Consider the following 43,297-nt stretch of genomic DNA (forward strand, 5'->3'; position numbering starts at 1 on the left):
AGTCTGTTCGCCAGAATCGCTGCGGCTCGAGAATTTCGTCCAGTTGCCTGAATGTCAGGGCTGACGGGTTATGAAACCCGACTCTTACGCGGTATGTTGTCATGCTCCGATTATTGGCTTCCGGGCACCCTGCCGCCAGCTGGTTATTGTTTTCAGTATGATAGCTGCCGCTTATCAACCGGCGTCGCCCGGTGCCGCCGGTGAGTCCGGCAACAGCGCCAGCAGATGCAGAACGGCCTTCGATGGATGATGGCGACGCCAGGCAAAGGCAACATCCGTAAACAGCGTGTTGTTCTCAATGTCGCTGAAGCGGACCTCGGGATTGTCGACGCAGCGCATCGACTCCGGAACCAGCGCGATGCCGCAGCCCGCCGCGACCATCCCCAGCGAAGTGGTGATCTGCGGCGCCTGCTGAAAGGTATGGCGGGAAAAGCCGGCCCGCAGACAGGCCGTAACGATCAGCTCATAGAGGCTGGGTGAGACGTCGCGCGGAAAGATAATCAGGGTCTCGTCCGCCAGTGCAGAGAGCGCCAGCACAGGCGTGCCGCTGAGGGGATGGCTGCGCGGCAGGGCAATCAGCATTTTTTCGGTGGAGATGAGGCGCAGATTAAACGCCTTGCTGCTTTCACACGGCAGCCGGATAAAGGCGGCATCCAGCAGCCCCTCCTGCAGATCCTGCATCAGCAGGGCCATATTCTCTTCCCGCGTCAGCAGCGTCATCGCCGGATAGCGCGCCGTAAACTGACGGATCAGGGTAAAGATGCGCGGATTAAACGCCACCGAACTGGCAAACCCCAGCGAGAGCTGACCGCTGATCCCACGCGCGATACCGCGCGCATTCTCCAGTGCCTGGTCGGCGAGCTGCACGATCTGCAACGCATCCGCCAGAAAGGCTTCCCCCGCTTCCGTCAATTCCACCCCGCGCGTCAGCCGCTTTAACAGCGGTGTGCCAATCTCCTGCTCCAGCCGCAGTATCTGCTGACTCAGGGGCGGCTGCGAAATCCCCAGCATTTCGGCGGCCCGGGTAAAGTGAAGCGTCTCAGCAACGGCAACAAAATAACGCAGATGGCGCAATTCCATATCAAAAACGTCTCAAAGTTAACAGGTTTCGCTATTGGACCCGACAGCGGAATCGGTTCACCATTAGGTTAACACGGCTTAACGGTTATTCGATGAGGCATCAAATGAGCAATTATGTAACTGATTGTTCCTGTGAGGATCAACTCAAACACACCGTCCTGAAACTTTCTCAGGATGCACCAGAAAGCGTTATATATCAGACCTCTCTGATGAGTGCGCTGCTGAGCGGCGTATATGACGGTAATGTCAAAATCGCCGACCTGTTGCGTAAAGGTGACTTCGGTCTGGGCACGTTTAACCGGCTGGATGGCGAAATGATTGCCTTCGACAGCAAGGTCTATCAGCTGCATGCCGATGGCAGCGCTCATCCGGCCGACCCGGCACAGAAAACCCCGTTTGCGGTGATGACCTTTTTCCGACCGCAGCACCGCTATGAGTTTGACCGGCCGCTGTCGCGAGAGGCCATTCATCAGGTGATCGACCGCGAGATCACCTCCGATAACCAGTTCTGCGCGTTGCGCATCAGCGGTCATTTCAGCCGCGTCGACACCCGCACCGTGCCGTGCCAGTGCCGTCCCTATCGCTCAATGCCGGAGGTCCTGGGCGACCAGCCCACCTTTGCTTTTCGCCAGCGCGCGGGCGAGCTGATTGGATTCCGCACGCCCCAGTATATGCAGGGGATCAACGTCGCAGGCTATCACGAACATTTTATTACCGACGATCGCCAGGGAGGGGGGCACATTCTCGACTATGCGCTGGAACGGGGCACCCTCACCTTCGGAGCCATCAGCAAGCTGGTCGTGGATTTACCGCAGGACAGCGATTTTCTGAATGCCGACCTGAACCCCGCCAATCTTGACGCCGCGATTCGTGCGGTCGAAAGCTAATCAGAGGAATGACGATGAAAACTCCAACCGATACCACACTCTGGACCTGCGGCGCTGACCTGGTGGTCGCGCAGCTGGAAGCGCAGGGCGTTCAGCATGTCTTTGGCATTCCCGGCGCAAAAATCGACAAGGTTTTTGACTCGCTGCTGGACTCCTCTATCCGGACCATTCCGGTTCGCCATGAAGCTAACGCCGCGTTTATGGCCGCTGCGGTAGGCCGTCTCACCGGTAATGCGGGCGTGGCGCTGGTCACCTCCGGGCCGGGCTGCTCCAACCTGATCACCGGGATGGCCACAGCCACCAGCGAAGGGGATCCGGTGGTCGCCCTCGGCGGCCAGGTCAAACGCTCCGACAACGCCAAGCAGGTGCATCAGAGCATGGACACGGTGGCGATGTTTCGCCCGGTCACCAAATATGCCGTGGAGGTCACCGATCCCTCGGCGCTCTCTGAGTGTCTGTCGAATGCGTTTCGTCACGCCGAGCATGGCCGGGGCGGGGGCGCCTTTATCAGCCTGCCGCAGGATATTGTGGACCAGCCGGTGACCGGCAAAGCGCTGAGCAGCAAAGGCCGTCCGGTGCTGGGTGCCGCGCCTGATGCGATGATCGACGCGGTCAGCCGGGCGATTGCCGGCGCGAAAAATCCGGTCATCCTGCTGGGCCTGATGGCGAGTCAGCCTGAGAACAGCGAGGCGATCCACGACCTGCTGACCCGCAGTCATATTCCGGTGACCAGCACCTATCAGGCGGCCGGAGCGATCAGACAGGAGCACTTCTCACGTTTCGCCGGGCGCGTCGGCCTGTTTAACAACCAGGCGGGCGATCGGCTGCTGCAACAGGCTGACCTGATCATCACCATCGGCTACAGCCCGGTGGAATATGAACCGGCGATGTGGAACAGCGGCAGCGCCACCCTGATCCATATCGATGTTATCCCGGCAGAGACCGATAACCGTTACCTGCCGGATGCCGAACTGGTGGGCGACATCGCCGCCACGGTGCGCAAGCTGGCAGCACGGATCACCACCCCGCTGCAGCTGACCTCAGAAGCGGCCAGCATCCTGGAGGATCGGCAGCAGCAGCGTAAATTACTGGCGATGCAGGGGGCCAGCCTCAACCAGTTTGCCCTGCATCCCCTGCGCATCGTGCGCGCCATGCAGGACATCATTAACAGCGACGTCAGCCTGACGGTCGATATGGGCAGCTTCCACATCTGGATCGCCCGCTACCTCTACAGCTTCCGCGCCCGTCAGATCATGATCTCCAACGGTCAGCAGACGATGGGCGTGGCGCTGCCGTGGGCGATTGGGGCCTGGCTGGTCGATCCGCAGCGCAAGGTGGTGTCGGTGTCCGGTGACGGTGGCTTCCTGCAGTCCAGCATGGAGCTGGAAACGGCCGTGCGGCTGAAAGCCAATATTCTGCATATCGTCTGGGTGGATAACGCCTACAACATGGTGGCGATGCAGGAAGAGAAAAAGTATCAGCGCGTGTCAGGCGTCAACTTTGGCCCGGTCGATTTCAAAGCCTATGCAGAAGCGTTTGGCGCGGCAGGCTTTGCGGTAACCCGGGCAGCCGAGCTGGAGCCGATGCTGCGTCAGGCGATGGATGTTCAGGGCCCTGCGGTCGTGGCGGTGCCGGTCGATTACGCCGACAACCCGCTCCTGATGGGTCAGCTGCATCTGAGCCAGCTTCTTTAATCTCATGTGAATAAGGAAAGGATGATGAAAAACAGAGTGGCACTGGTAACTGGCGCAGGCCAGGGAATCGGCGAAGCGATCGCCCTGCGTCTGGCGAAAGATGGCCTGGCCGTGGCGGTGGCCGATTTCAACGAGGCGACCGCCCGCCAGGTGGCGGAGAAGATTAACCAGCAGGGCGGCAAAGCGATCGCCCTGAAGGTGGATGTCGCGCAGCGCGATCAGGTCATGGCCGCCGTCGAGGAGGCGCGTCGCACGCTGGGCGGGTTTGATGTCATCGTCAACAATGCCGGTATCGCCCCCTCCACGCCCATCGCGGAGATCACCGAAGCGGTGATCGACAGGGTCTACAACGTCAATGTCAAAGGGGTGATCTGGGGTATGCAGGCTGCGATTCAGGCCTTCGCCGCAGAGGGCCACGGCGGCAAGATCATCAACGCCTGTTCCCAGGCGGGTCACGTCGGTAACCCGGATCTGGCGGTTTACAGCTCCAGTAAGTTTGCGGTGCGCGGCCTGACACAGACCGCTGCCCGCGACCTGGCCCCGGCCGGTATCACGGTCAATGCGTTCTGTCCGGGCATTGTCAGAACGCCCATGTGGGAAGAGATAGACCGGCAGATCTCTGAAGCAGCCGGAAAACCGGCCGGTTATGGCACCGAAGCGTTTGCGAAACGCATTACGCTGGGCCGCCTCTCTGAGCCGGAGGATGTGGCCGCCTGCGTGGCCTATCTCGCCAGTCCCGACTCCGATTACATGACGGGTCAGTCGCTGCTGATCGATGGCGGCATGGTATTTAACTGATGCCTCTTCGCCTGTTGCGCGCTGGCGCAGCAGGCACCCTTTCCGTGCGGGAAAAACGTTAATTTTTTTTATCTTAAAAGCGGTTAATCATCAATGCGTTGCCCTTTTCAGGCGCATTCTGCCGCCACAGCCATTAAAGCTACTTATCACCCTGCCGATAAAACTGAGACTCCTCACCCTGTCCGAAGCGACCATGTTAACTATCAATCATAACGATGCCGCCGCTAAAGTGAGCAATGCGCGGTACAGCACAGAGTCGATTCTGGGACGAACGATTGAACGCTTATCATCAGGGATGCGGATTAACAGTGCGAAAGATGACGCGGCAGGTCAGGCGATTGCCAACCGCATGACAGCCAACGTCAACGCCGATGCGGTGGTGGCCCGGGGCCTTAATGACGCAATCAGCTATTCTCAGACCGCCGATGGCGGCCTGAACAGCATCGTGAATATGCTGGTCCAGGCGCGCGCACTCTCCGTTCAGGCCGCGAACGGCACGCTCTCCGACGCCGATCGGCAGAGCGTGAACGACCAGTATCAGCAGATCCTGGCAGGCATCAACGACATTGCCGATCAGACCGAAATTTTTGGCCGCTATCCGCTGGCGACCAATAATCCCGATCTGCCTCCCGCGAAGCTGGGCAACGTCGATCCGATAAACACAAAATTTCCGGTCGCGGGCAAAAGCTACTCGTTTACCTCCGGCGTGATCCCGCTGGCCTATATTCCGGCAGGATCGACGGGGATTGCCATCACCATCGACTCCCTGGGACAGGATGATGACCTTCAGCTGTTTACCCGTGACGGGAAGCACCTGGCCGGAACGCCGCTGGACGGCGCAGCTCCCGACTACACCTGGAGCAGCAAAGGCATCAGCGATGCGACAACGGCGGATGCCCGGCTGCTGACCAGCAAAAACGGTTTCACCCCCGGCGCGACCTATGACAGCTCACAGCTGGTGGAGGGAGGAGCAAGCTGGGCGCTGGCGGGCAGTAACAGCGGCAGTTACAACGGCATGAACATCACCTACAGCGGTGACGGCGATCGCTATGAAGATGTCGCCAGCGGTGAATTCAATAACGGCACCATCACCGGCACCCGGCTGGAGCGCATTTCGCTGGATACCGTCACTGAAGATCTGATTGTGGTGGTCGTTGGCAACGGCTCCTTCACCGCTAGCCTGACCTGGGGAAATCTGCCGGAGCCCAAAGGCGTGCCCGCGACTCCGCCCCATCAGAGCCGCCCGCTGGAGGTGATCACCAGCGCCGATTACGGTCAGCCGGTGCAGTCGGATAGCATTCCCGCGACGCCGTCAGACACTAAAGCGCTGGGGCTGAACAACACCACGCTGCTGACCAGTGGTGATATCAGTGTCACGATGAAGGCGCTGGATGGCGCGCTGGCGAAGGTCAGCGGATATCAGTCCCTTTATGGCGCTAAGATCAACCGCTACGAGTCGAACCGTAACGTGTTAGCGCAGCAGGGCGTGGATACCGCCGCCGCGCGCAGCCGTATTCAGGATGCCGATTATGCTGAAGAAGCGAGCCAGCTGGCGCGCAGCCAGATCATTCAGCAGGGTCAGACGGCCGTCAGCAAAATGACCAATAAAACGCCGGAGATGATCATTCAATTGTTAGGCAGCTAACCTTCTGAAAGGGCTGAGCATTCTCCTCAGCCCTCTCTTCCCGCACCGGCGCTACCTCTTTCAATCCCACGCTATTCTGGTCCTGACTGCCGGCTCACGCTGTCGTTGCGTTTGATCCCGATCACACAATCTCGTTTAAGAACCGTTTAAGAATGACGGCGATCACCTTTCTTTGTTAAATAAATGCTAAATCCGGATAACTCTTTACTATCAGCTCTCTGAGCAGGGTTAATTAAAACAACAGCTTAATCGTTACCAGGCTAAGCAATTACCTGAATTCTCCTGCCTGAACAACACTTTTCTATAACTTTTACACCATTGCGAGGGCTGTTATTTTGCTGACGATACTGGGTTTTTCCATGGTGGTCTGCTTCATGTATCTGATCATGACCAAGCGCATGTCTGCCCTGATTGCGCTGATCCTGATCCCCACCCTGTTTGCGCTGATCGGCGGGTTCCACGCGGGCCTGGGTGCCATGATGCTGGATGGCGTCAAAAAACTGGCCCCCACCGGTGTGATGCTGACCTTCTCCATTCTCTATTTTGGTCTGATGATCGATGCCGGACTGTTCGATCCACTGGTGCGTTTTATTCTCCGGCTGGTGCGCGGAGACCCGCTCAAAGTGCTGGTCGGCACCGCAGTTTTAACCCTGCTGGTTTCGCTGGATGGTGACAGCTCAACCACCTATATGATCGCCATCGCCGCTTTCCTGCCACTCTATCACCGGCTGGGTATGAACGTGCTGATGATGACCTGCCTGGTCAACCTCGCCAGCGGCATCATGAACCTGTCTCCATGGGGCGGACCGACGGCCCGCGCCGCTGCGGCGCTGCGCATCGATGCCCTCGACATCTTTATTCCGATGCTGCCTGCCATGCTGCTGGCGTGCGTCAGCCTGGTGGCGATGGCGGTGCTGTTTGGCCTGCGTGAGCGTAAGCGTTTAGGCGTGATGAGCATGAAAGAGCATCACCTGGACAGCATCGAGCTGGGCCTGGGCGATGCCGAAGAGTGCGCCGCCAACCGGCGTCCGAAGATGTTCTGGCCAAACTTCATTCTGACCACCGTGCTGCTGGTGCTGCTGGTCATCGGCTTAATGCCGATTCAGATCCTGTTTATGCTGGCGTTTGCGATTGCGGTCATGCTCAACTATCCGACGCTGGAAGAGCAGAAAGCCCGCATCAGCGCGCATGCCGGGAACGTACTGGCGGTGACCTCGCTGATTTTTGCCGCCGGTATCTTCACGGGGATCCTCTCCGGAACCGGTATGGTCGATGCGATGGCGAAGAGCCTGCTGGCGGTGATCCCGCACAGCTTCGGGCCTTATCTGGCGCTCTTTACCGCGCTGGTCAGCCTGCCGTTTACCTTCTTTATGTCGAACGACGCCTTTTACTTCGGCATTCTGCCGGTTATCGCGCAGACGGCGGCCAGCTACGGCATTACCGCAGAAGAGATCGCCCGCGCATCCATCGTTGGACAGCCGTTCCACCTGCTGAGCCCGCTGGTGCCGTCCGTTTACCTGCTGGTGGGCCTGGCGAAGGTCGATATCGGTGACCACCAGCGCTTCGCCATCAAATGGGGCATTCTGGTCAGTCTCGTCCTGATGGCGGGCGGCCTGATCACCGGCGCTTTCCCGCTGTTCCACCGTTAATCGTCGGTTTTATGGCGGATAACCGACACTTTTGCCCGGTTATCCGCCTCACCGCTCCGCCTACTGTTTCAACCCTTTCTACACTCTACAGCCAGACGGAGATCTGCGCGCCGGACGGCGCCAGGCTCTGGTCATATTCCGTTAACGCTGTGGAGCTTCGATGAAAATTCACCATCTCAACTGTGGCTGTATGTGCCCGCTGGGCGGCGCGTTCTACGATGGATTCAGCAGAGGCCTTAAGGCGCATCTTGTCTGCCACTGTCTGCTGATCGAGACCGATCGCGACGGGCTGGTGCTGGTGGATACCGGATTCGGGCGGCAGGATATTCATGCGCCCGGCAGCCGTCTGTCCGGCTTTTTCCGTGCACTGAACAACATTCAGCGACGTGACGAACTCACCGCGCTGTCACAGATCACGGCGCGGGGATTCCGGGCGGAAGACGTGCGCCATATTATTCTGACCCATCTCGATTTCGACCATGCTGGCGGACTGACCGATTTTCCGCAGGCGCGTCTCCATCTGTTACAGCAGGAGGTCGATACCGCTCATCAGCGGCATAGCTGGCTGTCGCGTGAACGTTACCGTCCCGGACAATGGGGCGGGATCAGCCAGTGGGAGACCTATCAGCCGCAGGGGGAAACCTGGTTTGGCTTTGAGGCCGTTAACCGCCTGCGTGATCTGCCGCCAGAGATTCTGCTGGTGCCGCTGGCAGGCCATACGCCGGGACACGCGGGTATCGCCATCCGGCAGCCCGATGGCTGGCTGCTGCACGGCGGCGATGCCTGGTTTTATCGCGGGGAGATGCGTCAGCAGACACGGCACTGTACACCGGGGCTGCGCTTTTATCAGTGGATGATGGGAATGGATAACCGGGCCAGGCGGCATAACCAGCAGCGACTGCGGGCGCTCTCCTGCCAGCACGGCGGCGACATTACCTTTTTCTGCAGTCACGACGCGCGCGAACTGGATGGATTGCAGGGTAATGCCCCGCTGCGCTGATAACCTATCGCTCTTCCCTGAGCCGGGCGGCAGCGTGATCGGGTGACCTATGCCGTCCAGCGGCCTCGTGTTCATCGCCTGAGTGACGGGCTCAGATGCGGACGCCCGAGCCCTGAGGGTCCAGCCGTCTCAGCCGCAGCGGCATCCCGTGCAATCAGCTTACGCCGGATCGCCCGCCCGCTTTTTCAGCTGCGCAGCAAGCCAGGGGGCGGTAAGACTCTGTTCCGCGCGGCTGACCGCTTCCGGTGAACCGGCAGCGACAACCCGTCCGCCCTTCAGCCCGGCACCGGGCCCCAGATCGATCACCCAGTCCGCCTCGGCCACAATCCGCATCGTATGTTCCGCCATCACCACGGTATGGCCGCGTGTGACCAGCTCATCCAGTACGATCAGGAGCTTATCCATGTCCGAGGGATGCAGGCCGGTTGAGGGCTCATCCAGCAAATAAAGCGTAGCGGTTCGCTGCACGCGCTGCAGTTCCCAGGCGAGCTTGATGCGCTGACACTCGCCACCGGAGAGTTCGGTGGCGGGCTGACCCAGCGTCAGATAACCCAGACCCAGCGACGTCAGCGCCTTCAGGGAGCGCTGGATGCCGTCGTACTCCCGGAACCGCTCGGTGGCTTCATCGACGGTGAGCGCCAGCACATCAGCAATCGTGAGGTCATTCCATGTCACCTCAAGCGTTTCGGGATTATAACGGCTTCCCCCACAGACCGAGCAGGTTGCCGTCGCGCTCGGCATAAAGAGCAGCTCGATAGAGATCTGTCCCTGCCCTTCACACGCCGGACAGCGCCCGGCAGGCAGGTTAAATGAGAAGCGGCTGGCGCTGAACCCTCTGGCTTTGGCGGCGGGCGTGTCGGCAAAGAGTCGGCGGATAATGTCGAAAAATCCGGTATAGGTGGCAAGATTTGAGCGTGGCGTCCGACCAATCGGGCGCTGATCGATCCTGACCAGCCGGCCGATGGCGTCACCGCCACTGATAACCTGCCCCGTCACGTCCGGTACTGGCTCCTCCTCCTCGCCCTCTTCGCTGTCAGGCGGGGTATCAAAACGTCCGAGCATTTCGGGCAGCACGCGATTCAGCAGGGTGGATTTCCCCGAGCCGGAAATCCCGGTAACTGCCGTCATTCTCGCCAGCGGGATAGCGATATCAATCCCGTTGATGTTGTTACAGGCGATCTGTTCCAGCCTGAGCCAGTGTTCAGCAGGGTGACGCTGACGCAGCCCGCTGTAGCTGCGGGCAAAGAGGTATTCCGCGGTCGGGGAAGCGCCGACCTCTTCCAGTCCGGCTGGCTCGCCGTTATAGACGACTGCGCCGCCATGACTGCCCGGACCCGGCCCGACCTCCACCAGCCAGTCCGCCTCGGCAATCAGGTCCGTATTATGCTCGACGACAACCAGCGAGTTGCCAGCCCGGACCAGATTTTTCAGGGAGGCCAGCAGCGATCGGACATCGTCGGGATGCAGGCCTGCAGACGGCTCATCCAGCACGTAGAGCACGCCAAACAGACGGGAAATCAGCTGGGTGGCCAGCCGCACGCGCTGCAGTTCGCCAGAGGACAGCAGCGTGGTACGGCGCCCCGGCGCGAGATGCCCCAGCCCCAGCATCTCGAGCTGCCCCAGCCGCGTGCTGATATCGGAGGCCATCCGGATCACTGCCTCGCGCAGCGCCGCCTCAGCGGGCATGTCCGGTGATGTGCCCTGTGCGTAGGGTTTCAGCCGTTCGTTCAGTTCAGAGACCGGGCGTTCACTCAGGCTGGCGATATCCTCACCGGCAAAGGTGACAGAGAGCGCATCCCGGTTAAGCCTTTTGCCGTGGCATTCCGGACAGGGCGCGACCGTCACAAAGCGCGCCAGCCGTTTCTTCGTGGCTTCGCTGCCACCCGCATAGCCCTGCAGCACGATTTTTGCCGCGCTGGTGTAGGTGCCGGTATAGGCGGGCTCTTCGCCCGCCGCCAGCGCTTTTTCCCGCTGCGCCGCGTTCAGCCCGACAAAAATCGGCACTGAGGGTTGTTCATCGGTCAGCAGTATCCACTGCCGATCGCGGGATGAAAGCGTGTGCCAGGGCGCATCGACGTCATAGCCGAGCGTCTCCAGAATGCTGCGCAGATTCTTGTTGTGCCAGCCTCTGGGCCATGAGGCAATCGCGCCTTCGCGGATGCTGAGTGATTCATCCGGCACCATCGCTTCGGTTCTGACGGTATGCACCCGGCCAAGTCCCTGACAATGCGGACAGGCGCCTTTGGGATGGTTGGGGGAAAAATAGTCGGCCGTCATGAAGGGCACGCCCTCTGGCCTTACGCCCGCTCGGGAAAACAGCAGGCGCAGCGTGACGGAAATGCGGGTCAGGCTGCCTACCGTAGAACGTTCCTGCGCTCCGGTACGGCTCTGCTGAAGCGCCACCGCGGGCGGAAGCCCGTCGATATTGTCTACATCCGGCGCAGCTGCCTGATCGATCAGACGGCGGGCATGTGGCGATACCGACTCAATAAACCGGCGCTGCGCTTCCGCGTAGAGGGTATCAAAAGCGAGTGAGGACTTACCCGAGCCGGAGACCCCGGTAAAGACCACCAGCGCATTCCGGGGGAACCGCAGCGACACCTCTTTGAGATTGTGTGTTCTGGCACCCTGAACCGAGACATAAGGGTCAATATGCTCATCAGCGCGGTAAGGATCGGTGGAGCTTTTTTCTCTCATGATGTCCCTGCTTGATCATCTCCGGCAGGCTAAGAGCCGCCTGCCGATAGTTGCTGAAAGTGGTGATGGCCGATTGGGTGTTCAGGCGATGCGGCCCGATCCGGCCTCGGCACCCAGGCAAGGGTAGTCAGGGATCCCGGGATGTACAACGCGGAGGGGGTGTTTGATGGGGGGAGAGGCGGGCAATGCCGCATTAACCGGCACTCACCTCATAAGTCAGGAGATATACACTGACTGGACCCGTAACCGGTAATCTGACAGGTTCACGCACCCGCCACATGGAGAGTCCGGATCATTGCAAGGGCAGCTCGCGCCCTTTGGGCAGCACGTCATAAACGCAATCAGGCTGTTCAGTCGCCGCTAGCGGCTCTCTTGCAGCCAGCCTCGGCTGCTTCATGCAAAATTTGATCGCCGTTGCCGGATCGGATGCCTCGATCGGCGAATCTTCCTGCTCATGTTGTTCAAAAGGCAGAGCCACGTCCGTAAATCCCCCGCTTCACTTGAGTGAGTGCTCATTGTTGAACAAGGGAGAAACAGCCGCCCGCGCTGCCTGATAATCTGCTTTATTGTGAACAGGTTTGACTGACTCAAGCCTCATATCGCCATCATTCCGGCGACTTGGCTGCTGTACCTGGCATGTGTACCAACAAATTCAACAGAGATTGCCAAATCTGTATGTTACCGCGACGACCCGATGGAAGTGGTTTCACACCAAACTGTTACTCATAGGCTTGATTTGCCCAAGCCTCCAGCATCAGGCCAGGCATTCGCTCAAATTCCCGAACAGTGTTTGTTACCAGTACGGCACCACCAGCAGCGATGGCATGACCGGCAATGGCCATGTCGTTTGGCTCGATAAGCGCTGCGGCAAGCTGCAGCGCGACACGAATGTTTGTGATCGCCTCTAATGCAGCATGATCCCAGGGCAGGATGGCATAAAGTCGGGCACAAAACGCGTCAACCAATGGAGTATGATGCGGAGAGGCCTTCGGGCCGGTGGCACCGAAGCGCATTTCAGAGTAGGTAATGGCAAAGACAACAAATACGCTGATTACGAAAGACTGCCTGCTCCAGGCGTCTGAGCAGAGCGTCAGGCTGCTCGCGCATGATGAACGAACTGATACATGTGTCGAACATCCAGACGTTTTTCACAGGTCGGATCGTCCTTTATCACTACATCCTCACGTACTGTCATAAAGACTGGTTCGGCCCTCTCAAATTCGAGCAAGGTCCATGTCGGGCGAACCGGATGCAGAATGATACTGTCCCCTCCCCGGATAATCGCCAGGATGCTGACTCCCTCAAAATCCAGATCGCGGGGCAGACGAATAGCACGGTGATTACCCTTCCTGACAATAGATACGATGCTCATAGTGGATTCCCCTGCGTTCATGTTTCTCAGAATACTTGTCCGTATCAGGTATGGGCTGAGGTTGATTACAGGATAAATTTTAACCTGAACATATCCCTTGCAGATGTGAAGTCCCAGATAACAATTTTTACGATCCCCGCCAGGACACTGGCCTGCTCCGCCTTTTCACCGTGAGCAGGCGGCAGTTTCTTCGATAAGTAGTCAGAAAATCACCGCCCGTCAGCGCGACTCCCCTCGCGCAGACCATCTCACGGGTTGATCCATTCGCTTGCCTGCAATACTCCGTCAGCCGCATAGCGGAACAGCGCGCGCTGGTTGTCGTTCCGCTGGAGCTGATAAGCGTCCAGCGAAACGACCTGCACGATCACCACGCCGAAGCGGGATTCTCCGGCTTCCGGTTCCGTCGATTCATCTGTGAGAGACGCAGTTGCCCGCACCTCGCCCGGCGGTCCACCGTGGTATGTCTGCCGGGTATGCGACGGCAGCGCACGCCAGATGCGCCGGGCAATCTCACTGCCTGCCGCATAACAGTGAACCTGCCCGGCCAGGCGCAGTTGCAGTCGACGCTCATGGCAATATCCCAGCACGGTCACCTGAGGATTTGCTGCCATCTCCTGCCATTTCGGGCTGCGGACATCGGTATGAAATGTCAGCCTCCGGCGCGCATCATCGCATTCGCGCAGAACTACGATCCGCGCCTGAGGCCGCTGCGCGGTATCGGCCGTGCAGAGCGTCACATACCGGAATCCGGCGTGCGGATCGGCGGCCGCGTCCATGAGTTCCGTCCAGGCGGCAGCTTCAAACGATCTCAAATCCATTGGGTTACCCTCATCAGCGTTAACGTCAGCAATCGGCTAAGCGTAGCAACGAAGCGGGAAGATGACCTGCCAGCGCTGTCACGAACGCAGCCCTGCGCCAGTTTATTCAGGCGAACACGGAGACAGAAAAATGTCCTCTGTTGCGGGATGTCTCGCAACGTGACGCGATCGCTTCACGCCCGTCGGCGACACTGTGCTATTTTTGCCGCATCGTCTGACTCAACTGATCCGCAGGAAGTGACCGCATGTCTAGGGACGCATCGCCAGAATCTGAGCCGCAGGTCACTTCACCGCGCCTCACCTACCGTCCGCTGCGTCAGCAGGACTGGCCTTTCTATCTGGCAGTCAGTCAGGACCGATCGGTGATGCAATACATCAGCGACCCGCGCAGCGCCGAAGAGATCAGAACACACTCTTTTGATGTGCGGCTGCCCGCCTGGTACAGGGGCTGTCCGCACTGGCTGTGTCTGGTGATTGAGGAGAAAACCTCCGGGCTTCCGGTGGGCCTGTGCGGGTTTATCGATCGCGGAGACGGGATAGCTGAGGCGGGTTTTCTGCTGGCCGCAGAGGCGCAGGGAAAAGGCTAAGGCAGCGAGTCGCTGCGGGCCACGATCGCCTTCTGCTTTGAGCAGCAGAATTACCGTAAAATGGTCGCCACCGTCACGGCGGGTAACGCGGCATCATGCCGGACCCTGCTGTCGGCCGGTTTTATTCAGGAAGGCACCTTACGGCAGAACTTTTTTCTCGACGGCAGATGGCAGGATGACTGGATCTTCGGCTTGCTGAAAGAGGAATACCGGCCAGCAGCACGCTGATGAGTGGCCAGCGCGCCGCCGTACAGGACGAACCGGTCAGCGTGGCGTGACGCCGTAACCGCTGACAGCAGGCAGCACAGGGGCTTTCTGATCCAGCATCGCCTCAAAGTCCTCTGGCGTGAGTGGCTGACATAACCCATTTCCCTGCATCACGTTGCATCCGGCTGTCGTGACAAAAGCGATCTGATCTTTCTCCTCCACGCCTTCTGCCGCGACCTGAATGCCCAGGCTTTTCCCCAGCGCGGTCATGGCGCGAAACATCATCCGCACCCGCATACTGGAATCCAGTTCCAGCGTCAGCGACTTATCGATCTTGAAGCCCGACACAAAGCTGTAGCGCAGCAGATTAAGCGCCCCCAGCGTCCGACCGTAGTGATCGATAACAAAGGAGGCGCCCGTCCGGCGCACGGCCTCCACCTGCGCGGGCATATCCTGCACCAGCACCGCCAGCAGCGGCTCATCCACCTCCAGCTCGACGAAACCGGCATCGCCTCCGGCGCTTTCACGGATCACCGCTTCCAGCGTCTGTCCGGTCAGCTGACGCGGAAACAGGTTGATGCTGACGCGAAGCGCGGGAAAACGCACCTGCCACTGCCGGACCTGAGCCAGCGCACTGCGGATAATCCACTCCCCGAGCGTGACGGAAAGCGGACTCTTCACCAGCATACCGATGAACTCCGCGGGCAACAGCAAGCCGCGCGTCGGATGCTGCCAGCGCACCAGGGTCTCGCAGCCCACGAGTCTGCCGCTTTCCACGTCGTAGCGGGGCTGATAATAAAGCGTGAACTGCTGCTGCCGTACCGCCGTTTCCAGTTCGCGCTCAAAGCGACGACGCTGCTGTTCGGCATCCCGGAATGCGGGCATAAACAGAATGCTGCACCCTTTGCCCGAAGCCTTGGCGCGATAGAGCGCCAGGTCCGCGGCAGACATCACCGAAGAGGGATCGCGGCCATGCTCAGGATAAGAGGCGATCCCGGTGCTGGCTCCCACCACAACGGGTGAATCGTGATAACGGAACGGCGTCTGCACGGCCGCAATCAGTTTTTCCGCCATGATTGCCGCTTCGGCGCTGCCACCCGCCAGCAGGATCACAAATTCATCACCGCCCAGACGCGCAGCCGTTACGGCGCTGGTACAGACCGCCCGGATCTGTTCGGCGACGTGACACAGCAGCGCATCCCCGGCGGCATGTCCCAGCGTGTCATTGACCTCCTTGAAGCCATCGAGGTCGGTCATCAGTAGCGTATAGGGCACGCCCGCTTTGGTCAGCTGAGCCACCTGCTCCATAAAGGCGCTGCGGCTGGCGAGTCGCGTCAGCATATCCAGCGAGGCCAGTTCACAGAGTCGCGCTTCACTCTCATAGCGGGCCGTGACATCACGGATAATCATTCCCACCAGCCGCTCGCCCTCTTCACACCAGCCGGAAAAAGAGACCTCGGCCGGAAATTCGCGACCGTTCCGGGTCACGCCCCAGATCTGTAACGAGCGCGGCAGAGAGATTGCCGCATCATCCGCGGTGATACGAGCCAGTTCGGTGCGATAATCGGTCTGGCAGCGCGCCGGAATCAGCTCGCTGACATACTGGCCCCGCATCTCTTCGGCGGTGTAGCCAAACAGCGCCGTCGCGGCCGGATTCCAGAAGATGATGCCGCGCCGCAGGTCGGTGCAGACAATGGCGTCAGGCGAGGTCGATGAAATCGCCTGAAGCCGCTGCTGGCTGGTGTAACGCAGCAATTCCAGACGGTGCATCTCCATGCGATCCATCACCAGGGCGGCGATGTCGGCCAGATGCTGCCGATCCTCCGCCGTCAGCGGCTCACGCGGATGGCTGTCGGTCAGGCAGACGGTGCCAATGTGATGACCATCGGGGGTTGAGAGCGGGATCCCGGCGTAAAAGCGGATAAAGGGATAGCCATGCACCAGCGGACTGTCGCAAAAGCGCGGATCCTTCAGCGTATCGGGCACACAGAGGATGTCGCCTTTCGCCAGCGTATGATTGCAGAAGGCGACGTTACGCGCGGTGCCGGAGATATTCAGACCGTAGCGGGAGGCGAAGAATTGCCGCTTCTCATCAATCAGCGACACAAAGGCGACCGGCACCTTAAACAGGCGTGCGGCCAGCGTGGTGAGCCGGTCCAGCGCATCGGTCGGCGGTGTATCCATCAGATGATACTGTTTGAGTGCGTCGAGGCGAGCGGCCTCGGCATCATGATAAACGGGACGTTTCAACGTCATCTCCCCTCTGATGTTATCTGCTGTGGCCGGCATGACACAGCATAAAGAGGACACGTTCAATCAGACAGGACGGACAGATTGCGCTGCCGACCCGCTGCCGGAAGAAAGGCCCGTCAGTGAGCCCGGCAGCAACAGATTGCCGCACAGAGCCCGATAAAGCTGGTGCCGCCAGAAGCGGACGCCAGTTAACACGTTCTGCCCGGCTGAGAGGTCGCGACGCAGCAGCGCCTGTTTGCGGACCGCGCCAGCCAGAACCGGCCGGGGCATATCAGACGAGCGGGATAATGCGCTTCGTTTAGCTATATATCGGCCTGACATAACTTTACTTCAGCGAAAACAGAGGCTGACGATCCTACTTTTTCGGTCTCGGGACCAGCTCATAGTAGGGATGCTCTCCGGCCAGCAGCATCAGCAGCTCATATTCCCCCTGGCTGAGCAGCGCAGGATTTTTCGATGCTTCTTTGGTCTGCCAGACCCGCTGGCTGAGATCAAACCGCTCTGCCGCAATCTCCTGTGAGAGTCCGGCTGCCTTACGCAGTTCACGCACGTTGTGCTGCACAACGACGGGCTGCTGAAAAATCTGATTTCTCATATGAACGCTCCGCATACGGTGCCCCGATCCGATGGCCGGGCAGAAGGATCTGCCTGCAGCCAACACATAAATTTGAGTTAAGTTTTAAATCCCGGGTATTTTTCGCGTCAGGAAAGCGTAAAAAATCAGCAAACGTGCTGGAATTAAGTGAAATTATATTTTCCGTTCTCATCGGACAATTCCTGCCCGGCTTGAATCATTATTTTCATTCTGAATCGCTAAAATGGCTTTGCGATGATCGGCGTCAATAACACTTAAAATAAATGATGCATTTATTCATCTTTAAAATAAGCCGGAAAGCTGGCCGCGATTAATACATATACGGCCAGCCCGGACTTAATGAGAGGGCGTTCAGGCTAGGCCTGACTGAAAGCGGCCCAGCCACCCGGCTGCTCCACGGGCGCTGCGGGCCTGCTGACCGCAGAAGCAGGCTGCTGTGGCAGGGTAAAACGCGTAATCACGCTTCCCAGCGTTTCGGTCTGTCCACTGAGGCTGCCAGCCGTTGCAGAAACCTGCTGAACCAGCGTCGCATTCTGCTGGGTCACGCGGTCCAGTTCAGCCACGGCCACCGTCACCTGGGCAATCCCCTTGCTCTGCTCATCCGATGCCAGCGCAATCTGTCCGATGCGCTCGTTAACACCGCCGACGCCACGCAGCACCGCTTCCATCGTGGTCCCTGCGCTCTCGGCCGCACGCCTGCCGTCATCGACACGCGCGACCGTTTCGGTAATCAGCTCTTCAATCTCTTTAGAGGCGGCCGCGCTGCGCTGCGCCAGTGAACGGACCTCGCTGGCAACCACCGCAAAACCGCGGCCCTGCTCACCCGCACGGGCCGCTTCGACGGCGGCGTTCAGCGCCAGGATATTGGTCTGAAACGCAATGCCGTTGATGGTGGCGGTGAACTGGCGAATTTTTTCTGAGCCCTGCGCGATGCTGGCAATAGCCGTCGCGACTGTCCGGACCAGCGCCACACCCTCGCGGGTGGTATCCGTGGTGCTGACGGCCAGTTCCCGCGCCTCGCGGGCGTTCTGCGCGTTATTGCGTACGGTGACGGTGATCTCCTCCATGCTGGCCGCCGTCTGCTCCAGCGCCGCAGCCTGGGTCGAAGTCCGGTCAGAGAGGTCCGCATTGCCTGCGGCAATGTCACCCGCTTCGCGATGAAGAATCGCCGCGTTATCGTGAATGGCACTGACCGTTTCCAGCAGACTGTGCTGCATCTCTTTCACCAGCGGCACCAGTTGACCAACGCAGTTGCGCCCCAGATCTTCAGGTTCACGGGTCAGATCGCCGTCCGCGATTACTTTCAGGTGCGCGCGGATCTTACCTACCGGACGCACCAGATGAACCACCAGATAGCGGTCACAGAACAGCAGCAATGCCACGGACATCAGCAGCGCGGACAGCAGTGCGCCTTCCAGCTTACGGCGGTCAGCCCTGAGCGGAGCCTGACTTTGTGCCAGCTGCTGCGTCAGCTGATTAAGCTGTTCGCGGGCAGCGGACGGGAAGTCTGCAGGGGCAGCCAGGAGGGTTGTACGCAGACCATCCCATTCAGGGCCGGCCGGCATCGCGGCAATGAGCGCATCTTTCTCGGCCGGGCGGCCGCTCTGCATAACGAGAGCACTCTGCGCCAGCACGCTCAGTTGCTGCGACAGGAGGTCGGCGCGTTCCGTCTGGCGAAAGATATCGCGCACGACCTGGTTGCTGTAGCCGCCCGCCAGCGCGATCACGCCGACGGATACGATCATCATCCACAGCACAACGCGGCGGATGGTGAAATGCCTGAGTGAATTCATGAGGGTTTCCCTGATGTTGTTTTGGTGTAGTTAAAAAAGGCAATAATGAGTTTTGTCATCTACTTTAATGCGTTATTATATAGCGCACTATTTTTATGCTTTCTATCCTGGCAGGGTATTTCAGAAATTAAAAGTTTCTGACGACAAAATAATAGAATCGTGATTAATAAAATATTTCGTTAAAGAAAAAAGCCCTGCTATCCTGGTCAGGAGTGGCGCGCAGTGAACTAAAAAAATAAACTGTCAGGGCTATTCCCTTTTTAAGAAATTGCCTGTAGTGATCACGCTATATCATTAAATTTATCTGTTTAATTTCGCTCCGTAACCAGACGGTGCGGAGGGATCCATGCTTACATGTTCAGGCGGCGACGACGATTGCCGCGCGCGCACGCTGAATGCGCTGTTGAGTTACGACGAAAGCCGTGACCAGGTTTTGCGGCAGTTTGTCCGGCTGGCCAGCCAGGCGCTCGCTATTCCGGGGAGTTTTATCTCCGTGCTGGATGATGAGATGCAGTACGTCAGGGCAGCGCATAATTTCACGCTGACGCACTCTTCCCGTCAGGATTCGCTCTGCCGTCACGCCGTAGACAGTGACAGTATCGTGGTGGTGCCTGATACGCTGCAGGACGCACGCTTTGCGGAACATCCGCTGATCCTGGGCGCGCCGTTTATTCGCTTCTATGCCGGCGTGCCGCTGAAGAGCAGCACCGGCCTCATTCTGGGAACGTTGTGCGTCACCGACGTGGCACCTCATCGCTTCGGTAGCGAGCAGGTGGCGATGCTCACCATGCTGGCGGCGCTGGTAATGTCTTTTCTGGAAGCCTGGTATTCGGCGGGCTTTGCCGATCCGGTTACGGGCCTGCCTAACCGTCAGCGTCTGATCCGCGATCTGCAGTTTCTGGCCGCCTCCGGCGACACCACGCCACGGCGGCTGGTTCTGATTGACTGCATCGATATGCCGCGCGCCTATGAGCTTGCGCGCTCGATGGGAATGGGCCCGGTTGAAAGCCTGCTGAAAGATGTTGCCACCCTGCTGCCGCTGCGTCTGCGGCCCGCGCCGGGTGAAATGCTCTACACGGTGGCAACCGGGCGTTTTGCGCTGCTGACACGTCAGGAGAGCAGGATGACGGCCAGCTGGGTGGCAGATAAGCTGACGGGGATCAGCGCCGATCTCGGCGACGGACTGTCGGTAGCGCTGGTGACTCACACCGGGGAAGCCGGGTTCAACACCGGGGAACTGCCGCCGCAGGAGATCCTGCGACGTGCCGTCAGCGCCCTGCATGAGGCGATTACCCGTGACGTTCCCTCCATGCTTTTCAGCAAGGATACCGATACCCGCCACACCCAGGATTTCACCCTGATGCATGATCTGGCCGCAGCCATCCGCCAGAATAAAGGGCTATGGCTCGCCTATCAGCCTAAAATCTGTCTGCACAGCGGCAAGCCCATCGGCCTGGAAGCGCTTATCCGCTGGAAGCATCCCCAGCACGGCGAACTCTCACCGGCGCAGTTTCTGCCTTTTGCCGGACAAACCGAACTGCTCAGCGAGCTGACAGCCTGGGTGACCGATCAGGCTATCACCCGCCTCGCACGACTGCGCGACAGTTATATTCAGCTGCCGGTCACCATTAACGTCAGCAGCAGCGATTTTTCCCGCGACGGTTTTGCCGACCAACTGGAGGATCAGATGATCAGAGCGAAGCTGCCGGTTTCGCTGCTGGGCATTGAGTGTCTGGAGACCGAACGGATCCTGGAAAGCCCGGCGGCGATGCAGGGGCTTGAGATGCTGAAACTGCGTGGCTTCGGAATTTCGCTGGATGATTTCGGTACGGGCTACAGTAACATCAGCTATCTGCGACGCATGCCGCTGGACGTGATCAAGCTCGACCGCTCGCTGATCAGCGAGATTTCATCGGATACTGCTTCGCGCGTTATTGCCCGCAGCATAATCGCTATGCTCAAGGATCTGGATTACACAGTGCTGGCCGAAGGCGTGGAGAATGCGGAAACCGAAACGGCACTGACCGAGTTTGGCTGCGATCAGGCGCAGGGCTTTTTCTATGCCCGACCGTTGCCGGAAATGGCGCTGGATGAGTGGCTCGGCTGGCGACTTCGCAGCAAGTGCTGAGCCCCCTCATCCCCTGAAGCGTTATCAGGCCGGGGCAAAGGCGATGAACCCTTCAGGCCTCGCCATTATCACCCTGTTGCGTCCGGCGGCTTTGGCCTTGTAGAGCGCTTCATCGGCACGCCGTATCAGAGATTCACGGTCACTCCCCTTCTCTGTCAGCGAGGCGACCCCAGCAGAGATCGTCATTGTGCCGGCAAACGGAAAGGTCGTGGCGCTGACGGTTTCACGGATACGCTCCGCGATACTGGCGGCGTCAGCTAAGGTGGTGTGTGGCAGCAAAAGAATAAACTCCTCGCCGCCGAACCGGCTGACAACATCGCCTGTGCGACAGGCCTGACGCAGTAACGAAGCCAGCCTGACCAGTGCTGCATCGCCGGCATCATGCCCGTAGAGATCGTTAATCTTTTTAAAATGGTCAATATCAATCGCGATCACGCACTGCTCATGCTGGCTGTCTGAGGCTGTCGCCAGCGCCGTAAAACCGCGCCGGTTGCACAAGCCCGTCAGCGGATCGGTCATCGCCTCGTTATTCAGCGCCGCCAGACGCCGGGCAACGATATAGCGGTACTCCTGCGCGGCCTCTTTCAGCCGATCGGCCTCGTAATACCAGGTTTTCACCGCCGAGAGAGCTCCGCTCTGCGGGTCATTGCCCTCGTTGCGAACCTGGTCCGCCAGCTTTTCGAGGGGTAAAGCGATTCGCCCGGCAAGTGACGCAATAATCGCTGCTGTCAGAGCGATGATGATCAGAATGAACCAGAGGGCATTCTCGGCTGACTTGATCTGAATCGTTCTGACCGTTTCAGAGGAGCCGGTGACAAAGATGTTCCAGCCCGTGCTGCGCAGCGTTCCGTAACCGGTCAGAAAGTCCCGTCCGTCTCGTTCCAGCGTGAAATGGCCGTTCTCGGTCGATGCGAGCTGCTTCTGAAGCGCCGGGCTGAGGGGCATCTTTGTGCCCACGCGCGCCGGATCGTGACTGAAAATAACCAGCCCGTCATTGCTGACCACGCTGACTGTCGACCCTTTGGTATAGAAATGCTGGCTCAGGATCTCACTCAGTATGCTGTGTTTTTTGAGGTAGATCGTCCCGCCCACATAGCCAAGATAATGCCCTTCCGGGCTGAAGAGCGGCTGAGACAGGAACACCACATAATTTCCGGAGGCCGAAGTAAAAGGATTGGAAATAAAGGGCTTTTGCGTCGTAATGGCCTGCTGACTGGCGGGTGAATCGAGTCTGACCCCCTTCAGATTCAGGCTTTCGGGGGAGATGGCGGTCACGATGGCATGACTGTTGACCACCAGCACCGAGTTGAAAATGCCCGACTGCATCCGCAGCCGCTCGGTTTCCGCTTTCAGCAGTTGCGTGTCGCTGAGCCCCCTGATCTGGGTGGCGCTCCACGCCAGTTCACGCTGTGCTGTCGCCAGGTAGCGATCGGTGGTATCTGCCAGTTTACTGGCATACGCAATGTTGCCTTCCAGCAGGCTCTCTTCGATGTTGGCCTTCTGAAACAGCAGCAGCGCGCCCAGCAGCAGACCCGAGGTCAGTATAACCCCGCCAATAGAGAGTAAAGTCAGCAGTGAGCGAAGACGGATTTTTTCACGAAACATTAAAGTCGGGACCCGTATTGAGATTAATCTGAGTGTAACAGCTGATGCCCGGGTCAAAGGCAAAAACAGAAAGCGATTTCACTGCCGTTATGAACGATAATAACCGCAGGGATCGCCGGTTCGTGCCGCTGCCCGGCCTGACGGGCCGGGACCGTCAGGCACTGCCGACGCCATAGCGTTTCATTTTGCGCCATAGCGTGGTCGGGCTGATACCCAGCATCACGGCCGCCCTGGCGCGATCGCCCGCGGTCTTTTCTATCACGGCGGTAATCAGTTTCCGCTCCTGCCTGCTGAGTAAATCCACCTCATCGTCCACGCTAAGAGAGCAGGCGTCAGGCTCGCGGGCGATACAGTCGAGGTGGCAGAGCGAGTGCAGCACAGCGGCATCCACGTCACAGGTTTTGTGCAGCACAATCAGGCGGGAAATCACGGTGCTGAGTTCGCGGACATTCCCTGGCCAGGCATGGCGATTGAGGAGCGCGATCGCCTCATCGGTAAAGGTGAGTGTTTTGTTCTGCTTCGCCAGCAGTGAGGCGATGATCAGCAGGATGTCTCCGTGACGATCTTTCAGCGCAGGCAGATGTAACTCAAGGACATTGATGCGATACCAGAGATCCTGACGAAACGTGCCCGCCGCCACCAGCGTACGGAGATCTTTATTGCTGGCGGTTATCAGGCGAAAGCGGGTGCTGATTAGTGTCTCTCCGCCTAACCGGCTGAACCGCTTCTCCTGCAGAACGCGCAGCAGTTTGATCTGCACCATGAGCGGCGCCTCGCTGATTTCATCGATGAAAACCGTGCCGTTGGCCGCCATCTCGAAAATGCCGGGCTTTCCGCCCCGGCGCGCATGCGTAAAGGCGCCGTCGGCATAGCCGAATAGTTCGCTTTCCAGCAGCGTCTCCGGGATCGCGGCGCAGTTGATAGCGATAAACGGCCCGCTGCTGCGTGAGCTGGCACGATGAATACTTTGCGCAAACAGCTCTTTGCCGGTACCGGTCTCGCCCAAAATATTCACCGGCAGATCATGAGCCGCATAGAGTCTGGCCTGTCCGATGGCGGATTCAATGGCAGGCGAACGGCCAATGATGTCTGAGAAAGTGTAAAGGGTGGTGAAGTGAGAGCCCGGATTTTTTCGGGCTGCCGGGGAGCCATATTCTTCCGTCTGCCCTGCCCTGACACCGGACATGAGCGTGTAAAAACTGTGCTGGCCGGGGAAGTGCTTAACGGTCAGGTGAACAAACTCTCCGTTAATCTCAATCAGCTCCTGGGGAACGTCCACCTCGTTGATGATGCTGCTGAAAAGCGGCTTGAAGGCCTCATTTTTAAGGATCTTCTCCCCGACATCGCACTGGAACAGCGATAAGCCCGGCGCGTTGATATTGATGACTTCACCCGACTGGTCGAGCCACATCATCCCTTCTCGGGCCTGATTCAGCGCTGACCAGGCCATCGCCAGTTTTGTACTCTCGCTGTTGAGATATTTCAGCATGCTGGCGGCGACATCCAGCGCCTGTTCGATAGCGATATTATCGGTATCACCCATGATGACGTTCAGATCATACTTTCGGGCCATCTCGGCTACCGTCAGGCCGCCGATAACCAGATCGTAATCGCTGTCCGCCAGATTTTTGACGACATAGTCGATGTCGTAGTGGTTATAAACCTGGCAGATCTTGAACTCTTCATGCGTCATATTCTGGTACTGGCGCAGCACATGGCAGAACTGTGGGAAGCCCACTGCGGCAATCTTCTGCGACTGTTTGCGCGCTTCCTGCAGAATGCGCGAGATACCGTGCAGGTCATGCGCAATTTCGACGACCGGAATGTTCAGGCTGTTCCGCAGAAGTGCCGCTGTGCCGCCCCGGCTGATGAGCACCCGGGTTCCGCTCTGGATCAGCTGCTGCGCTTTTTCAACCACCTCGAAGCAGGGATATTCGTAGACCGGAATATCAATCTTCTTCTCAATCAGCACGTTGGAGATGCGCTGCGTGATGGTTTTTGACACCGAAAGAATCGCGATCTCGTTATTGTTCATCATTCAGATCCGTCCCTGTCCCTGAAAATATGCTCTGTCCACGCAGAACCACTGCCTCATGGTGAAGCGAAAATGCCTGCACGGGCAGGCATTTTTTTGTCTGGCGGTGCGGATTAAAACCGCTGCCGTCGGTAGACTATCTGCCCGTTACTGATCGTCGCACAGTTGTCGATATAGTGATCCCCGACAAGCTGCTCCCCGCGGGTGTCTTCAAACACGATCTTCTCCCTGCGTATCTTCACAATGGCGATATCGGCAAACGCACCGGGCGCCAGCGTGCCGATCTGCCCCTGCATTTTCATCAGGCGCGCGGGCGTGCGGGTGACTGTGCATATCACGTCGAAGAATGACATGCCCATGTTCAGATATTTGGACATGATAAAAGGCAGACTATAAACCCTGTCGGTGCGCAGACTATTACGCAGGGTCAGGTCCGTGCTGATAATATCGGGAGTAAATCCCTGCTCAAGGGCGCGACGGGCCACGCTGAAATCAAAGTGCGCCACGCCGTTAGAGCAATCGAACACCACCCCGCGCTGCCTGGCCGCGACAATTTCCGGGAAGAGATCGCCGTTTTCCTGAAGAAGGGTATGGCCGGTACCGTGGAAACAGTGCGCATAGATATCGTCACGCCGGAAATGATGGATGAGTTCGCTGGCTGGCAGACGCGCGTCGGTGACATGCACACACAGCGTCGTGTTCAGCTTCCGGGCCAGCGCAGCGGTGGCAAGCAAGGGATCGCCGCTGAAGTTGCGTCCACGGGCAATCTCCTGGCTGTACCGCAGTTTGAGTCCCAGAATCGTGTCGCGATGCTCATCCAGAACCTGGCCCATCTTCTCTTCATTAAAATTCGCAGGGTTACTGTTTTCCAGATACCCTGTCGGCCCGCCGCCCAGTGTCGAAAGACCCACGTTCACCACGTTCAGGTAACTTCTGATGCGCGTCTGCGCCGTGCTGATCACGCTGTTGCGAAATAACCGGTAGTTAACCCACCCGCTGCTGCCCGCATCGACGACCGACGTCACGCCGTTGGGCAGGCAGATGACGTCCGGATTCACACTGATGGCCGATCCGCCGTGAAAAACGTGGGTGTGGAAGTCAATCAGGCCGGGTAACACAATGCAGCCTGCCGCATCGATAACGGTTTCCGCCTGCGGCGCTTCGGTCGCCTGCATAGCGACGATGCGGTTACCCGCCACCCCGATGTTCCTGTTCATCAAGCCTGCGCTATCGGGATCGGCGACCTGCCCGTTTTTAATCAGAATATCCAGTTTCATTTCGTCATTTCCCTTATCCAATGCCGATCATTTTCCAGTAGGGGATCCCGATCAGGAAGTAGACCAGTACGTTAATCAGCACCATGATCGAACCCAGCAGCCAGAAGGTTTTCTGCGGAACATATCCGCTTGAGAACGTGAAGACGCCCGCGCCGTTGCCGTAATGCGTCAGGAGCGCGCCGTAACCTGCGGAAAAGGCCAGCGACAGCGCGATATACATGGGATGAGCCTGCGTCGTCATTCCGAGCGTAAACAGGACCGGATAGAAGGAGACCACAAAGGCAGAGTTCGAGACGAAGAAGTAGCGCACCGCGAGACTGATAAAAATCAGTACGCCGATGGCGCTGATTTCACTGAGCTGCGAGAGATCCAGGTAGTTCTTGATGACGCCGACCAGATAGAGATAGAACCCCCCTTTTGAGAGCGCCACGGCGCAGCCGTAAAAGGCGCCATACCAGACAAACGTCTGCCAGGCCGATTTCTCGCTGACGACGTCGTTCCAGCTCAGCACCCTGAAAAGCAACAGAGAGGCCAGAAAGGCCAGGCCTACCGGAATAAAGGCAATCCCGGTCACCGATCCCGTCATCCAGCCCAGAATACCCAGCACAAAGAAGACGATCAGCAGTTTCTCTTCGCGTTTGACCGGGCCAAGCGCATGCAATCCCTTCTGCGCGATCTCATTGACGTTATCGATGCTCTTTAACTCTGGCGCATAGAGTTTATAGAGGATCCAGGGCGCTGACAGCAGCACCAGCCCGGCAGGCAGAACGGCCGCTTTAAACCAGACCATCCAGCTCAGATTGACGTGCATGATCTCATTCGCCAGCGAGACGGTAATAGAGTTCGTCGCCATTCCGGTCAGGAACAGGCTGGAAGTGCCCATCGACACGACATACATCAGAATCGTGAGATAGGCGCCAATTCTGCGGCTGCCGTTCTCCGGTGTTGAGCCCAGGGCTTCGGCAATATTACGGAAAATGGGAAAGGTGATACCGCCCGAGCGCGACATGTTAGACCCGGTGGCGGGTGCCAGAACCGTGTCGGTGACCATCATCAGGTAGCCCAGCGTCAGGGTATTTTTGCCGTAGCGCTTCAGCAGCAGATAGGCGATGCGTTTACCGAGACCGGTGATCACAAAGGCTTTGCAGATGATGAATGCGCTGATAATAAACCACACCATCGGGCTGCCGAATCCGGCGAACAGTGAAACCGGCTCGATCACCAGCGAGGCAAAGCCCAGAATAATCAGCATTATTACGGCGTCGGTAAAGGGCCGCAGCACCAGGCCACACAGCATCGCCAGATAGATGCCGACAATATGCCATGTCTGGGCTGTGAGCGCCTCCGGGTGAGGGATGATCCAGAACAGAACGGGAAAGAAGGTGATGGGTAAGAGTTTAAGATAAAGCATAATTACATTACCTGTATTTGCAGCCGCGCGCCGGGGTCAGCGCGCGGCCTGTCCTTATTATTGCGATTCAGGGGCAGATGCCGTCGATGAACTCAACGCCTTTTTCATCCAGCGATTGTCTTACCCATGCGCGGTTAGCAGTGCCGTTCTTCGCCGCCTCGACCTTTCCTGCATCGAAGCTGGCATAGCGGGTTGCTTCATCGAGCAGCGCCGCGGCGTCACCGAGGGGTACCGCAATGACGCCATCCGCATCGCCCACGATCAGATCGCCGGGCCGGACCGCCACGCCGCCGACGGCAATCGGCGTGTTGACCTCTCCCGGTCCCTCTTTAAACGGACCTGCCGGGTTAGAACCGGTGGCAAAAATCGGGAAATCCAGAACCGACAGCGCGTCAATGTCCCGCACCGGGCCATCCAGCACGATACCGGCGATTTTCCGGGTGTAGTGGGCGTAAGCGATCATGATCTCGCCCATCAGCGCACGAGAGCGATCGCCTTCGTTAGAGACGACGATGACATCGTTTTCCGTGGCCATATCCAGCGCCGCGTGCAGCATCAGATTGTCGCCGGCCCGGACTTTCACCGTAATCGCATAACCCGCCATAATCGGTTTCGCGGGTGACGAGACGCGTCGGATCCCGTTACCAAGGACCGCAATGCGGTTCATGGTGTCTGCAATATTTGCCGTCGGCAGGTGCTGATAAGATTTAAGTAACGCCGGATCGCCTGCGGGACGCTGAATAAAAATACGATTGCCAATAGCCATACTTTTCTCCTTAAAAGCCCGGCACCGGCCAGGATGGTTTTTTACCCGATAACACTTCATCAATCCCGATGGCGGAATGCAGCGATGCGCGGTCGGTCGCTTCCTGCGTCGCAGCACCGATATGAGGCGCAATAACCACGTTGCTCAGTGCAAAAATGGGGTCGGCCGGATCGAACGGCTCTTTTTTCAGGACATCCAGACCAGCGCCCGCAATGCGTGACGTGGAAAGCGCATGGTAAAGCGCCTTTTCATCAACCAGCTTGCCGCGCGCGGTATTAATGAAGTAAGCCGTTGGCTTCATCAGCGAAAACTCTTTCTCGCCAATAAAATCGAACGTTTCCTCTGTTGCCGGGCAGTGCAGCGAAACAAAATCGCTCTCTTTAAATATCCGGTTAAAGTCCTGCGTTAATTCGACCCCTTCCGGCATCTGCTCAGCCGTTTTATAGGGATCATAAGCAATGACTTTCATATTGAAGCCGTGCAGGGCTTTCAGGGCCACACGTGAACCAATATTCCCGAAGCCAATCAGCCCCAGCGTTTTGCCGTCCAGTTCAACTTTTGGCGTCCGGAGTTTTGCGTGGTAGTAATCCTCCAGCATCGTCTGCCTGACCAGCGTGAAATTGCGCGAGCAGTGCAGCATGAAGAAGATCGCCAGTTCGGCCACTGACATGCTGTTGGCCAGAGGCGCGTTGAGGACGGTCACGCCGTGACGTCTGGCAGCCTGCAAATCCACCGTGTCATAGCCTGCGCCGTGGCGGGCAACGACCTTAAGCTTGCTGGCCGCCTCGAACACGCGCGCCGACATTTTTGAGAGCCGAACGATAATGCCATCGCAGTCAGGAATATCCCGGATAATATCGTCCTCTTCCATGCCTGAACCCGTAATGAGTTCATAGCCACGACTTTCCAGATATTCCCGTCCTTCCTGCATAATTTCCTGTGGAAGTAGAATTTTATAACGCATATAACCTGCTCCATGTGGGTTTCCGGAGCAGTAATTGCAGATAGCGTGCCAGCTTTTATTTTTTCAGATTATTTTAACGCCATATCACTGATATAGAATAACTTTTCAATCACACGCCTGAATATCACAGGATATTTACCCGTGATACCGGTCTCACTCTGCCGCACAGGGAGACGACTGCCTCTTTCAAAATGAAACGTGAATATTCACATCTGAAATTAACAGTCGGTTAAATTCAGGTTTATTTTCTGTGAGCGACAGTGGGAGATAATGCTGCCTGGCCGCTTTCCCTGATTCATTCAATCCGGAAGGACAATAAGAATATCACCAAAAAAAAGGGATTAACGATATAAACAGCGGACTATAACATCTGACTTTTTATTAATGACACGGCAAATAAAATGCTTTAAACCTTTAACTGCCAGAGCGTGCGGCAGACGGCTCGCGCATTCGGGTGCGTTGTCTTCGGAAGCATTGAAAATAAATAATGGAGCAAATATCGCTCCATTATTTTAGTGAAGACCGATCCTGATTCGCCTGACAGCCGGCCGGTAAAAGATGCAACCGGCTAATCATTCAGGATGAGGTTAACGCCAGAACGACTTGATATAAGAACGGCTGCTGAGTCTTTTAATAAAATGGTAGGGGCAGGTAAATCGTTGCCCATCCCACTCCAGATTAAACCACTGAAATTCATCATCTTTTATTTTATCTAACAGCGTCATTGCCTGCATAGGTGTCTGAAAAGCATAAGCTTTCATTACGCCCTCTTTGGTACATAAATCAATATGAACCATAAAAACCCCCGGGTGTTAAAAAACAGAACATTTTATAATTATCGGACAGCCCCTAAAGCATAAGCCATTTATTGCTGGCTGATTATCTGATTCCGTCATATTTTCGTAAAAGTTTTGCCACCCCGATACTCTTTATATTTTTGTGCAACTCTGGCTTATATCATCAATTAATTTGACCATGCCGGGTTAATCCGGCCCCCATCGCCAGCGCGGAATGACGGAGTGAGGTTCAGCAGGGTTAGCCTGGAACGCTGGTTGCGACACGTTGCTCATATTTCAATCACAACCTTACGGGCGGAGTGAACCGGACGGCCTGCGGAACCGATGCGTTTGTGATGGTCAAAAAGCAGGCACTTCGTTTACACTCTCAGCAGCCACATCGGCCCCTCTGCGCTCCGGCTGAGCGGCAGAGAAGCGGGCGATCGCTGACGGCGGCCAAATAAGGACTCTTATGCTGAATTATATGGTGTCGCTCTATCGTACCGTTCCGGTCTCTTCTGCATGCCTCAGCGACTGGCTGACCCGCTGGCTGGCACAGGAGACGTTAAGATGTCACGATCATCATTTCTCCGCGGCTTTTCCCTGGCGCGAAACCGGCCTGCCCCAGCACACCTTTCTGCAGCGTGAACTGTCGATTAACGGTCAGCGTTATCTCACCGGTCCCCGTTATCTGGGTGGCGATCTCGCCCAGCCTTTTATTGATATCGTGGCGCGGGACGGAGAGCTGGACCATACCGTTGCCAGCGCCATCATGCAGGCCTGGCAGGCGCTGAGCCCCCTGAAGCTGCGTATCCTGTTGCCTGCCTCTGCGCCTGATATTGGCGTCACCGATCAGCTGGTTTTCGTCAGCGATCCCGCATCATCCTGCGGACCGGACGATCCGCCGCTTTCGCTGGTGACGGCCAGCCGCAGGGATTATCCGGTCTGTATGGCGGCGATTAACCGCGCCTATCGCACCAGCTGGCACAAGCTGCCTCACCTGCGCGGCCAGCTGCTGGCAACCAGCAGTCAGGAGCTGCGTGACGATATTGCCGGTGGCCATGTCTGTCTGATCGTCTGGCAGGGCCGCGTGGCCGGGCTGATGATTTGCGTGCCGCGGCGGCTGGCCTTTATGGAGGGATTCCAGATTATGGATGAGGTGATTACGCCTGCGTTTCAGGGCCGCGGGCTGGCCGCACGCGCACAGCGCTGTCTGCAGCAGCAGCTCAGTCAGCGCTACGGTCCGGCGGCACTCCTGACCGGCACGATTCTGCCTGGCAATCTTCCCTCTCTGCGCAGCGCGCAGAATGCCGGGCGGCGCTGTCTGCTGAAATATCACTTTTTTACGCCTGCAGATCTGCGCACCGCCCGACGCGCTATTTAACTGCACGCCGGTTTCGCCCGCGATCTCACCCGCTTTTGTTCCCCCTGCCCTTTTTCTCTCCGGTTAACGGCCCTAACACCCTTCTGACACCGGACCTGTTTATCTGCGCAGCGATTGAAGACCAGAGAGCATACGGCCCGGAAAGTGGCCCGATCCGGCGTCAGATTGCGCTGAAAACAATCTGCCATTCTGGCATTCACAGATGAATGTTTAATGAAAGAATGGCAGGAAAACACAACCTGTTTAACAACATAGAACAATATGTTGTCTCAGGGCAGTTGTTCACATTTTGAAAACAAAATAATCACACTGAGTTATTTTTTCATGCCTAAATCAGTGCCAGTTTTCATTAACGGAGCAGGCAGATGACGCAATTTGTGGCAGTTTTTCTCTCTTCACTGTTTATATGCAGCAACGCTTTCGCGGGATCGGTGTCATCCGATGCCATCTCAGCAGCACTGAATGAACGCATGCAGATTATGAAGGCCGTTGCCGGTTATAAAGCCCGGCAGCATCTGCCTGTGGAAGATCTGCCTCGCGAGCAGGTCGTGCTGGATAAGATGCTGAGCAACGCGCAGCAGGCAGGGCTGGAACCGCAGTCGGTGGCACCGTTCATTCATGCGCTGATGAACGCCAGTAAAGCAATTCAGTATCGCTATCTGGCAGACTGGCTCTCCACGCCTGAACATTCCCGCGCGCCCGCCGACCTGGCGGAAACCCGGCAACAGATCGAGCGGCTGGATACCGAACTGCTTACCGCGATCGGCCAGCGTCTGGAGGCAGGCCCGCTGACGGCGTCGGATCGACGCGGGCTGATCGCGGCGCTGGCAGCGCCTCACCTCAGTGAGGCCGATAAAGCGAGCCTGGTGACCGCGCTTGCCCGCATTCAGCGCAAAGCGTAGTGGCGCCGGTGGCCGGACAAGAATCTGGCCACTATCCGCGCAGACGCAGCGTGGCGGGCAGCACCAGCTGACTTCCGGATGGCTCCTCACCCGCAATCATGGTGGTCAGCAGAGAAAAACAGGCCTGCGCCAGTTCCGGGACATTCTGCTCTACGGTATCAATGGGAATCGAGAGCGAATCATAGAGATAGTGATCGTCGAAGCTGGCGATACGAATGTCGCTGTTCAGCAGGTTATGCTCGCTCATGTAGCGCAGCACCCCCTCAAGCAGGCCACAGGCGGCGGTGAACATCGCTTTCGGCGGGCGACCCAGCCGGCTGCAGAGCGCGGCAAACATCTCATAGCCGCTGCCGGGATGATAGTTGCCCTGGATTATCCACTCCGGCTGCGCGGTGACGCCTGCCCGCGCCAGGCCCTGCCTGAATCCGGCCAGACGATCCTGCGTCGGGGAGAGCGCTGACTGACCGCCCAGAAAGTAGATCTCTTCCGGGCAGGCGCGAGCCAGCTTTTCAACCAGCTCAGCGGTCGGCGTAACGGAGTCGGTAATGACCCAGGGCAGCTTCGTATTATTCATGTGGCGGTCAAACAGCAGCACCGGCAACTGTTCGCTGAGGCTCAGATAGTCGCTGTCGCTCAGCATGCTGGAGGCGACGATCAGCCCGTCGACCTGGCGCGACACCAGATTACTGACCACAACGCGCTCCTGGGTGGCATTCTCGTCGGTACAGGAGATCAGCAGCTGCAGGCCCGCCGCGCGGCAGAGATTTTCCAGCGCGTGAGAAAAGGCGGCAAAACCGTGGTTGGTGATCTCCGGCACTACCAGCCCCAGCGTATGGCTGCGGGCATCGTGCAGCATCCGCGCATGGATACTGGGCTGATAGTGATGTTCGCGGGCCAGAGCCAGAACCCGCTCACGCGTCTCCTTCGCGACCCGTAACTCTTCACCACGGCCGTTGAGCACCAGGCTGGCGGTGGCTTTTGAAACCCCGGCCAGCCCGGCGATGTCACTGATGGTAACGCGTTTTGTTTTTCTCACGACAAGGCATCGGTTAATGAAACAGGCACTTATTCTACCATGCAGCGACGTAACGACCAGTAGCGCACCTGCAGTTCTGCGTCGCCGCGCAGTGTCAGTCGCGCCGGATGCGCCGGGAAATAGCGGCTGCTCATCACCCCTTCCCCGTCATTGATGAAGATCTCAACGCTGGAGTGGTCGCATAGGATCTGCAACCGGCGGGCAGCTCCGGTCCAGTAGCGGGTCAGCCACTCGCCCGTCACCAGACTTCGACGCGTCAGCCGCAGTTCATCCTGCTGCCACGTCAGGATTAACGTATCCGCGAAGCTGAGTTCGATGCCGCCCTCACTCTCCAGTATCAGCTCCAGTCGCCGCGCAGGGATCGCGGGCGCATCACTGGCACGGCCCAGATAGTGTTGCTCCTTTTCACGCAGCGCCTGCAGTTCGGCAATCGGCTGCTGACAGAGCCAGCCATTGCGCACGCTCAGCTCGCGTATGCAGGTCATCTGATGTATCCACCCCTGCGCGACGGTTGGCTGAGCCATCTCCTCCCCGTCCGGGGTGCCCATCCAGCCCACCAGCAGACGCCGGCCGTCAGCAGTCAGCGTGGTCTGCGGGGCATAAAATTCGAATCCGGCATCCATCTCGTTCAGCGGCCCGTGCGAAAAGGCAGGCTGCGCATAATCCAGCGAACCGCTCAGCCAGGCGCAGGCGTGACTGTTGAGATAGCGCTTCTCTTCGCTCGGCACGCCCTGCGGACAGCAAATCAGGAAGGTGCTGTCGCCCAGCGTGAACATATCCGGGCATTCCCACATGTAGCCTGCGGCCGCCAGGCCTCCCCGTTCGCTGCCCGCGATCTCACCGAGATTCTGCCACGTCCGCAGATCCTCAGAACGCAGCAGCAGCACCCTGCCCTGCCGTGCCATCGTCTGCGCGGCCAGTACCATGTACCAGTGATCGTCATGCCGCCACACTTTCGGATCGCGGACGTGGCCGGTGTAGCCCTCGGGCAGCGCGACGACCGGCCCGAGCTTGTCGAAGCCGCCTGCGCGGTTCTGCTGTGCCAGACACTGCCATGCGGTGCGCGAGCCATCTTCAAACTTCACGTTGCCGGTGTAGATCAGCGTCAGGATCCCTGCATCCTCCACCGCGCTGCCGGAATAGCAGCCGCTGCGGTCATACTTCTCATCCGGCATCAGGGCGATGGGCTGATGTTCCCAGTGCAGCAGATCGGCTGAGCGCCAGTGTCCCCAGCATTTGTGCTGATGCGCACAGTCCAGCGCGTTCCACTGGTAAAAGAGATGATATTCACCGCCGGAGTGGATGAAGCCATTCGGGTCATTCAGCAGACCCGTTACCGGTGCCAGATGCCAGCCGGGATAGTGGCTGTCGCTGAGCGCCTTTGGCATTCCCTGCATGACCGCCTGCAGGATGGCGGCCAGATGAGATGATGAAACCATTATTCCGCCTCCGTTTTGTATTTCAGCAGACAGGAGAGCACGAACGCGGTCGTGAACGCGATAACGATACCGATAATATAGTTCAGCAGAGAACCCGCCTGGACAATCGCCATGCCCGGCAGACCGGTCAGCCCTACCGCCGTCATATAAACATGCACCGACACGACCCAGGCTCCGCCCAGCGCCCCGCCCACTAATCCGGCGATAAAGGGCTTCACAAAGCGCAGGTTAATACCAAAAATGGCCGCCTCGGTGATCCCCAGCAGCGCCGAAAACGCCGAGGGCAGCGAGATCGCTTTGATTTTTGCATCGCGGGTTTTAAACCAGACGGCCAGACAGGCGCCGCCCTGGGCGACGTTCGCCATCGCCCAGATCGGCAGCAGGAAATTCACGCCAATCGAAGGATTGCCCAGCAGCCCCGCTTCGATAGCGTGAAAGCTGTGATGCACACCGGTAATCACAATCACCGAATAGAGTCCGCCGAACACCAGTCCGGCCAGCCAGCCCGCGTGCGCAATCAGCGTGCTGAGGACAAATGAGATCCCATCGCCCAGCATACGGCCGGCCGGGCCGATAATCAGCAGCGCGATAAAGCCGGAGATGATGACCGTCAGGAACGGCGTGAGGATTAGATCCAGCGCATCCGGAATAATCCGGCGCAGCTGCTTTTCCAGCAGGCTCATAAACCACACCGCCAGCAGCACCGGGAACACCGTGCCCTGATAGCCAATCATTGCCACTTCGAAGCCGAAGAAGTTCATGGTGTGGAAACCGGCGGCCACGCCCCAGGCGTTGGTCAGCGCCGGATGCGTAAGGATGCCGCCCAGCGTCGCGCCCAGAAACGGGTTACCGCCAAACTCACGGGCCGCCGTAAAACCAATCAGGATCGGCAGAATGATAAAGGCTGCCGAGCTGCACATGTCCAGCATGATGTAGAGCGCATTTTCCGGATTGACCCAGCCGTAGGTTTTGACCATCCCCAGCAGGCCCATCAGCAGGCCCGATGCCACAATCGCCGGGATAATTGGCACGAAGATATTGGATAACAGGCGGGCGATGCGCTGGAAAGGGTTGAGCTTGCGGGCGGCTATGTCGGCGGCTTCAGACTTGCTCGATTCACTGATCCCCGCCTCGGCGATAAAGGCCGCGTAGACCTTGTTCACCACGCCGGTGCCGAAGATAACCTGCAGCTGACCGGCGTTGCGGAAGCAGCCTTTGACGCCTTCAACACGGCCAATCGCGGCGGTGTCCGCCTTCTCATCGTCTGCCAGCACCAGCCGCAGGCGCGTGGCACAGTGGGCGGCGCTGGCGATGTTCTCCCTGCCTCCCATCAGCGGCAGGAGTGCCCGGGCGATTTTTACGTAATCCATAGATACCTCAGTTTTGTTATGTTTTTATCCGCATGGCGTGATGGCCCCGAATGCCGGGGCCGCCTGTTCAGAACCAGGTTTCCATCTGAACGCCGAAGTTCCATTCGCCGCCGGCATCGAAGCCTTTGCTGCCGAAAGCGTCGTCACTGGCGTAGTTATCCAGCCGGTGATCCCAGTCCATCCAGGTGGCGAAGAGACGGATTTCCGGCCGTTTAAGGAAGTCACCCACATCCCCCGCTTTCAGGGTCGGGGCGACGGTCAGTTTGGTAAAGCTGCCGCTGACTGCGTTACGGTTGTTGTAACCCGCCGGGCGCAGATCCATGTACTGATACGATCCCTCATACTGCATCTCAAAGTTCTGCGTGATCTCCTGAATCAGGCGCAGGTTGGCCGTCGCCCAATCATAGCGGTCACCTTTGACATACCGGTCGTCACTGCGCTGTGCCAGCAGCGCAGGCGCAATGTGCCAGCCGCCGCCCAGCGGCGTGATGCCATAGCTGGCCAGACGCCAGGTGTTTGCCTCCGGCAGCAGTGCTCCGTCGGCGCCAATGGATTTCACTTCCGCACCGAGTCCGTGACCATAGAGCAGCGCGGTTTTTGCGGTGCCGTCTGTCAGTCCGTAAAAGCTGTCGTTGTGCAGCCCCAGCAGGGCATGAACACCGGTTTCTGCCGCATCGCTTTTCACTCTGCGACCATCAATGTCGCGACGGTCGTCGTTATCTTTCGCCCGCATGCCGCTGACCATCAGCTGCACCGGCCCGGCGAAGTTATTGAGCGACAGGATGTAGTTCTGCGCGGTGTTCTCATTGTTTTCGATATCGCCGAAGGTCCGCCCATACAGCGAGACATTACTGTGCGCCTGATCGCTCCATTTCATGTCGTAGATCCCTGCGCCGGTTCCGGCCAGGAACACCACGTCGGAGTCGATCCAGTGGATATCGAAGTTATCACGGTCAAAGCGTTTACCGGCCCAGACCGTGGCGTTGTCGAACGCGCCGCTGAAGGTGGGGAACTGCCCGAGTTCGACAAACGCCTGCCGCAGGTTGAGATCGCTGCTGGCAGCGGTCCAGTCATTGTAGGTGCGCTGCCCGTCTGCCAGCATCGCTTTGAAGCGGGTGGTCGCCCCGTTATCCAGCGTCTGCTTATGCTCCAGGTTGAGTTCGACATAGGTGTCCGGTTCGTTACCCAGGCGCCCGACGTGACCGCCGGTTTCCCCGGCTGGGGTGACGGTCGGCCCGCCCTGCGTCCGGGCAGCCGAACTGTTCATCAGCAGGCCGGAGCGGGCATACCCGTGAAATTCAAAGCCGCCGTTATCCGCAGGCTGCGGCTCCGGTTTCGCGCTGTTTCTGGCGACCTGCGCGGCCGCCGCCTGATTCTGCTGCTGAACCGCCGCCAGCTGCTGAGCCTGCTTTTCGGCATTCTGTGCGCGGGTTTCAGCGGCACTCGCCCGCTGTTCGGCGGCCTGAAGTCGCTGTTCCATGGCCGCCAGCCGGGCTTCGATGCTGCTCATGCTGGGATCGGCCCAGACGGGGGTGGCAAGGAGAAGGGTAGAGAGGGTCAGTGCCAGCGTGCTTTTTTTCATTTTTATGTCCCTGAGGAGAGAGGCTATCATCACCGGATTTTTGCTAAACCGGTTTAGTTGCAAATCATAGCTACGGGTAATTTCCCTTCGCAACGAAAATAGCTAAACCGGTTTAGTGATTGTGAGACAGCTCGCAAAACAGGGGGTAAATGACCGTCAGCCAGGCAAATCGCCCAGCTGATGGCGCCAGGGAAGCGCCGTCATCGCGCCCTTAGCCGTGGTTGCCAGTGCGCCACAGCGCTGAGCGCTGGCAAGAGAGAGGGCTAACTGCGATTCGTCGGCAGGCAGGCCGTGCTGCGCCAGCTTCCAGAGCAGCCCCGCCACAAAGGCATCGCCTGCGCCTGTGGTATCGACGCTGGTAACCGGCGAGGTCGCATACTGTTTTATCTGGCCCTGGAAACAGGCGATGACCCCTTCCCTGCCCCGCGTGACCAGCAGTAATTCAATGCTGAACTCTGCCGCCAGCTGCGGCATGCTGATCAACGGCTCCTGATCCGGGCAGAGAAACGCAAGCTCATCGTCCGACAGCTTCACTACGTCGGCAAGGCTCAGCGCCTCGTTCACCACCGTTTGTAACTGTGCCGTATCGGGCCAGAGATCCTGGCGCAGGTTTAAATCGAAGCTGACATGCCCCCCTGCGGCCCGCATCTGCTGCATCGCCGTCAGCGTCGTGGTACGCGAAGGCTCAGCGGCCAGGGCGATGGAGCAGCAGTGCAGCCACTCGCCGGGACGGAAGTCAGGCAGATCCGCGACAGACAGAAACAGGTCGGCACTGGGCCGCACCATAAAGGTAAAGGAGCGTTCACCCTGCTCATCCAGACCCACCACGACAGTGGAGGTACGGTGCTCCGGATCGGCCACCATGTAGCGGGTATCGACCTGCTCTTCACTGAGCGTCTGCCGCATGAACGCACCAAAGGGATCGGCCCCTACCCTGCCGATGAAACCGCTGTTTCCCTGAAGACGGGCGATACCCACCGCCACATTGGCGGGTGCACCGCCCGGACACTGCATCAGCCGACCCGGCGTTTCGGGCAGCAAATCCACCACGGCATCCCCGAGGCACCATACGCGAACAGACATAAAACACTCCTCTGATTGAATCTGATAGCTAAACCGTTTTAGCTATAGCGCTAAACCGCCATGACTTCAAGCTAAACCCTACTGATCTGGAGCGCGGTTAACAGAGATTCTGCAGATGCCCCCTGGAGAGGCAGACGCGTGATGACCGGGATTATTAGCCGGAAAAAAAACCGGCGCCGGGCCGGTTTCTGTTCTTCGTAAGCTGATACGCGATTATTTGATGGTGGAGAGTATCTGTCTGATCGAGGCATCGATCTGCTCGGCTATCTCTTTAGGCAGGCGGCTGAACTCATACTGTATGGTGCGCTTTTCGTCATTGGTTTTGCGACGCGCATAGGTATTGGCTGTGCTGAACGTGGCCAGTTTTTCCGTCACCGTTTTGCTGGCGGGAGCCGGTTTCTTTAACTGACGACGGGCACTCCTGAACCCGTTCAGGATGACGCTTTTTTTCTCATCCAGGCTGGCACTCTGCAGCGCCGCATCTTCATCCAGTCTGTGACGGATCTCACCGGCCAGTTCACTGACATCCACCGCCTCGGCTTTCGCCTCTTCCCAGACATCAAGCAGCAGCTGATAGTCCTGCAGGGTCAGTTCGGAGACGACCGGAAACAGTTCAATAAATTCGGCAGGAACCGCAGCCGCCTGGAAGGCGCGGGAAACCTTGGCATTGGAAATCCCCTCTGCTCTGGCGATCTCGGTTTTGCTCATGCCATTCTCGTTCATCAGCTTAAAGCGCAGCCCCAGTTCACGCAGGTTATGCTCTTTCGCCGTCTGAATATCTGCGGCCAGCTGACGTGCATCACTGAGACTCAGTTCATCTGCGGTCACCAGCACTTCCAGACTTGCCCCGGAAAGTATGCAGGCGGCGCGGCGGCGCGAGCCGTCCATGATCTCAATCTGGTTTCCGTTCACGCGACCAATGGCCGGAAAAAACTGCTGCAGCGTAATGGTGCGGGTGATCTCCTGAAGCGACTCAGGCGTCAGCGTGCTCTGATCGCGTCCGTTGATACCGGGGTCAACGCTGGTCCGGGTTGCAATATCATCATGCGGGATCAGCTGACGGACAAAGGTGGCCTTTGCCCCCGACTTCAGCGTAAAGGTGCGTGACTGGCTGCTGCTGTCTATCATGCTGGCGATAGCCGAGTCGCCGAATTTGCGGCCGATACGCTGTATAGGTTTGCTCACAGGGTACTCCTGATATATTCGATTCGGTCAAAAACAGCCCTGGAGAACTGCTCGGCTTCATGTTTGGCTTTGCGCAGCGCGTCGGCACTCCCCGGATAAGAGGCCGGGTTAGCACTGATAACAGTGTCAAATGATTCGCCGCATCGCTCAAAGCCATCCAGCCGCGGCAACCCGCAATCCAGCATCGATTTGGTAAAAACTTCACGCGCGTAGCTCTGGGAAGTCAGATGATCGTGCTTGGAAGTCATCTTGGACATGAAGCCGATATTCGCTTTGAGCCGTGGCTCGACGCCTTCTGATTCGATCCGCTCCAGCATTTCCGGCAGGCGGGTCAGATACTTCATGGTGGAATGGAAATCGACCTGCGCCGGAGGCGTTGGCGTCAGCAGGACATCGCTGGCCGCAATCGCATTCAGCATAAAGGAATCAAGGTGGGGACCGGTGTCCAGGAAGATGAAGTCATAGTCACCTGCCAGACGGTCGATCACATTACGCCGCAGGACCTCTGAAGGCGCCACGCCAGGCAGATGTTCAGCCACCAGCTCTTCCCAGTCGCTGGCAACAAAACCGTCGTCGATTGACGCCGGGATCACGTCCACACCGGGCATCACGGTTGGCTTGATAAACTGCTCTCGCAGCTGATCGGCATCCAGGTCGTTAAGCATCGCCTGCGCAGCGGTTTCGAGCACCGAACCGACGCTGTTGGTGTGGCTCAGGAACATGGTGCTCGAAGCCTGAGGATCGAGGTCGATAACCAGGATACGCAGATCGTTGTGCAACATAGAAGGGTGCGCGCGCATGCCATGTGCAAGGGTGACCGTGCTGACGGTTTTGGAGACGCCGCCTTTCAGGCTGACAACAAATACGACAAAGGGGCCATCATGACGATCGCGATATTTAGGGACTTTACGATGCTGATAAATGTCGACCACGTTCTGAATGGTCAGTGCGTACTGTGACGTGCTGCCGGTCTGTTTTTTGCCAAACTGATAGCCTGCGGCTTCCATATCGCTGATCGCGGCAACCACAGCATGTTTGCTCAGCAGCGGCATGTTGGCGACCGCATTGCGGGAGAAGGTCTGATAAAAGCCGGTCTGGTTAAATTCCTGACGTTGCTGTTCAATATGATCGCTGAGTCCATGCAACATGGAGTTGGCACGCGTGGCCATCTCCAGCACTCCACCATAATCACGCTTCATAAGCCCCTCTTTATTAATGTTTTTGGCATACTACACAAAAAGCAGCGACCTGCCAATTTTTTAGAAAAATGCTAAAAACCTGGATTTTTCATTACGGAGTGATGTGAAGTCGGGGCGGCAGTGGCGGGGTGTATGTGTCTTGTATGGCTTTATAACGTAAAGCGGAATGATGACTGTAGAAGGGCGTAAAGGGTATATGCAGGAAAATGGGCTCATGCCTTCTCATTATGCCGTCTGAGCTTCCGGTCAGGATAATGAAGGTTATTTAATGGTGTTTTCAGCATGAAAATTTCATTAAATTTCATTTAAATCAGTAATTTATAAGAGAAAATGCCTGGTGAAAAATTCCCTTTTGGCTTTTGTGCCACAGATTTCAGAGGGGTTATTCGTTTAACGTGCATATGACCTCTGAGTCTGCTCTTAAGATACCGTTTCACAAGATACTAAATTACGTACCGGCATCCGCGAGAGGTAAATTACCTGACAGATAAAGTGTAATGGGCCTGTTCAGATGATTTATTAAAAAGCCTGAGGCTGATATCGGTTGTTGTCACAATCCGCAATCCCTCGCCACCTTCGCCATGCATACCTGTTCCATATATGTAACGTTACATCAGTAGTACAAATCGTGGCTTTACTCAGCCAGACCCGTGTTCACTATAGTGGCTGCTGAATTTCATTCACCGTTCTGTAAGCAGGGCAGGGTAATTTACAAAAACCGTTCAGTCAGTAACAAAGATCCAAGTACAACTTCGTCAGGTTGCTGTTAATCAGTGCAGAGGTTTAATGAAAGTGCGGCTCATAAAGATGTTCGTATTTTCGTTCAAGAGCTAACTCTCTGCTGTGCTGATGGTGGTGTCAGTTATTTTTGCGGCTACTTTCTGTCAGAAAGTCAGAAGCCTTTCTCTCATCATCTTTAATAGCGCGATGCCCGTTTATGCGCGACGCTGTAAAGTTCTGCGGATGTTCAGATACGATGTCATGGTTAATGCCGTTGTTGTTAAGTCTGACTTATCAACAGCAGTCCCTAAGTCAGCTATTCGAAATGCTGCTTAAGTCTGCATCTGCATAGATTCTGATTGTCATTTTTTGCTCCTCAACTCCTTTGTTCTTCTGTCAGGGTTAAACTACTGTCCCTGTAGCATTTCTCATTTATGCCCGATAACCGTTATAAAAGCGCTGACAGAACATTTCCGGATGGTGTTTTCATCATGAAAATAAAGTAAATTAACTTTTAAAATCAATAATTTACTATTAATTTTTTATGGTGAAACGTTTCCGGAGCACTCTTCTGGTCTGACGGCCTGACGCCAGTCTCCTGTTTAGCCAGCATGTTGCGGCAGATGCCCGCACATTCTTCTTTATCGCCCATTTTAGACTGTTTCAACATTGTATGACCCTCTCCTGTCTGACCGGTTTCTGTACGAACGGTAAAACAGGCTGCGCTTTGACCTCAGTCCATGCGTCTTTTTTTATCCCCGTTATCCACAGGCCAGATCCAATTGTTCGATCCTTAATAGATCAAACTGAGATCCTAAACAGATCCCCGCAGCCCTCCAGGCCTTGTCACACAACGCCTGAACGGGGATCAGTAACCACTATAGCGAGAAGAATAACCACTGTAGCGAGTACAACAACCACTATAGCGAGGAAAGCAACCGCGCTGGCGAGTGACGGATAACCACTGTAGCGAGTAAATGGCCTTTCAGCGTGTGGATAAGCTGCTGCCAGGAGCTACTGAGGTACTTTTATGGGGTCAGGTAAGCGAAACGCCTACAGAAAGTGATCGGCGGGTCAGAGAGTTGCATAGTTTTCAGTCAGAACAGATGAATTATCCACTGGGTCGATCCAATAACAGATCCTCATAAGATCCGTGAGAGTTCCAAAGAGATCCCGCCATCCCGCGAGGCGCTGGTGTGCCTGCCTTCCGGCTGTGTCACTAACCACTATAGCGAGTAAAACATCCACTGTAGCGAGACAATTAACCACTATGGCAAGTAGATTAACCGCTATAGTGAGTGATAGTATCCACTGTATCGAGTAGCGGCGGCTTTTGCCTGTTCACATCACGGATCTTCCC

The 43,297-nt window shown here is 57.5% G+C and carries 32 protein-coding genes and 2 pseudogenes (1 of these 34 running past the window's edge); 10 read left to right on the forward strand and 24 right to left on the reverse strand.

What is annotated here, in order from left to right; all coding sequences use genetic code 11:
- Both J1C59_RS19150 and J1C59_RS19155 read right to left on the reverse strand, forming a co-directional pair.
- Positions 1 to 103: the 5' end (the start) of a hypothetical protein gene (locus J1C59_RS19150; RefSeq protein ID WP_111138264.1), read on the reverse strand. The gene continues 143 nt to the left of window position 1, outside the view; only the first 103 of its 246 coding nucleotides appear in the window; it begins with the start codon at positions 101 to 103; its stop codon lies off the left edge, out of view.
- Between the two features lie 71 nt (positions 104 to 174).
- Positions 175 to 1,080 carry a LysR family transcriptional regulator gene (locus J1C59_RS19155; RefSeq protein WP_128084326.1) on the reverse strand — a complete coding sequence of 302 codons (906 nt, stop codon included), beginning with the start codon at positions 1,078 to 1,080 and terminating at the stop codon, positions 175 to 177.
- 104 nt (positions 1,081 to 1,184) lie between these two features.
- Here J1C59_RS19155 and budA point away from each other — a divergent pair, with 104 nt between their 5' ends.
- The 6 genes from budA to J1C59_RS19185 all read left to right on the forward strand — a co-directional run bounded on the left by budA (position 1,185) and on the right by J1C59_RS19185 (position 8,753).
- The gene (gene budA / locus J1C59_RS19160; protein ID WP_128084325.1) at positions 1,185 to 1,967 is read left to right on the forward strand and encodes an acetolactate decarboxylase; all 783 of its coding nucleotides are present in this window, start codon (positions 1,185 to 1,187) and stop codon (positions 1,965 to 1,967) included.
- Between the two features lie 14 nt (positions 1,968 to 1,981).
- Complete coding sequence (alsS, locus tag J1C59_RS19165; RefSeq protein WP_140916775.1) at positions 1,982 to 3,661, forward strand: acetolactate synthase AlsS; 1,680 nt, start codon at positions 1,982 to 1,984, stop codon at positions 3,659 to 3,661.
- A gap of 24 nt (positions 3,662 to 3,685) precedes the next feature.
- Positions 3,686 to 4,459 (forward strand): (S)-acetoin forming diacetyl reductase, encoded by a 774-nt coding sequence (locus tag J1C59_RS19170; protein ID WP_128084327.1) that lies wholly within the window; start codon positions 3,686 to 3,688, stop codon positions 4,457 to 4,459.
- A 193-nt stretch (positions 4,460 to 4,652) separates the two neighbouring features.
- Positions 4,653 to 6,104: a flagellin N-terminal helical domain-containing protein gene (locus J1C59_RS19175; RefSeq protein WP_128084324.1), complete on the forward strand. Its 1,452-nt coding sequence runs from the start codon at positions 4,653 to 4,655 to the stop codon at positions 6,102 to 6,104.
- 335 nt (positions 6,105 to 6,439) lie between these two features.
- Complete coding sequence (locus J1C59_RS19180; protein ID WP_128084323.1) at positions 6,440 to 7,753, forward strand: CitMHS family transporter; 1,314 nt, start codon at positions 6,440 to 6,442, stop codon at positions 7,751 to 7,753.
- Between the two features lie 160 nt (positions 7,754 to 7,913).
- Positions 7,914 to 8,753: an MBL fold metallo-hydrolase gene (locus J1C59_RS19185; protein WP_128084322.1), complete on the forward strand. Its 840-nt coding sequence runs from the start codon at positions 7,914 to 7,916 to the stop codon at positions 8,751 to 8,753.
- A 159-nt stretch (positions 8,754 to 8,912) separates the two neighbouring features.
- Here the strand turns inward: J1C59_RS19185 and J1C59_RS19190 are convergent, their stop codons facing one another.
- From J1C59_RS19190 to J1C59_RS19210, 5 genes and pseudogenes are all read right to left on the reverse strand, one after another.
- Entirely contained in the window at positions 8,913 to 11,450 is a 2,538-nt protein-coding gene (locus tag J1C59_RS19190; protein WP_140916776.1) for an excinuclease ABC subunit UvrA, read from the reverse strand.
- A 292-nt stretch (positions 11,451 to 11,742) separates the two neighbouring features.
- Entirely contained in the window at positions 11,743 to 11,928 is a 186-nt protein-coding gene (locus J1C59_RS19195) for a hypothetical protein (RefSeq protein WP_242281399.1), read from the reverse strand.
- Positions 11,929 to 12,169: 241 nt separating this feature from the next.
- A pseudogene (locus J1C59_RS19200) lies at positions 12,170 to 12,587 on the reverse strand (type II toxin-antitoxin system VapC family toxin).
- Complete coding sequence (locus tag J1C59_RS19205) at positions 12,541 to 12,822, reverse strand: AbrB/MazE/SpoVT family DNA-binding domain-containing protein (RefSeq protein ID WP_422615491.1); 282 nt, start codon at positions 12,820 to 12,822, stop codon at positions 12,541 to 12,543. The pseudogene J1C59_RS19200 and the gene J1C59_RS19205 overlap by 47 nt, the downstream one beginning before the upstream one ends.
- Positions 12,823 to 13,070: 248 nt before the next feature.
- Positions 13,071 to 13,640, reverse strand: a complete 570-nt coding sequence (locus tag J1C59_RS19210) for a pyridoxamine 5'-phosphate oxidase family protein (protein ID WP_128084320.1) — start codon at positions 13,638 to 13,640, stop codon at positions 13,071 to 13,073.
- A gap of 245 nt (positions 13,641 to 13,885) precedes the next feature.
- On the opposite strand from J1C59_RS19210, the pseudogene J1C59_RS19215 reads away from it, so the two are divergent.
- Positions 13,886 to 14,455 (forward strand): annotated as a pseudogene (locus J1C59_RS19215) (GNAT family N-acetyltransferase).
- A gap of 36 nt (positions 14,456 to 14,491) precedes the next feature.
- Here the strand turns inward: J1C59_RS19215 and J1C59_RS19220 are convergent.
- The 3 genes from J1C59_RS19220 to J1C59_RS19230 all read right to left on the reverse strand — a co-directional run bounded on the left by J1C59_RS19220 (position 14,492) and on the right by J1C59_RS19230 (position 19,075).
- Positions 14,492 to 16,618, reverse strand: coding sequence for a sensor domain-containing phosphodiesterase (locus J1C59_RS19220; RefSeq protein ID WP_128084319.1), 2,127 nt, complete (start codon positions 16,616 to 16,618; stop codon positions 14,492 to 14,494).
- 424 nt (positions 16,619 to 17,042) lie between these two features.
- A complete protein-coding gene (locus J1C59_RS19225) occupies positions 17,043 to 17,282 on the reverse strand; it encodes a transcriptional regulator (RefSeq protein WP_128084318.1) in 240 nt (79 codons plus the stop codon).
- A 356-nt stretch (positions 17,283 to 17,638) separates the two neighbouring features.
- Entirely contained in the window at positions 17,639 to 19,075 is a 1,437-nt protein-coding gene (locus tag J1C59_RS19230; RefSeq protein ID WP_140916777.1) for a methyl-accepting chemotaxis protein, read from the reverse strand.
- 346 nt (positions 19,076 to 19,421) lie between these two features.
- On the opposite strand from J1C59_RS19230, the gene J1C59_RS19235 reads away from it, so the two are divergent.
- Positions 19,422 to 21,203, forward strand: a complete 1,782-nt coding sequence (locus J1C59_RS19235; RefSeq protein ID WP_128084317.1) for a GGDEF and EAL domain-containing protein — start codon at positions 19,422 to 19,424, stop codon at positions 21,201 to 21,203.
- Between the two features lie 24 nt (positions 21,204 to 21,227).
- On the opposite strand, the gene J1C59_RS19240 is transcribed toward J1C59_RS19235, so the two are convergent.
- From J1C59_RS19240 to J1C59_RS19270, 7 genes are all read right to left on the reverse strand, one after another.
- Positions 21,228 to 22,808 carry a sensor domain-containing diguanylate cyclase gene (locus J1C59_RS19240; protein ID WP_128084316.1) on the reverse strand — a complete coding sequence of 527 codons (1,581 nt, stop codon included), beginning with the start codon at positions 22,806 to 22,808 and terminating at the stop codon, positions 21,228 to 21,230.
- 154 nt (positions 22,809 to 22,962) lie between these two features.
- A complete protein-coding gene (locus tag J1C59_RS19245; protein WP_140916778.1) occupies positions 22,963 to 24,843 on the reverse strand; it encodes a sigma 54-interacting transcriptional regulator in 1,881 nt (626 codons plus the stop codon).
- A gap of 113 nt (positions 24,844 to 24,956) precedes the next feature.
- Entirely contained in the window at positions 24,957 to 26,120 is a 1,164-nt protein-coding gene (locus J1C59_RS19250; protein ID WP_128084315.1) for a metallo-dependent hydrolase, read from the reverse strand.
- Between the two features lie 13 nt (positions 26,121 to 26,133).
- Positions 26,134 to 27,531, reverse strand: coding sequence for a DASS family sodium-coupled anion symporter (locus J1C59_RS19255; protein ID WP_128084314.1), 1,398 nt, complete (start codon positions 27,529 to 27,531; stop codon positions 26,134 to 26,136).
- A gap of 67 nt (positions 27,532 to 27,598) precedes the next feature.
- Positions 27,599 to 28,297: an RraA family protein gene (locus J1C59_RS19260; protein WP_128084313.1), complete on the reverse strand. Its 699-nt coding sequence runs from the start codon at positions 28,295 to 28,297 to the stop codon at positions 27,599 to 27,601.
- A gap of 10 nt (positions 28,298 to 28,307) precedes the next feature.
- Complete coding sequence (locus J1C59_RS19265; protein ID WP_128084312.1) at positions 28,308 to 29,261, reverse strand: hydroxyacid dehydrogenase; 954 nt, start codon at positions 29,259 to 29,261, stop codon at positions 28,308 to 28,310.
- 587 nt (positions 29,262 to 29,848) lie between these two features.
- On the reverse strand, positions 29,849 to 30,058 hold the full coding sequence (locus J1C59_RS19270) for a hypothetical protein (protein WP_128084311.1): 210 nt from the start codon (positions 30,056 to 30,058) through the stop codon (positions 29,849 to 29,851).
- A 451-nt stretch (positions 30,059 to 30,509) separates the two neighbouring features.
- On the opposite strand from J1C59_RS19270, the gene J1C59_RS19275 reads away from it, so the two are divergent.
- Positions 30,510 to 31,421, forward strand: coding sequence for an N-acetyltransferase (locus J1C59_RS19275; RefSeq protein WP_128084310.1), 912 nt, complete (start codon positions 30,510 to 30,512; stop codon positions 31,419 to 31,421).
- Positions 31,422 to 31,786: 365 nt separating this feature from the next.
- Positions 31,787 to 32,323, forward strand: a complete 537-nt coding sequence (locus J1C59_RS19280) for a chorismate mutase (protein ID WP_128084309.1) — start codon at positions 31,787 to 31,789, stop codon at positions 32,321 to 32,323.
- A 31-nt stretch (positions 32,324 to 32,354) separates the two neighbouring features.
- Here the strand turns inward: J1C59_RS19280 and J1C59_RS19285 are convergent, their stop codons facing one another.
- The 7 genes from J1C59_RS19285 to J1C59_RS19315 all read right to left on the reverse strand — a co-directional run bounded on the left by J1C59_RS19285 (position 32,355) and on the right by J1C59_RS19315 (position 41,217).
- Positions 32,355 to 33,359, reverse strand: coding sequence for a substrate-binding domain-containing protein (locus tag J1C59_RS19285; RefSeq protein WP_128084308.1), 1,005 nt, complete (start codon positions 33,357 to 33,359; stop codon positions 32,355 to 32,357).
- A gap of 29 nt (positions 33,360 to 33,388) precedes the next feature.
- Entirely contained in the window at positions 33,389 to 34,798 is a 1,410-nt protein-coding gene (locus tag J1C59_RS19290; RefSeq protein ID WP_128084307.1) for a sucrose-6-phosphate hydrolase, read from the reverse strand.
- Positions 34,798 to 36,168: a sucrose-specific PTS transporter subunit IIBC gene (locus tag J1C59_RS19295; protein ID WP_128084306.1), complete on the reverse strand. Its 1,371-nt coding sequence runs from the start codon at positions 36,166 to 36,168 to the stop codon at positions 34,798 to 34,800. The genes J1C59_RS19290 and J1C59_RS19295 overlap by 1 nt, the downstream gene beginning before the upstream one ends.
- 67 nt (positions 36,169 to 36,235) lie before the next feature.
- Complete coding sequence (locus J1C59_RS19300) at positions 36,236 to 37,750, reverse strand: carbohydrate porin (RefSeq protein ID WP_128084305.1); 1,515 nt, start codon at positions 37,748 to 37,750, stop codon at positions 36,236 to 36,238.
- Positions 37,751 to 37,906: 156 nt separating this feature from the next.
- The gene (locus J1C59_RS19305) at positions 37,907 to 38,833 is read right to left on the reverse strand and encodes an aminoimidazole riboside kinase (RefSeq protein WP_128084304.1); all 927 of its coding nucleotides are present in this window, start codon (positions 38,831 to 38,833) and stop codon (positions 37,907 to 37,909) included.
- A gap of 213 nt (positions 38,834 to 39,046) precedes the next feature.
- Complete coding sequence (locus J1C59_RS19310; RefSeq protein WP_128084303.1) at positions 39,047 to 40,018, reverse strand: ParB family protein; 972 nt, start codon at positions 40,016 to 40,018, stop codon at positions 39,047 to 39,049.
- Positions 40,015 to 41,217, reverse strand: a complete 1,203-nt coding sequence (locus J1C59_RS19315) for an AAA family ATPase (RefSeq protein WP_111138342.1) — start codon at positions 41,215 to 41,217, stop codon at positions 40,015 to 40,017. The genes J1C59_RS19310 and J1C59_RS19315 overlap by 4 nt, the downstream gene beginning before the upstream one ends.
- Positions 41,218 to 43,297 lie beyond the last annotated feature (2,080 nt).

The sequence above is a fragment of the Pantoea deleyi genome, assembly GCF_022647325.1.
In the GTDB taxonomy this organism is placed as follows: domain Bacteria; phylum Pseudomonadota; class Gammaproteobacteria; order Enterobacterales; family Enterobacteriaceae; genus Pantoea; species Pantoea deleyi.

Excerpts from the sequence above, each read along its gene's own strand:
- J1C59_RS19155 (WP_128084326.1), bottom strand. The coding sequence starts at position 1,080 with ATGGAATTGCGCCATCTGCGTTATTTTGTTGCCGTTGCTGAGACGCTT.
- budA (WP_128084325.1), top strand. The coding sequence starts at position 1,185 with ATGAGCAATTATGTAACTGATTGTTCCTGTGAGGATCAACTCAAACAC.
- alsS (WP_140916775.1), top strand. The coding sequence starts at position 1,982 with ATGAAAACTCCAACCGATACCACACTCTGGACCTGCGGCGCTGACCTG.
- J1C59_RS19170 (WP_128084327.1), top strand. The coding sequence starts at position 3,686 with ATGAAAAACAGAGTGGCACTGGTAACTGGCGCAGGCCAGGGAATCGGC.
- J1C59_RS19175 (WP_128084324.1), top strand. The coding sequence starts at position 4,653 with ATGTTAACTATCAATCATAACGATGCCGCCGCTAAAGTGAGCAATGCG.
- J1C59_RS19185 (WP_128084322.1), top strand. The coding sequence starts at position 7,914 with ATGAAAATTCACCATCTCAACTGTGGCTGTATGTGCCCGCTGGGCGGC.
- J1C59_RS19190 (WP_140916776.1), bottom strand. The coding sequence starts at position 11,450 with ATGAGAGAAAAAAGCTCCACCGATCCTTACCGCGCTGATGAGCATATT.
- J1C59_RS19205 (WP_422615491.1), bottom strand. The coding sequence starts at position 12,822 with ATGAGCATCGTATCTATTGTCAGGAAGGGTAATCACCGTGCTATTCGT.
- J1C59_RS19210 (WP_128084320.1), bottom strand. The coding sequence starts at position 13,640 with ATGGATTTGAGATCGTTTGAAGCTGCCGCCTGGACGGAACTCATGGAC.
- J1C59_RS19220 (WP_128084319.1), bottom strand. The coding sequence starts at position 16,618 with ATGGATACACCGCCGACCGATGCGCTGGACCGGCTCACCACGCTGGCC.
- J1C59_RS19225 (WP_128084318.1), bottom strand. The coding sequence starts at position 17,282 with ATGAGAAATCAGATTTTTCAGCAGCCCGTCGTTGTGCAGCACAACGTG.
- J1C59_RS19230 (WP_140916777.1), bottom strand. The coding sequence starts at position 19,075 with ATGAATTCACTCAGGCATTTCACCATCCGCCGCGTTGTGCTGTGGATG.
- J1C59_RS19235 (WP_128084317.1), top strand. The coding sequence starts at position 19,422 with ATGCTTACATGTTCAGGCGGCGACGACGATTGCCGCGCGCGCACGCTG.
- J1C59_RS19240 (WP_128084316.1), bottom strand. The coding sequence starts at position 22,808 with ATGTTTCGTGAAAAAATCCGTCTTCGCTCACTGCTGACTTTACTCTCT.
- J1C59_RS19245 (WP_140916778.1), bottom strand. The coding sequence starts at position 24,843 with ATGAACAATAACGAGATCGCGATTCTTTCGGTGTCAAAAACCATCACG.
- J1C59_RS19250 (WP_128084315.1), bottom strand. The coding sequence starts at position 26,120 with ATGAAACTGGATATTCTGATTAAAAACGGGCAGGTCGCCGATCCCGAT.
- J1C59_RS19255 (WP_128084314.1), bottom strand. The coding sequence starts at position 27,531 with ATGCTTTATCTTAAACTCTTACCCATCACCTTCTTTCCCGTTCTGTTC.
- J1C59_RS19260 (WP_128084313.1), bottom strand. The coding sequence starts at position 28,297 with ATGGCTATTGGCAATCGTATTTTTATTCAGCGTCCCGCAGGCGATCCG.
- J1C59_RS19265 (WP_128084312.1), bottom strand. The coding sequence starts at position 29,261 with ATGCGTTATAAAATTCTACTTCCACAGGAAATTATGCAGGAAGGACGG.
- J1C59_RS19270 (WP_128084311.1), bottom strand. The coding sequence starts at position 30,058 with ATGGTTCATATTGATTTATGTACCAAAGAGGGCGTAATGAAAGCTTAT.
- J1C59_RS19275 (WP_128084310.1), top strand. The coding sequence starts at position 30,510 with ATGCTGAATTATATGGTGTCGCTCTATCGTACCGTTCCGGTCTCTTCT.
- J1C59_RS19280 (WP_128084309.1), top strand. The coding sequence starts at position 31,787 with ATGACGCAATTTGTGGCAGTTTTTCTCTCTTCACTGTTTATATGCAGC.
- J1C59_RS19290 (WP_128084307.1), bottom strand. The coding sequence starts at position 34,798 with ATGGTTTCATCATCTCATCTGGCCGCCATCCTGCAGGCGGTCATGCAG.
- J1C59_RS19295 (WP_128084306.1), bottom strand. The coding sequence starts at position 36,168 with ATGGATTACGTAAAAATCGCCCGGGCACTCCTGCCGCTGATGGGAGGC.
- J1C59_RS19300 (WP_128084305.1), bottom strand. The coding sequence starts at position 37,750 with ATGAAAAAAAGCACGCTGGCACTGACCCTCTCTACCCTTCTCCTTGCC.
- J1C59_RS19305 (WP_128084304.1), bottom strand. The coding sequence starts at position 38,833 with ATGTCTGTTCGCGTATGGTGCCTCGGGGATGCCGTGGTGGATTTGCTG.
- J1C59_RS19315 (WP_111138342.1), bottom strand. The coding sequence starts at position 41,217 with ATGAAGCGTGATTATGGTGGAGTGCTGGAGATGGCCACGCGTGCCAAC.